Source organism: Streptomyces sp. NPDC002209 (assembly GCF_042890265.1).
In the GTDB taxonomy this organism is placed as follows: Bacteria; Actinomycetota; Actinomycetes; order Streptomycetales; family Streptomycetaceae; genus Streptomyces.
Map to the genome: position 1 here is coordinate 402,630 of NZ_JBIARX010000003.1, position 57,671 is coordinate 460,300.

At 73.0% G+C, this 57,671-nt stretch carries 43 protein-coding genes (1 of these 43 only partly in view); 14 read left to right on the forward strand and 29 right to left on the reverse strand.

The window, feature by feature from the left end:
- Nucleotides 1-747: the 5' end (the start) of a RecQ family ATP-dependent DNA helicase gene (locus ACFYXK_RS09120; RefSeq protein WP_389410495.1), read on the reverse strand. 1,413 nt of this gene lie to the left of the window's left edge; the window shows 747 of its 2,160 coding nt (coding positions 1-747); its start codon is at nt 745-747; the stop codon falls past the left edge of the window.
- Between the two features lie 417 nt (nt 748-1,164).
- Between ACFYXK_RS09120 and ACFYXK_RS09125 the strand changes: the two genes are divergently transcribed.
- Complete coding sequence (locus tag ACFYXK_RS09125; RefSeq protein ID WP_389410496.1) at nt 1,165-1,794, forward strand: hypothetical protein; 630 nt, start codon at nt 1,165-1,167, stop codon at nt 1,792-1,794.
- 158 nt (nt 1,795-1,952) lie between these two features.
- Here ACFYXK_RS09125 and ACFYXK_RS09130 read toward each other — a convergent pair whose 3' ends face one another.
- From ACFYXK_RS09130 to ACFYXK_RS09140, 3 genes are all read right to left on the reverse strand, one after another.
- Entirely contained in the window at nt 1,953-2,612 is a 660-nt protein-coding gene (locus tag ACFYXK_RS09130; protein WP_389410497.1) for a hypothetical protein, read from the reverse strand.
- Between the two features lie 59 nt (nt 2,613-2,671).
- Nucleotides 2,672-3,382: a ribonuclease HII gene (locus ACFYXK_RS09135; protein WP_383509517.1), complete on the reverse strand. Its 711-nt coding sequence runs from the start codon at nt 3,380-3,382 to the stop codon at nt 2,672-2,674.
- A gap of 69 nt (nt 3,383-3,451) precedes the next feature.
- Entirely contained in the window at nt 3,452-4,054 is a 603-nt protein-coding gene (locus ACFYXK_RS09140; protein ID WP_389410498.1) for a TetR/AcrR family transcriptional regulator, read from the reverse strand.
- A gap of 127 nt (nt 4,055-4,181) precedes the next feature.
- Between ACFYXK_RS09140 and ACFYXK_RS09145 the strand changes: the two genes are divergently transcribed.
- Nucleotides 4,182-5,750 carry an MFS transporter gene (locus ACFYXK_RS09145; protein ID WP_389410499.1) on the forward strand — a complete coding sequence of 523 codons (1,569 nt, stop codon included), beginning with the start codon at nt 4,182-4,184 and terminating at the stop codon, nt 5,748-5,750.
- A gap of 80 nt (nt 5,751-5,830) precedes the next feature.
- Here the strand turns inward: ACFYXK_RS09145 and ACFYXK_RS09150 are convergent, their stop codons facing one another.
- The 7 genes from ACFYXK_RS09150 to nrdR all read right to left on the reverse strand — a co-directional run bounded on the left by ACFYXK_RS09150 (nt 5,831) and on the right by nrdR (nt 14,737).
- Nucleotides 5,831-7,615 (reverse strand): DUF4153 domain-containing protein, encoded by a 1,785-nt coding sequence (locus ACFYXK_RS09150; protein ID WP_389410500.1) that lies wholly within the window; start codon nt 7,613-7,615, stop codon nt 5,831-5,833.
- 220 nt (nt 7,616-7,835) lie between these two features.
- A complete protein-coding gene (locus tag ACFYXK_RS09155; RefSeq protein WP_389410501.1) occupies nt 7,836-8,753 on the reverse strand; it encodes an ADP-ribosylglycohydrolase family protein in 918 nt (305 codons plus the stop codon).
- An 11-nt stretch (nt 8,754-8,764) separates the two neighbouring features.
- Nucleotides 8,765-9,424 carry a histidine phosphatase family protein gene (locus ACFYXK_RS09160; protein WP_389410502.1) on the reverse strand — a complete coding sequence of 220 codons (660 nt, stop codon included), beginning with the start codon at nt 9,422-9,424 and terminating at the stop codon, nt 8,765-8,767.
- A gap of 73 nt (nt 9,425-9,497) precedes the next feature.
- On the reverse strand, nt 9,498-10,103 hold the full coding sequence (locus ACFYXK_RS09165; RefSeq protein ID WP_053787769.1) for a YdbC family protein: 606 nt from the start codon (nt 10,101-10,103) through the stop codon (nt 9,498-9,500).
- Nucleotides 10,104-10,135: 32 nt separating this feature from the next.
- A complete protein-coding gene (locus tag ACFYXK_RS09170; RefSeq protein WP_389410503.1) occupies nt 10,136-10,975 on the reverse strand; it encodes an arylamine N-acetyltransferase in 840 nt (279 codons plus the stop codon).
- Nucleotides 10,976-11,207: 232 nt separating this feature from the next.
- Nucleotides 11,208-14,096 (reverse strand): vitamin B12-dependent ribonucleotide reductase, encoded by a 2,889-nt coding sequence (locus tag ACFYXK_RS09175; protein ID WP_389410504.1) that lies wholly within the window; start codon nt 14,094-14,096, stop codon nt 11,208-11,210.
- A gap of 128 nt (nt 14,097-14,224) precedes the next feature.
- The gene (gene nrdR, locus ACFYXK_RS09180; protein WP_383509541.1) at nt 14,225-14,737 is read right to left on the reverse strand and encodes a transcriptional regulator NrdR; all 513 of its coding nucleotides are present in this window, start codon (nt 14,735-14,737) and stop codon (nt 14,225-14,227) included.
- Nucleotides 14,738-15,206: 469 nt separating this feature from the next.
- Here nrdR and lexA point away from each other — a divergent pair, with 469 nt between their 5' ends.
- Nucleotides 15,207-15,998 (forward strand): transcriptional repressor LexA, encoded by a 792-nt coding sequence (gene lexA / locus ACFYXK_RS09185; RefSeq protein WP_030301390.1) that lies wholly within the window; start codon nt 15,207-15,209, stop codon nt 15,996-15,998.
- A gap of 119 nt (nt 15,999-16,117) precedes the next feature.
- Here the strand turns inward: lexA and ACFYXK_RS09190 are convergent, their stop codons facing one another.
- From ACFYXK_RS09190 to ACFYXK_RS09210, 5 genes are all read right to left on the reverse strand, one after another.
- Nucleotides 16,118-18,088 carry an ATP-dependent DNA helicase gene (locus ACFYXK_RS09190; protein ID WP_389410505.1) on the reverse strand — a complete coding sequence of 657 codons (1,971 nt, stop codon included), beginning with the start codon at nt 18,086-18,088 and terminating at the stop codon, nt 16,118-16,120.
- A 52-nt stretch (nt 18,089-18,140) separates the two neighbouring features.
- Nucleotides 18,141-20,015, reverse strand: coding sequence for an IucA/IucC family protein (locus ACFYXK_RS09195; protein ID WP_389410506.1), 1,875 nt, complete (start codon nt 20,013-20,015; stop codon nt 18,141-18,143).
- Nucleotides 20,016-20,197: 182 nt separating this feature from the next.
- On the reverse strand, nt 20,198-20,911 hold the full coding sequence (locus ACFYXK_RS09200) for a GNAT family N-acetyltransferase (protein WP_389410507.1): 714 nt from the start codon (nt 20,909-20,911) through the stop codon (nt 20,198-20,200).
- A 6-nt stretch (nt 20,912-20,917) separates the two neighbouring features.
- Nucleotides 20,918-22,939: an IucA/IucC family protein gene (locus ACFYXK_RS09205; protein ID WP_389410559.1), complete on the reverse strand. Its 2,022-nt coding sequence runs from the start codon at nt 22,937-22,939 to the stop codon at nt 20,918-20,920.
- A gap of 2,458 nt (nt 22,940-25,397) precedes the next feature.
- Nucleotides 25,398-26,900 carry a diaminobutyrate--2-oxoglutarate transaminase family protein gene (locus ACFYXK_RS09210; protein WP_389410508.1) on the reverse strand — a complete coding sequence of 501 codons (1,503 nt, stop codon included), beginning with the start codon at nt 26,898-26,900 and terminating at the stop codon, nt 25,398-25,400.
- 251 nt (nt 26,901-27,151) lie between these two features.
- On the opposite strand from ACFYXK_RS09210, the gene ACFYXK_RS09215 reads away from it, so the two are divergent.
- Complete coding sequence (locus tag ACFYXK_RS09215; RefSeq protein ID WP_389410509.1) at nt 27,152-28,327, forward strand: hypothetical protein; 1,176 nt, start codon at nt 27,152-27,154, stop codon at nt 28,325-28,327.
- 77 nt (nt 28,328-28,404) lie between these two features.
- Here the strand turns inward: ACFYXK_RS09215 and hflX are convergent, their stop codons facing one another.
- From hflX to miaA, 6 genes are all read right to left on the reverse strand, one after another.
- Nucleotides 28,405-29,910 (reverse strand): GTPase HflX, encoded by a 1,506-nt coding sequence (hflX, locus tag ACFYXK_RS09220; protein ID WP_389410510.1) that lies wholly within the window; start codon nt 29,908-29,910, stop codon nt 28,405-28,407.
- 142 nt (nt 29,911-30,052) lie between these two features.
- Nucleotides 30,053-31,498: a M1 family metallopeptidase gene (locus ACFYXK_RS09225; RefSeq protein ID WP_389410511.1), complete on the reverse strand. Its 1,446-nt coding sequence runs from the start codon at nt 31,496-31,498 to the stop codon at nt 30,053-30,055.
- Between the two features lie 153 nt (nt 31,499-31,651).
- Nucleotides 31,652-33,775, reverse strand: a complete 2,124-nt coding sequence (locus ACFYXK_RS09230; protein ID WP_389410512.1) for a RelA/SpoT family protein — start codon at nt 33,773-33,775, stop codon at nt 31,652-31,654.
- 140 nt (nt 33,776-33,915) lie between these two features.
- Nucleotides 33,916-34,791, reverse strand: a complete 876-nt coding sequence (gene dapF / locus ACFYXK_RS09235) for a diaminopimelate epimerase (RefSeq protein WP_383509562.1) — start codon at nt 34,789-34,791, stop codon at nt 33,916-33,918.
- A gap of 67 nt (nt 34,792-34,858) precedes the next feature.
- Nucleotides 34,859-35,395, reverse strand: coding sequence for a hypothetical protein (locus tag ACFYXK_RS09240; RefSeq protein WP_389410513.1), 537 nt, complete (start codon nt 35,393-35,395; stop codon nt 34,859-34,861).
- Between the two features lie 131 nt (nt 35,396-35,526).
- Entirely contained in the window at nt 35,527-36,465 is a 939-nt protein-coding gene (miaA, locus tag ACFYXK_RS09245) for a tRNA (adenosine(37)-N6)-dimethylallyltransferase MiaA (RefSeq protein ID WP_389410514.1), read from the reverse strand.
- A gap of 163 nt (nt 36,466-36,628) precedes the next feature.
- Here miaA and ACFYXK_RS09250 point away from each other — a divergent pair, with 163 nt between their 5' ends.
- Together ACFYXK_RS09250 and ACFYXK_RS09255 are read left to right on the forward strand one after the other, a co-directional pair.
- Complete coding sequence (locus tag ACFYXK_RS09250) at nt 36,629-36,859, forward strand: gliding motility protein (RefSeq protein WP_389410515.1); 231 nt, start codon at nt 36,629-36,631, stop codon at nt 36,857-36,859.
- A 23-nt stretch (nt 36,860-36,882) separates the two neighbouring features.
- On the forward strand, nt 36,883-37,131 hold the full coding sequence (locus ACFYXK_RS09255; protein ID WP_389410516.1) for an antitoxin: 249 nt from the start codon (nt 36,883-36,885) through the stop codon (nt 37,129-37,131).
- A gap of 61 nt (nt 37,132-37,192) precedes the next feature.
- Here the strand turns inward: ACFYXK_RS09255 and ACFYXK_RS09260 are convergent, their stop codons facing one another.
- Entirely contained in the window at nt 37,193-37,900 is a 708-nt protein-coding gene (locus ACFYXK_RS09260; RefSeq protein WP_389410517.1) for a class III extradiol dioxygenase subunit B-like domain-containing protein, read from the reverse strand.
- Between the two features lie 95 nt (nt 37,901-37,995).
- Nucleotides 37,996-39,522 (reverse strand): tRNA (N6-isopentenyl adenosine(37)-C2)-methylthiotransferase MiaB, encoded by a 1,527-nt coding sequence (gene miaB / locus ACFYXK_RS09265; RefSeq protein ID WP_389410518.1) that lies wholly within the window; start codon nt 39,520-39,522, stop codon nt 37,996-37,998.
- A 129-nt stretch (nt 39,523-39,651) separates the two neighbouring features.
- On the opposite strand from miaB, the gene ACFYXK_RS09270 reads away from it, so the two are divergent.
- The gene (locus ACFYXK_RS09270) at nt 39,652-40,584 is read left to right on the forward strand and encodes a LysR family transcriptional regulator (protein ID WP_389410519.1); all 933 of its coding nucleotides are present in this window, start codon (nt 39,652-39,654) and stop codon (nt 40,582-40,584) included.
- Between the two features lie 32 nt (nt 40,585-40,616).
- Nucleotides 40,617-41,612 carry a TAXI family TRAP transporter solute-binding subunit gene (locus tag ACFYXK_RS09275; protein ID WP_389410520.1) on the forward strand — a complete coding sequence of 332 codons (996 nt, stop codon included), beginning with the start codon at nt 40,617-40,619 and terminating at the stop codon, nt 41,610-41,612.
- 20 nt (nt 41,613-41,632) lie between these two features.
- Here the strand turns inward: ACFYXK_RS09275 and ACFYXK_RS09280 are convergent, their stop codons facing one another.
- From ACFYXK_RS09280 to ACFYXK_RS09290, 3 genes are read right to left on the reverse strand one after another with little or no spacing between them, the layout of a single operon-like run.
- A complete protein-coding gene (locus ACFYXK_RS09280) occupies nt 41,633-42,631 on the reverse strand; it encodes an ROK family protein (protein ID WP_389410521.1) in 999 nt (332 codons plus the stop codon).
- A gap of 27 nt (nt 42,632-42,658) precedes the next feature.
- Nucleotides 42,659-43,729 (reverse strand): LacI family DNA-binding transcriptional regulator, encoded by a 1,071-nt coding sequence (locus tag ACFYXK_RS09285; protein WP_389410522.1) that lies wholly within the window; start codon nt 43,727-43,729, stop codon nt 42,659-42,661.
- Nucleotides 43,730-43,747: 18 nt separating this feature from the next.
- A complete protein-coding gene (locus ACFYXK_RS09290; protein WP_389410523.1) occupies nt 43,748-47,977 on the reverse strand; it encodes an NEW3 domain-containing protein in 4,230 nt (1,409 codons plus the stop codon).
- Between the two features lie 199 nt (nt 47,978-48,176).
- On the opposite strand from ACFYXK_RS09290, the gene ACFYXK_RS09295 reads away from it, so the two are divergent.
- Both ACFYXK_RS09295 and ACFYXK_RS09300 read left to right on the forward strand, forming a co-directional pair.
- On the forward strand, nt 48,177-49,442 hold the full coding sequence (locus tag ACFYXK_RS09295) for a glycosyl hydrolase (protein ID WP_389410524.1): 1,266 nt from the start codon (nt 48,177-48,179) through the stop codon (nt 49,440-49,442).
- 63 nt (nt 49,443-49,505) lie between these two features.
- A complete protein-coding gene (locus ACFYXK_RS09300) occupies nt 49,506-51,725 on the forward strand; it encodes an endo-beta-N-acetylglucosaminidase (RefSeq protein WP_389410525.1) in 2,220 nt (739 codons plus the stop codon).
- A 51-nt stretch (nt 51,726-51,776) separates the two neighbouring features.
- On the opposite strand, the gene ACFYXK_RS09305 is transcribed toward ACFYXK_RS09300, so the two are convergent.
- Together ACFYXK_RS09305 and ACFYXK_RS09310 are read right to left on the reverse strand one after the other, a co-directional pair.
- Complete coding sequence (locus ACFYXK_RS09305) at nt 51,777-53,189, reverse strand: ATP-binding protein (RefSeq protein ID WP_389410526.1); 1,413 nt, start codon at nt 53,187-53,189, stop codon at nt 51,777-51,779.
- 12 nt (nt 53,190-53,201) lie between these two features.
- The gene (locus ACFYXK_RS09310; protein ID WP_266663088.1) at nt 53,202-53,906 is read right to left on the reverse strand and encodes a response regulator transcription factor; all 705 of its coding nucleotides are present in this window, start codon (nt 53,904-53,906) and stop codon (nt 53,202-53,204) included.
- A 275-nt stretch (nt 53,907-54,181) separates the two neighbouring features.
- Here ACFYXK_RS09310 and ACFYXK_RS09315 point away from each other — a divergent pair, with 275 nt between their 5' ends.
- The 4 genes from ACFYXK_RS09315 to ACFYXK_RS09330 all read left to right on the forward strand — a co-directional run bounded on the left by ACFYXK_RS09315 (nt 54,182) and on the right by ACFYXK_RS09330 (nt 57,557).
- Nucleotides 54,182-54,967 carry an amino acid ABC transporter ATP-binding protein gene (locus tag ACFYXK_RS09315; protein WP_383509612.1) on the forward strand — a complete coding sequence of 262 codons (786 nt, stop codon included), beginning with the start codon at nt 54,182-54,184 and terminating at the stop codon, nt 54,965-54,967.
- A gap of 87 nt (nt 54,968-55,054) precedes the next feature.
- Nucleotides 55,055-55,909: a glutamate ABC transporter substrate-binding protein gene (locus ACFYXK_RS09320; protein ID WP_389410527.1), complete on the forward strand. Its 855-nt coding sequence runs from the start codon at nt 55,055-55,057 to the stop codon at nt 55,907-55,909.
- Between the two features lie 83 nt (nt 55,910-55,992).
- Nucleotides 55,993-56,667 carry an amino acid ABC transporter permease gene (locus ACFYXK_RS09325; RefSeq protein ID WP_389410528.1) on the forward strand — a complete coding sequence of 225 codons (675 nt, stop codon included), beginning with the start codon at nt 55,993-55,995 and terminating at the stop codon, nt 56,665-56,667.
- Nucleotides 56,664-57,557 (forward strand): amino acid ABC transporter permease, encoded by an 894-nt coding sequence (locus tag ACFYXK_RS09330; RefSeq protein ID WP_389410529.1) that lies wholly within the window; start codon nt 56,664-56,666, stop codon nt 57,555-57,557. Before ACFYXK_RS09325 ends, ACFYXK_RS09330 begins: the two co-directional genes overlap by 4 nt.
- Nucleotides 57,558-57,671 lie beyond the last annotated feature (114 nt).

Sequence of the window (57,671 nt, forward strand, 5' to 3'; positions counted from 1 at the left end):
GGGCAGCTCGTCCAGGTGCTCGGCGAGCCAGGCCAGGCGGTGCGCGGCGTCCGGCAGCTGCACCACGCCCAGCCGCAGGCTCTCGCGGTCCAGCGGGCCGCGCAGCACCAGGGCCTCGCCGGCGCCCGTACCCAGCTGCTCCGCCACGTCCGCGGTGACCCGGGCATTGGCGGTCGCGGTGGTGGCCAGGACGGGCACACCGGGGGCGAGGTCACCGAGCATGGCCCGCAGCCGGCGGTAGTCGGGGCGGAAGTCGTGGCCCCAGTCGGAGATGCAGTGGGCCTCGTCGACCACCAGCAGACCGGTGGTGGCCGCGAGCTTGGGCAGCACCTGCTCGCGGAAGTCCACGGAGTTGAGGCGTTCCGGGCTGACGAGGAGGACGTCGGTCTCGCCGCGCTCGACCTCCTCGTAGATCGTGTCCCACTCCTCCGGGTTGGCCGAGTTGATGGTGCGCGCCTGGATGCCGGCCCGCGCCGCCGCCTCGACCTGGTTGCGCATCAGCGCCAGCAGCGGCGAAATGATCACCGTGGGGCCAGATCCGCGCCGTCGCAGCAGGGCGGTGGCGACGAAGTACACCGCCGACTTGCCCCAGCCGGTGCGCTGCACCACCAGGGCCCGCCGGCGCTCCTCCACCAGGGCCGCCACCGCCTGCCACTGGTCCTCCCGCAGCCGCGCCGAACCTCCCGGCGCGCCCACGAGCTCGGCGAGGACGGCATCGGCTTCGGTGCGGAGCTCCAGGTTGTCCATGCCCCCATGCAACCGGATGGCACGGACAATCGGCCAATTCACCCAACGTGACGATCGAGTCACGGACGGCCTGCGCGTCGTGCGGCGCGATCGGCCCGCGCCGGGGAGCATGCCTCCACCGGGGCTGGACCGGGACCCCGGCGCCGCCGTCGAGTCTGGCCCGAAGCAAGTGTTTCCGCTGGTACTGGCGCTTCGGCCGTCGCCGAATGAGTCATCTTCGGTGTGACGGGGCAAGGATATGAACGGCATACCGGCGAATTCCGGTCGGCGGCGCCAATTGCTCGTTGCCGCATGCTCACGGGCCACGCGAGAATCGGAGTGCTCCCGCTCGGCTCGACGGCGCTCTTTGGGGCCGCGCCGCGGCGTGCCCGCACTCCAGCTGTGCCCGTCCGCGGGCGTGTACCCGAAGGGAGGACCGTGACCTTCGGATTCGCCCCGCCCTCGACCACGTCCCTGACACTGGCAGCCGGCGGCGCCAGCCGGCACGGCCGACTGCTGGAACCCGCCGAGTGGACATCGGCGGGCATCCCCCTCCTGCGCAATCCGCGCGAGGTGGTCAGCGGGCTGCACTCCCGGCACGGTCCGGTGCCCTCGACCGCGGTGATCGCCGTCCTCGGCCCCGAGGAACAGCTCGTCGCGAGCGCCTCGTTCGTCCAGCGCTCGGCCTCGGCCGACGGCTGGGAGTACCGCAACGCCCTGCTCGCCGCCCTGCGCCGGGTCCTCCCGCACGACCTGCGCCGCCGGACCCCGGTGCGGACGGCGGTCCTGCTGTACTGCCGCGAGGGCGACGAGCGGTGGACCGAGGAGGACGGCGCCTGGATGTGGGGACTGCGGGACGCCTGCACCCTGCACGGGCTGCGCTGCGGCGCGTACATCACGCTGACCCGCGGGGGCTGGCAGGTACTGGGCGAAGGCCGGGGCGGCCGGCGGCCCAGCTCCGACTCGCGGCCCGAGCGCCTCGGCGACACCGTGGCCGAGTTCCCCGCGGTGACCCTGCGCACCGGCGGCGGCGCGACCGAGGTCCTGCGCCGTACCGCCGCGCGCTGAGCCCCGCCGCACCCGTACCACCGGCCCGTCCGCGGGCAGCCCTCACAGCCGCACACCCTGGAGCGGGCGTACGGCAGGTCAGGCCTCGGGCGTCAGTGGGGCCGGCTCCGCCGGACACCCCCGTACCCCGCCCCTCGACCGCGCCGGGGTACGGGGCGTCAGACACCCGTGCCCAGCACGGAGTTGATCTGCTGGGGGTCGCCGCACACGATGAGCAGCGCACCGGCGCGCGTCAGCGCGGTCGGCAGGGCGGCGGCGGTCGCCTCGGCCGGTCCGCCGTTGGCCGCGAAGACCACGACGGGACGGCCCGCAGCGCGCTTGGCCTGCGCCGCGTCCGCGTAGAAGACGTCGTCCCCGGCATCGTGCAGGGCCCAGTACGCGGCCTCGCCGAAGGACAGCTCGTGAGCGGCCCACGGGTGCGGGTCGCCGGTGGTGAGCACAAGGATGTCGCCGGGCGCGCGCCCGGTGTCGAGCAGCAGGTCCACGGCCTCTTCGGCCGCGTCCAGCGCACCCTCGGCGGAGGCAGGGATCAGCTGGATCTGCGGCACCGCCGCGGAGACGGACGGTGCGGTGGTGGCGGCGGGAACGGGTCCGGGGGTGGCCTGCGGCGCACGCTGCGCGGGCGGGGCGGGCCTGGGAGCACCTCCCGCGCGGCTTGCCGCTGCGGGGGAGGGACCGGGGCGTCCGGGCCGCGGCACGGCGGCGGGACGCGGACCAGGTACGGGGCGGGGGGTCTGCGCGGTGCGGCTCGCAGCCGGCGTGACGCGGGGACCCTGGGCACTCTCGTGAATCTGAGGCTCCTCGGGGGTGAGAGGCATGAGTTGATGTCTATCAAACACCGGTACGAAACGTACCGGCGGGTGGCACGTGGGTGCGATCAGAAATCGAAGCCGAGTTGGCCTCCGTTTTCCAGCTCCACCGCCTCCTCGCTGCGGCGCACCTTCTTGAGGTGACGCCACCGGGGCAATGCGTCGAGGTACGACCACGAGAGCCGGTGGTACGGGGTCGGCCCCAGTTCCTCGAGCGCGGCCCGGTGCACGGGCGAGGGGTATCCGGCGTTGTGACCGAAGGCGAAGTCCTCGCAGCCGCCGCCCTGTTGACCGAGTTCGGCCATCATGCGGTCGCGCCTGACCTTGGCGATCACCGAGGCCGCCGCGACGGCGACGCAGGACTGGTCGCCCTTGATCACGGTACGAACCCGCCAGGGCGGGCCGAGATAGTCGTGCTTGCCGTCGAGGATCACCGCGTCGGGCCGCACGGGCAGCGCCTCCAGGGCGCGCTCCGCGGCGAGCCGCAGGGCGGCGGTCATCCCGAGTTCGTCGATCTCCTCCGGGGAGGCGTGCCCCAGGGCGTACGCGGTGACCCAGGCCTCGAGGACGTCGAGGAGCGCGTCGCGTCGTTTCTGGGTGAGCAGTTTGGAGTCGGTGAGCCCAGCGGGCGGCCGGCGCAGACCGGTGATCGCCGCGCACACGGTGACCGGACCGGCCCAGGCCCCTCGTCCGACTTCGTCGACCCCGGCGATGACCTTGGCACCGGTGGTTGCACGGAGGGAGCGTTCGACGGTGTGGGTGGGTGCTTCGTACGGCATGGCGCCAGCAAGGTTACGCCGCCCCGAGCCGCCTGCACACCCCGGCCCGGGTGGAGTCGGTTCCGCGTCTCACGCCCTGAGCAGCGGCACCATCACCTGATCGATCATTTCCGCGATGTCCGGATCCTTCCATTCACTCCCGCACACCTTCGCGCCGTACATCATCATCGCCGGAATGACGTCGGCGACGAACGGCCCGGTCGCATCCGGTCGCACGTCTCCCCGCTCGATCCCCCGCTGGACAAGCTCCCTGATCAAGCGGTGGGCGGGCTCGTGCAACCCTGCCCGGATCACGTCATGGAACCGGCCCGCATGGGCGTGGTCGCATTCGTGAAGGACGGCACGCAGCGCCTGGCCGGCCCGCGACTCCATCACGTCCCGCATCCGCACACACAACCGGAAGAGGTCGCCCCGGATCGATCCGTGGTCGGCGATCTCCCCGATCGGCGGCAGCCCGGTCCGCAGCACGTCGGCCACCAGGTCCGCCTTCGAGGGCCAGCGCCGGTACACCGCCGCCTTGCCGGTGTGGGCGCCCGCCGCGACTCCCTCCATGGTGAGCGCGTTCCAGCCGACGGTGCTCAGCTGCTCCAAGGCCGCGTCGAGAATCGCCCGTTCGAGTTCCGGACCCCGTCTGCGCCCCGGTGATGTCGCTGACCAGCGCGGACCCACCATCACCTCTGCCTCCGGCCGACCCACGCGCCCCTCGCACGTCGTTTTCAGCCTTAGTGAACGGTTGCGTTCACTATCAAGGTCCTCCTACCGTGGACCCGCAGTGAACGAATGCGTTCACTATTTCACTATGGGGGGTTCCACGGTGAAAGGCTCTCAACTCGCCACGCCCCGGATACCGGGCGCGGCCCGCCGGGAAGGCCGCCCGGGCGTGGCGCTCACGGTCATCGCCGCGTGCCAGCTGATGGTCGTCCTCGACGCGACGATCGTGAACATCGCACTCCCGCACATCCAGACCGCGCTCTCCTTCTCCACCACCGACCTGTCCTGGGTCATCAGCGCGTACACGCTGGCCTTCGGCGGCCTCCTGCTGCTCGGCGGCCGGGCCGGCGACATCCTCGGCCGGCGCCGCGTGTTCCTGACCGGAATCCTGCTGTTCACCCTGGCCTCCCTGCTCGGCGGCTTCGCGCAGGAGCCCTGGCAACTGCTGGCCGCCCGCGCCCTGCAGGGGGTCGGCGGCGCCATCGCCTCGCCGACCTCGCTGGCGCTGATCACCACCACGTTCGCCGAAGGTCCCGAGCGCAACCGGGCGTTCGGGGTGTTCGCCGCCGTCTCCGCGGGCGGCGGCGCGATCGGCCTGCTGGCCGGCGGGATGCTGACCGAGTGGCTCGACTGGCGCTGGGTGCTCTTCGTCAACGTGCCGATCGGCGTGCTGATCGCCGTGCTCACCCCGCTCTACATCACCGAGTCCGAGCGCCACCCGGGCCGGTTCGACATCGCGGGCGCCCTCACCTCCACCGGCGGCATGGCCTCGCTCGTCTACGGGTTCATCCGCGCCTCCGAGGACGGCTGGCGCGACGGGCTCACCCTCGTCTCGTTCGCCGCTGCCGTCGTCCTGCTCGCGCTCTTCGTGGCCATCGAGTCACGGGCCCACGAGCCGATCATCCCGCTGCGGATGTTCGCCGACCGCAACCGCGCCGGCACCTACCTGATCATGCTCGGCCTCGCCGCCGCGATGTTCGGCATGTTCTTCTTCATCGTCCAGTTCGTCCAGAACGTACTGGGCTTCTCCCCGATCCGGTCGGGGCTCGGCTTCCTGCCCGTCACCGTCGCGATCGTCACCGCCGCCGGCCTTTCGCAGCGCTTCCTGCCGCGCTTCGGTCCCAAGCCGTTCATGGTCGCCGGATCCGGCCTCACCGGCATCGGGCTGGCCTGGCTGACCCTCATCCGCACCGACAGCTCGTACGTCTCCGGGGTCCTCGGGCCGATGCTGCTGTTCGGTTTCGGCATGGGCCTGAACTTCGTGACGCTCACCCTCACCGCCGTCTCCGGGGTCGCCCAGCGGGAGGCGGGCGCGGCGTCCGGGCTGCTCAACGCCAGCCAGCAGGTCGGCGGCTCACTCGGCCTGTCGATCCTGGTCACCGTCTTCGGAACGGCCAGCCGCAGCGAGGGCGAGAAGCAGATGCCGGACTTCATGGCCCACGCCGATCCCGGGCAGGTGGCCGCCTTCACCGAGACCAAGCGGCTGCCCGACCCCTGGGGGGACCTCGTCCTCACCCAGGGCATCTCCACCGCGTTCATGGCTGCCGTCGCCATGGCCGGGCTCGCCCTGGCCACCGCGCTGCTGGTGATCCGGGTGCGCAAGAGCGACCTCGAGGCCCTCAACGGCGCCGCCGCGGAGGCCGGTCCGGCCGCCTGAGCCCGGTCAGGCGTACGGAGGTCCGGCCGCAGGGGACGATCCCGCGCGGCCGGACCTCGTACGGATCCGCCGCCGGGCGGCTACCCGATGGTGCGGCTGTCGAAGGCGCCCAGGCTCGAGCACACCTCGTACGAGGCCTTCACCGGGCGCTCGCGGAGGATCTGCCGGGCCCGGTACTCACCGAGGCTCATCGCGTACCAGGGCACCCGGCCGCGCCTCGACAGCTCGTTGTTGATGCCGCGCAGGGCGCACGAGCGGCGGGGTTCGGGCAGCCGGTCCAGGGCGGGCACCGCATCCGCCGACAGGGACTGGAAGTACGCGAGGTCGATCTTGCCGTCCTGCTGGAAGCGGGCCACGTTCCTCTCGGCGACCATCCCGTCCGGGGAGAGCAGCCCGAACGCCAGGACGGCGACGGCCGCGCTGCCCGCGACCGCGCGCGGCAGCCGGCTCGCACCGAACACCCCGGCAGCCATGATCAGTACGATGACCAGCCCGAGCCAGAGCTCCATCGCGGCCACCGACACGCGCAGCCGGGTCAGACCGTACGCGTCCACGTACAGGTCCATCCGACGCAGCGCGGAGGCGACCACCACCAGGGTCAGCGCACACAGCGTGCCCAGGACGACGCGGACGAAGCCTCGGTCGCCGGCCCCGCCGCGCGGGGCCCAGCGCAGGGCGAGGGCGATCACCGCGAGCGTGAGCAGGGTGGCCCAGAGCAGCTGCCAGAAGCCCTGGCGGGCGTACTCGGCGTAGGTGAGCCCGGTGCTCTCCAGGACCTTGTCGTAGCCGCCGAACAGGACGGCCAGCTGGACGGCGTTGAAGCCGGCGAAGAGCAGGTTGAGCACGGCGAGCGGGAGCGCCCATTCGACACGGGAGCGCGGCTTTCCGGGCGCCACCCGGATCCGGTCCCAGCGCGAGGGCGCCGCGGCGGCGCGGGCGGCGGCCAGTGCGAGGAAGGCTCCGAGCAGGAACAGCAGGAAGCGCACCGGGCTGTCGCCGACGGAGACGTCGGGGGTCAGCCCGCTGAGCAGGTCCGCGAAGGCGGCGTCGGCGGAGGCGAAGAGGGCGCCGAAGAGCACCAGCAGGACCACGGCCACCAGCGCCGCCTTGGCCACGGGCAGCCAGCGGCTCCGGTCGACCCCGCTGCCGCGCGAGCGCAGACCGCTCCAGGCCCAGCGGATCCCGAGCACGGCGGCGTCGACGAAGCCGACCGGGCTGAGCAGGACGCCGGGCCAGGTGCGGCTGCCGTGCAGGGCCAGTGCGCCGAGCATGACGGCGGCGAGCAGCGCGAGGGTGGAGGGCCAGCCGGCGTCGCGGAGCGCGGGTACGGCGAGGAGCGCGATGCAGCCGACCGCCCAGACCAGGGTCCAGGGGCGTGCGGTACGCCGGGCCGCGCGGGCGGCGGCGTACGCGGCGGCGACGGCGGGCACGACGGCGAGCAGCAGGCCGGGGCCGAGGCCGTCGCCGAGGAAGAGGGCCGAGGCGATGCCGGAGACGGCGGCGCAGACCAGCACGGCGGTGGGCACGGGCCCGGCCTGTCCTGGCCGCGCGGCTTCGGCCCAGGCGAGCGGCGCGATGGACCACGCCCCGGACTCGGCCCGCTGCTGGCGCAGTTGGTAGACCCGCCAGGCCTTGGGATCCCAGCCGGCCGGCGCAACACCCGCGGCCGGCCCAGCGGCAGGAGGTCCGGTGACAGACCCTGCCGCCGACGGCGCGGCAGGCTGTGCCGGGGCGACTGCTGCGGCCGGCCCTGGCGGCGGACCGGTGGCTGCGCCCGGCCCGGCCGTTGCCGGAGCCTGCTGCGCCGGATCGGCGGCCGGGCCCCCGCCCGCGTCCCCGGCCACCCCGTCGGTGTTCTCTGACATCGGGTTCCCCTCCCCTGTCGGCCGCCCCCGTCGTCACGACGGAGGCGGCAGCGCGCGGACAGGGTAGGCCCGTGACGTGCGGGTCCAGCCATACCGGAATGGTCCCTGTGGCAGGACCGTGACAATCGGAACGGGGTATGTCGCCCACTGAGGACGCCCGCTCCGCCGGCCCGGCGACCGGACTGCGAGCCCACCCTGCCCCGGGCCACCGCGCCGTCGGCTAATGCGCCGGCGTCTGCGGCAGCCAGGCCGGCAGGGCCTCCGTACGGGCCAGCCAGGCGGCGGGCAGCACGGCCTCCCCGCGCGCCCCCAGCACCCCGCCGACGATCGCGCAGGTCGTGTCGACGTCGCCGCCGACCTGCGCCGTGGTCCAGAACGCCCGCTCGTAGTCGTCCAGCGACCGCGCCGCCGACCACAGGGCGAACGGCACGGTGTCGTGGGCGCTGGTGCGCCGCCCGCAGCCCAGTACCGCCGCGACCGTCGTCGCGTCGCCGTAGTCCAGCATGTCCCGTGCCCGCCGCAGCCCCGCTCCCACGGCGCTGCGCGGCACCAGCGCGATCACCCCGTCCAGCAGGTCGGCGGCCTTCGGGGGACCTGCCGGAGCCGCCGCCAGTGCGGCCGCCGCCGCAACGGCCATCGCCCCGCACACCGCCTCGCGGTGCTGGTGGGTGGTGTAGGCGGAGATTTCCGCCTGGTGCGTGGCCTGCTCGGGGTCGTCGGCGTACCAGGCGCCCAGCGGCGCGATGCGCATCGCGGCGCCGTTGCCCCACGAGCCCTGCCCGTTGAACAGCTCGGCGGCCAGCGTGCGCCAGTCCTCGCCCTCCCGGACGAGTCGCAGCATCCGGTTCACGGCGGGCCCGTAGCCGCGGTCGAAGTCGTGGTGGTGGGCGAAGGAGCTCGCCAGGGCGTCCTGGTCGATGCGTCCGTGTGCGGCGAGGACGGCGACCACCGAGCAGGCCATCTCGGTGTCGTCGGTCCACTGCCAGGTCTCGGTGCCGGCGGGCAGCTCGCGGCGCTTGAGGAGGGGGTAGTTCACGGGGACGAAGTACTGGGAGCCCAGGGCGTCACCCAGAGCCAGCCCGCGGAGGCTGGCCATGGCGCGTGCGTAGCGCCTTTCGGAAGAGGAGTCAGCGGTCATCCCGCGTCACTCTAGCCGTCCAGGTCATAAGGCTCCGGTGTGGTCCACCGCTCAAATGGGCGGTCCATCCGGTACCGGCCGTCAGGACCCAGCAGAAGCACCCGGAATTCGCCGTTCCCTGGGTTGGAGAGGGCCTCGAACTCGGCCACCGACCAGTGGAACCAGCGCATGCAGAACAGCCGCATGGTCAGGCCGTGCGTCACGAGCAGTACGTTCGGTGGATGGTCCGGGGCCTCGAAGCTGCGGTAGAGGCTCTCCAGGAAGGACCCGACGCGGTCGTACACGTCCGCGCCCGACTCGCCCTGCGCGAAGCGGTAGAAGAAGTGCCCGTACGCGTCGCGGTACGCCTTCTGCAGCCGTACGTCGGCCCTGTCCTGCCAGTTCCCCCAGTCCTGCTCGCGCAGCCTCGGCTCCTCGCGCATCCGGACCCGGGCCGGGTCCAGCCGCAGCTCCCGGAAAGTCTGCAGGGTCCGGCGGTAGGGGGACACGTACGCGCTGACGGCTTCGTCGCCGAACAGCTCGCGCAGCCGTACGCCGGCCTCCGCGGCCTCGTCGTGCCCCCGGCGGGTCAGGCGCAGGGCGTGGTCGGGCTCCCGCTCGTACACCGTGTCATCGGCATTGCCCTCCGATTCCCCGTGCCGGACAAGGACGATGCGCCGTGGTCGTGCCATTCCCCGACCCTATTCGGCCACCGGCGGGCCGGGCACCCGGGCACGCCGGTCGGGCCCGCCGATCGTCGTACGGTCATACCGTCCAGGACGATTCGAGGTCGACGACGTCACCGGTGAGGGCTTCCACGTCGGCCTCGGTCTGGGCGCGCAGCGACAGCCGCTCGACCCGTTCCTGACGGTACTTGCCGTGTTCGGCGGCGGCGTGCCACATCGACAGCACGAGGAACTCCCGGCCCGGGGCCTCCCCGAAGAGGCCGCGGATCATTCCGGGTGAGCCGGCCATGGCCGGGTTCCACACCTTCTCCTGCATGAGGGCGAAGTGGTCCACGCGGCCCTCCCGCACCCGGGTGTGGGCCACGCGCACGACGTCCGCGTCGGTGAACCGCGGCTCGAAGCCGGTCTTCACGTCGAAGCGGTGGTCGAAGAGCGTGACCCGCGCATTGGTGTACGTGCCGGTCTGGGCCGCAGCCAGCCGGTCGTACGACCTGGCCATGAAGGAGTCGTAGAAGGAACGGCTCTCCCAGAACGCAAAGACATGCGCGACCCCCTGCCTCCCCCGGCTCCAGCCGCCGCCCTGTCCCCGGAATCCCGGCTCGCCAGGCAGCCCCGCCCATTTGCGCTGCCCGCGCTCGAACCCGCGTCGGTCCGTCACCGTGCAGCGAATCCACTTGACCAGCACCGCGCCATCGTACGGGCCCGGCGCGGCCCCGGTCAGTCCCTACGGCGGTTGATCCGTGCCAGTTCCTCCGCATCCCGCCCGGACAGCCGAAGCCCGAACTCCCGGTCGAGCAGCGCGAGCAGCTCGTCGGGGGCCACGGATTGCCGCTCGATCCGGCCGTCGGGATACAGGCGGCTGAGCTCCCGCCCCACGAGCGCCCGGCGGACGGGACCGGCCGGGTGCTGGACGATCACCTGCCCGACGAAGGCGGAACGGGGGTGGGAGGAGCTGTAGTGGTTGAGCAGGACGTAGTCGACGGGGTGGTAGCGCTGCGGGGAGAACGCGTACAGGTCCCGCCAGGTCCCCTCGCGCAGCATGCACAGCACGAGGATCCCGTCGCCCTCCTCGCGGACGGCGTACGTCCACTCCCCCTGCACGACCTCGGCTCCGGGCCGCGCCAGCGGGACGGGCTCGCGCGGGCCCTGGTGGCCGAACCCGGCGTCGCACAGCCAGGGTTCCCCCTCCACGGTGACGACGAGGACGGCGTGCGTCACCGCGAGCAGGGTGTCCCCCCGGGTGCGGTTGCGGGCGCCGCGCCCGGAGACCTCGAAGCCGATCCGCTCCAGGGCAGCGGCCAGCAGCGAGTTCTGCTCGTAGCAGTAGCCGCCGCGGCGGCCGTGCACGAGCTTGTCCTCGAGGGCCTTGACGCCCAGCTCGACGGGGCGGCCGAGCAGCACGTCCAGGTTCTCGAAGGTGATGGCGCCGGTGTGGGCCCGGTGCACTGCGTACAACGTCCCGAGGTCCGGCCGGAGTTCCCCGTCGTCCCCGACGGGCCCGTCGTAGCCGATCCGCGCCAGATAGGCATCGAGATCCAGCTGGTCACCGCTCCACATGTCTCCCCCGCTCCCGCTCGTGAAACCGCAGGCACTCGAACGCCCCCGCTGCGCACAATGATCACCATGAAGGCCGTGCGCACCAACCCGCTCTCCGCCCGCCCCGCCCGTCGGATCCCGCACTGAGCCCGGGACCCGGCGTCCGTGCACGACGAAGGGGACCGGCATCGGCCGGTCCCCTTCGTGAACTGCTGGTCAGCTACCCGCGCGGGCTACGCCCGGAGGCGGACGGTCAGCTGCAGCCGCTGGTCGAGCCGCAGCCCTCGCAGATGTAGCAGGAGCCTGCGCGCTGCATCTTCGTACCGCACGAGAAGCAGAGCGGGGCGTCGGCGGAGACGCCGAGCTGCATCTCGACCAGTTCGGCGTTGGAGTGCGCCGTCTTCGGGGCCTGGACCTCGACGGCAGCGGCCGGCTTCGGGACCGCCGGGACGGCGGCCAGCGGGGCCGACTGGGCCAGGGACTCCGTGTCGAGGTCGTCCTCGAGCGGCTCGTACGAGCCGGTGTCCAGGTGGCGCTGACGCTCCTCGGCGGTGTGGATGCCGAGCGCCGAGCGGGTCTCGAAGGGCAGGAAGTCGAGAGCCAGGCGGCGGAAGATGTAGTCGACGATCGACTGCGCCATCCGCACGTCCGGGTCGTCCGTCATGCCGGCCGGCTCGAAGCGCATGTTCGTGAACTTCGAGACGTACGTCTCCAGCGGGACGCCGTACTGCAGACCGACCGAGACGGCGATCGAGAAGGCGTCCATCATGCCCGCGAGGGTCGAACCCTGCTTGGACATCTTCAGGAAGACCTCGCCCAGGCCGTCGTCCGGGTAGGAGTTCGCGGTCATGTAGCCCTCGGCGCCACCGACCGTGAAGGAGGTGGTGATGCCCGGGCGGCCCTTGGGGAGGCGCTTGCGGACGGGGCGGTACTCGATGACCTTCTCGACCGCCGCGCGGATGGTGTCCTCCGCCTTGGCGGTGACCTCCTCCTTCTCCTCTTCCTTCTTCTTCGCGGAGAGGGGCTGGCCGACCTTGCAGTTGTCGCGGTAGATCGCGAGCGCCTTGACGCCCATCTTCCAGGCCTCGAAGTAGATCTCCTCGATCTCCTCGACGGTCGCCGACTCCGGCATGTTGACCGTCTTGGAGATCGCGCCGGAGATCCAGGGCTGGATCGCGGCCATCATCCGGACGTGGCCCATCGGGGAGATGGAGCGCTCGCCCATGGCGCAGTCGAAGATCGAGTAGTGCTCGGTCTTCAGACCCGGGGCGTCGACGACCACGCCGTGCTCGGCGATGTGCGCGACGATCGCCTCGATCTGCTCCTCCTGGTAGCCCAGGCGGCGCAGGGCCTGCGGGACGGTGCCGTTGACGATCTGCATCGAGCCGCCGCCGACGAGCTTCTTGAACTTGACCAGGGCCAGGTCCGGCTCGACACCGGTGGTGTCGCAGGACATCGCGAGACCGATGGTGCCGGTCGGCGCGAGGACGGAGGCCTGGGAGTTGCGGAAGCCGTTCTTCTCGCCGAGGCGCAGGACGTCCTGCCAGGCCTCGGTGGCCGCGGCCCAGATCGCGTTGTCGAGGTCGTCGGTGCGCGGCGCGACACCGTTGGCGTCGGCGTGCTGCTTCATGACGCGCTTGTGCGCGTCGGCGTTGCGGGCGTAGCCGTCGTACGGGCCGACGATGGCGGCCAGCTCGGCGGAGCGCTTGTACGCGGTGCCGGTCATCAGCGAGGTGATCGACGCGGCGAGGGTGCGGCCGCCGTCCGAGTCGTACGCGTGGCCGGTCGCCATCAGCAGGGCGCCGAGGTTGGCGTAGCCGATGCCCAGCTGGCGGAAGGCGCGGGTGTTCTCGCCGATCTTCTGCGTCGGGAAGTCCGCGAAGCAGATCGAGATGTCCATCGCGGTGATGACGAGCTCGACGACCTTGGCGAAGCGCTCGGCGTCGAAGGACTGGTTGCCCTTGCCGTCGTCGTTCAGGAACTTCATCAGGTTCAGCGAGGCGAGGTTGCAGGACGTGTTGTCCAGGTGCATGTACTCGCTGCACGGGTTGGACGCGGTGATGCGGCCGGACTCGGGGCAGGTGTGCCAGTTGTTGATCACACCGTCGTACTGGATGCCCGGGTCGGCGCAGGCCCACGCGGCCTCGGCCAGCTTGCGGAAGAGCGCCTTGGCGTCGACCTTCTCGATGACCTCGCCGGTCATACGGGCACGCAGGCCGAACTCGGTGCCGTTCTCGACGGCCGTCATGAACTCGTCGTTCACGCGGACGGAGTTGTTGGCGTTCTGGTACTGGACGGACGTGATGTCGTCGCCGCCCAGGTCCATGTCGAAGCCCGCGTCGCGCAGGGCGCGGATCTTCTCCTCTTCCTTCACCTTGGTGGCGATGAAGTCCTCGACGTCCGGGTGGTCCACGTCCAGGACGACCATCTTGGCCGCGCGGCGGGTGGCACCGCCCGACTTGATCGTCCCTGCGGACGCGTCGGCGCCGCGCATGAAGGAGACCGGACCCGAGGCGTTGCCGCCGGAGGAGAGGAGCTCCTTGGAGGAGCGGATGCGGGAGAGGTTCAGGCCGGCGCCGGAGCCGCCCTTGAAGATCATGCCCTCTTCCTTGTACCAGTCGAGGATCGACTCCATGGAGTCGTCGACGGCAAGGATGAAGCAGGCCGAGACCTGCTGCGGCTGGGGCGTGCCGACGTTGAACCACACCGGGGAGTTGAAGCTGAAGATCTGGTGCAGGAGGGCGTAGGTCAGCTCGTGCTCGAAGATCTCCGCGTCGGCGGGGGACGCGAAGTAGTCGTAGTCCTCGCCGGCCTTCGTGTACGTCTTCACGATGCGGTCGATGAGCTGCTTCAGACCGGTCTCGCGCTGCGGGGTGCCGACCGCGCCGCGGAAGTACTTGCTGGTGACGATGTTGACCGCGTTCACCGACCAGAAGTCGGGGAACTCGACGCCACGCTGCTCGAAGTTCACCGAGCCGTCGCGCCAGTTGGTCATGACGACGTCACGGCGCTCCCAGCTCACCTCGTCGTACGGGTGCACGCCGGGGGTGGTGTGGATGCGCTCGATCCGAAGGCCGCTCTTGGCAGTCTTGGTCCCCTTGGCGCGGGAACCTCGTGCCGAGCCGCTCGCCGTCTCTGTCATGCCGCTTCCTCCCATATGCGGGCAAAAACGCCCTAAAGTGCCAGCGCTATTCCGCGGCACGGTCTGTCTTGTATCTACGTTTCTTCGCCTGAGCCTTCCGGGCGGCCGCGCTGCGCTGCGGCCCCCGGTCAGTCGGCGGCGGAGGCGGGCACGGGGACCTGGACGGTCCCACCGGGCTCGCACTCTTCGGGGTGAGGCCGCGGCACGCGGAGCTCCGCGATGGCGGTCTCGAAGTCTTCGAGTGTGTCGAACGCCTTGTAGACGGACGCGAACCGGAGGTACGCGACCAGATCGAGCTCCTGCAACGGGCCGAGTATGGCCAGACCCACGTCATGGGTGGTCAGCTCGGCACTCCCGGTGGCGCGCACCGCCTCCTCGACCCGCTGGCCGAGCTTGGCGAGGGCGTCCTCGGTGACCGGCCGCCCCTGGCACGCCTTGCGCACGCCGGAGATGACCTTGGTACGGCTGAAGGGTTCGGTCACCCCGCTGCGCTTGATCACCATCAGCGAGGCCGTCTCCACCGTCGTGAAACGACGGGAGCAGTCGGGGCACTGACGGCGCCGACGGATCGACGTGCCGTCGTCCGTGGTGCGGCTGTCGACGACGCGGCTGTCGGGGTGCCTGCAGAAGGGGCAGTGCATGGTTCCCTCACCCTCCCTCTTGGCACGACTGAATCACCTCACGAGGCCCCTGAACGACGGGGACGGGTCCCTGTCGGGGGCTCGTGAAGCAGCCACCAGCATATGCGATGCCGAGGGCCTCGATGGACCGAGGACCACAACTTCTGGGCGGCAGCGCACATCCAACCACTAGATCTTGGGTTGTGGTGGATTTCGTTCGCTCCGCGTGTCGCCGCGTCCGATGCCCGGACCCGGGCCCTTCCGGTGCCACACTGGGCGCGGGACCGGAAGGCGGCGATCCGACCGGGAAGGGTACCGTAAACAGCGGAGCCGGGACCGAACTCGCGTTCGGCGGACCGATCGTCCATACACCCCTTGTTCTGACCACGCCGGACGATCTGCGATTTTTCACTCGAACGTGTGTTTGGCGCAACCTTTCGAAAGCTACTACCGTTGTCCAGCTAGGGAGAACATTTCGAGAGGGGCCGACGTGACCACCACCGCAGACAGTGCCACCATCACTGCCCAGAACCGCTCCCAGAGCCGACTCGAGCCGGTGCATCCCATGAATGACGCAAGCCTGAACCCGGAGGCGGAGCCCGTACGCCCCGCACGATCGCTGCCAGGCCGACCTCCAGGCATCCGCGCCGACAGCTCCGGGCTCACGGACCGGCAGCGGAGGGTCATCGAGGTCATTCGCGATTCGGTGCAGCGGCGCGGCTACCCGCCGTCGATGCGGGAGATCGGCCAGGCGGTCGGCCTGTCCAGCACGTCGTCGGTCGCGCACCAGCTGATGGCGCTCGAGCGCAAGGGCTTCCTGCGCCGGGACCCGCACCGCCCCCGGGCGTACGAGGTCCGCGGCTCCGACCAGCCCAGCTCGCAGCCCACGGACACCACCGGCAAGCCCGCCGCCTCGTACGTCCCCCTGGTCGGCCGGATCGCGGCCGGCGGCCCGATCCTCGCCGAGGAGTCGGTGGAGGACGTGTTCCCGCTCCCCCGCCAGCTCGTCGGCGACGGAGAGCTCTTCGTCCTCAAGGTCGTCGGCGACTCGATGATCGAGGCCGCCATCTGCGACGGCGACTGGGTCACGGTCCGTCGCCAGCCGGTCGCGGAGAACGGCGACATCGTCGCCGCGATGCTCGACGGCGAGGCCACCGTCAAGCGCTTCAAGCGCGAGGACGGCCATGTCTGGCTCCTCCCGCACAACGCCGCCTACCAGCCGATCCCCGGCGACGAGGCGACCATCCTCGGCAAGGTCGTCGCGGTACTGCGCCGGGTCTGACCCCGCGCCCCCATCCGGCTCCGGGACCCACTGCGCCGGTCCCGGAGCTGCTCCTTTTCACGGCCGCCGTCGGGGTTGCTCAGTTGACCGCCCTCGGGGCTGCTCGATCGAGGGCTGAGCTACTTGCCCTCGCTTTGCGCGGCGGCGTCGATGGCGGCCAGAGAGCGGCGGGCCTGGTTGCGGTCCGTGGTGTACCAGAAGTCCGGCAGCGTGGCCCGCAGGAAGCTCCCGTACCGGGCCGTGGCCAGCCGGGGGTCCAGGACAGCGACGACACCCCGGTCGCCGCCGGCCCGTACGAGCCGACCCGCCCCCTGGGCCATCAGCAGCGCCGCATGCGTGGCCGCGACGGCCATGAAGCCGTTTCCGCCGTGCTCCTCGACCGACTTCTGCCGGGCGCTCATCAGCGGGTCGTCGGGACGCGGGAACGGGATCCGGTCCATGACCACGAGCTGGCAGCTGGGACCGGGCACGTCCACGCCCTGCCACAGCGACAGTGTCCCGAACAGGCAGGTCTTCGGGTCCGCCGCGAACGCCTTGATCAGCTCGCCCAGCGTCTCCTCGCCCTGGAGCAGGATCGGGTTGTCGAGCCGGCCACGCAGCTCCTCGGCGGCCGCCTTGGCACCCCGCATGGAAGAGAACAGGCCGAGGGTGCGGCCCCCGGCCGCCTCGATCAGCTCGGCGAGCTCGTCCATCATGTCGCCGCGGGTGCCTTCCCGGCCGGGCGTGGCCAGGTGCTTCGCGACGTAGAGGATGCCCTGCTTGGGGTAGTCGAACGGCGAGCCGACGTCCAGGCCCTTCCAGACCGGTGCGTCCTCCCCCTCGACCCCTTCGGGAGACAGGCCCAGCGAGGCCGCGACCCCGTTGAAGTCACCGCCCAGTTTGAGGGTCGCCGAGGTCAGGACCACCGAGCGGTCCTCGAACAGCTTCTCGCGCAGCAGCCCGGACACCGACAGCGGGGCGACCCGGAGGGTGGCGCCGAAGCGGTCGTGCCGCTCGTACCAGAGCACGTCGTACTCGGAGCGCAGCAGGATCCGCTCGGCCACCCCGTGGACGCTCTCCACCGCGGCCAGGGCCTGCTTGCGGACGGCGTCCTCGTCGTGGACGGACTTGTCGCGGGTCGCACCGATCGCCGAGATGACATTGCGCGCCGCGTCCCGCAGGGCCGCCAGCGCGTAGCCGAGGTCCTCGGGGACCTCCTCCAGCCGGCCCGGGAGGGCCAGCTCCATGACGCGCTCGAAGGACTCGGACGCGGTCTGCAGCGCATCCGCGGTCTTCTCGTCGACCAGCTTGGCCGCGCGCTTCACCGCGCGGTTGACCTGGCCCGGGGTGAGCTCACCGGTGGCGACCCCGGTCACCCGGGAGACCAGCTCGTGCGCTTCGTCCACGATCAGCACCTCGTGCTGCGGCAGCACCGGGGCGCCCTCGATGGCGTCGATGGCCAGCAGCGCGTGGTTGGTGACGACCACGTCGGCGAGCTTGGCCCGCTCGCGGGCGGCCTCGGCGAAGCACTCGGCGCCGTACGCGCACTTCGTCGCGCCCAGGCACTCCCGGGAGGAGACGGAGATCTGCGACCAGGCCTTGTCCGAGACGCCCGGGGTCAGGTCGTCCCGGTCGCCGGTCTCGGTCTCGTCGGCCCAGTCGCGCAGGCGCAGCAGGTCCTGGCCGAGCTTGCTGGTGGGGGCGGCCGCCTCGAACTGGTCGAAGAGGCCCTCCTCCTCATCCTGCGGCGCGCCCTCGTGGAGCCGGTGCAGGCACAGATAGTTGGACCGGCCCTTGAGCATGGCGAACTGCGGGCGGCGGCGGAGCTGCGGGTGCAGCGCGTCGACCGTCCGGGGCAGGTCGCGCTCGACCAGCTGCCGCTGGAGGGCGAGGGTGGCGGTGGCGACGACCACGCGCTCGCCGTGCGCGAGGGCCGGAACCAGGTAGCCGAGGGACTTGCCGGTGCCGGTGCCGGCCTGGATGAGCCGGTGCGTGTTGTCGTCGATCGCTTCGGCGACGGCTTCGGCCATGGCCACCTGGCCGGGCCGCTCCGTGCCGCCGACGGCGGAGACGGCGGCGTGCAGGAGGTCGGGGAGGGAGGGCTTCGTCATAGCAATGACAACCCTACGGGGCGCCACCGACAGTGACCGCCACGACGATGATTCATGGCCAGTACAAGGGGTTGGGCACGGTGCCGTACTCCACCGCGTGCGGGCGGTCGGGACGGTCGCGGTAGCCGTCCTCGTACAGCCGGTTCCGGTTCAGGCAGAGCCGCCCGATCCGCTCGCCGAGCAGGTCGAAGAGCTCGTGGCGCTCCTTGAGCTCGGGGAAGCGGGCCTGGTGGCGCAGGATCTCCGCCCGTACGAGCGACCAGAACTCCTCCTCCGGGACGCCGAGGCGGTCCTCGCACAGTGCGGAGAGGTAGCGGAAGACCCCGACGAAGAGACCGGAGTGGATGTACTGGGGCAGGAAGTCCGCGGGCTTGTCGCGCAGTGCGGCGCGGACCTCGGAGGGCATGGCGGCGAGCTCGGGCAGCGGCTCGCGGCAGATGTTGATCTCGTCCACGAAGTCCTTGAGGGCGACCCGGACCGGGACCTCGTGTTCGTCGAAGATCACGGCGGCGTTCTCCCCGTGCGGGGAGAAGACGGTGCCGTAGCGGTAGAGGAAGTGGAGGAGCGGGGGCAGCAGAGCGGTGAAGAGCCGCTGGAGCCAGCGGGCCGGCGCGAGCCCGGACCGGGCGACGAGCTCGGCGGTGAAGGACCGGCCGCGCGGGTCGACGTGGAGGAGGGAGGCGAGCGTACGGGCCCGCTCGCCGGGGGCGAGCCTGCTGGTCAGGGGCTCGCGCCAGATCGCCCCGAGGAGCTCCTTGTACTGGTAGGGGGCCTCGGGGAGCTCGTCGTAGACGGGGTGGCGGACGGTGACCGAGGCGACCTCGCCGAGGAGGACCACGCGGCATTCCTCGCGGAGGAACGGGTCGGCGTCGTGGAGGGAGCGGATCCAGGCGGTGACGGCGGGGGCGGCGGCGCAGCGGTCGGAGGGCAGGCCGCGCCAGACGAGGGTGTTGAAGACGGAGAGCGGCAGCTTGACGCTGTGCCGGTCGGGGCGGGTGAGGTTGAGGAAGGTGCGGATGGACTGCTGCGGGATGCGTATGTCGGGGTCGGCGGGGAGCGGGACCAGGGCGCCCGAGGCCAGGGCCGGAGCGAAGAGGGGGAGAACGATCTCGTCCCACTGCCAGGGGTGGACCGGGAGGTAGAGGTAGCCGAGCGGGTCGAGGCCGCGGGCGCGCAGGGTCCGGTCGAAGGCGGCTCGGGTGACGGGGTCGAGCTCCTGGGCGTAGAGGCGGGCGGGGTCCTCCAGGCCGGCCGTGCCGCGGTAGGCGGCGAGGGAGGTGTGGGCAGCGAGCCAGGGCAGCCGCTGGCGGGTGCGGGCCTCGGGGGCCCAGGCCGCGGTGTCCGCGGCGGACAGGCCCATGCGGCCCTTGTTGAGGACGAGCCAGGGGTGGCCGGTCTGGTGCCCTTCGAGCTCGGCGTGGTCGAGATCGGCGAGGACGTCGGCGGTGAGTGCGGTGTGCGCGATGCGGGCGTCGGCGGCAAGGGTGGCGCTGAGCTCGCGCACCAGGTGGCCGAGGGTGGCGCCGTCGAGGCCGAGGAGGGTCCGGGTGCGGATCAGGAAGGCGTACGGGTCCGCGAAGGCGGTCGGGGGCCCGGGCGGCGGGGGCGGCGGGGTGAGGGTGACGGTGTCGGGAGCGACGTGCCAGCTGCCGTAGGCGCGGCGGCGGGCCCGGAAGCCGAGGCTGCTGCCGTCGTCGAGGGTCAGCTGCCAGGCGTCGCCGGAGGTGGTGCCGGGGGCCGGGACGGGCCTGATGATCTCCTCGTACGCGAACTCGCCCAGCATCTTGGCGAGCAGCCGGCGGGCGGCGGACGCCCAGGTCGCACTGTTGAGTTCGGGCGGCGTGCAGGGGTGCTGGGGGAACGGCGGAGCGGCAGGTTCCGAGCAGTGGGGGCCGGCGGAGTCGGGGGTGGCGGGGAAATGCGGCACGGGACTCCTCGGGTATCGGGAACTTTGCTGCGCGACGCAGAGTTTTCGAAGGGTGAGGCGTGAACGGGGAGCGCTCGACGAGGCGAACCGGGGGCGTGGAGCGGAGCCGAACGGGGGGCCTGGAGCGGGGGACTGATCGGAGGGGCGTGGAGCGGCCGGATCGCGGGACGTGGGGCGGCAATTCAGATGAGGTTACGCAGCGCCCGCTCGCGGACCATCAGGGCGGCGCGCTTCTCGGGGAGGTCGATTTCCGTGGAACAGCGGAATCCGGAGCTGAGAAAGGCTGATACGGAGGGGGTGTTGCGGATGTCCGGTTCGGCGATGACGCGTGTGCAGCGGGGGCGGTTGTCGAGCACCAGGTTGGCTACGGCACGCAGCAGCACCGTGCCCAGACCGCGGCCGCGGTTCGTGCCGTCCCCGATGAGCAGGTGGATACCCGTGTCGTGGGGGCGCGCCGGGTAGTGACGGGAGAGCGGGTCGAGGTCGGCCCGGTAGATCTCCCAGTAGCTCATCGGCGTGCCGTCGAGGAGGCCGAGGCAGGGCATGCTGTGGCCGTTCCCGTCGAGCTGGGCGCGCACGTGGGCGGCGGTGACGGTGGCGGGACCGGCGAGTTCCCAATAGGCGGCCACCTCGGGGTCGTTCATCCAGCCGGTGAGCAGCTCCAGGTCGCGGCCGAGCCGTACGGGTTCGAGGCGGAAGGCTCCGGCCGGGGTGGCTGCGGTGCCCCATTCGGCCGGGGAGTCGAGGAGTTCGGCCTCGGCGAGCAGGGGCAGCAGCCGGGTGGTGAGCCGCCGTCCGGGGATGCGGATCCCGATGGTGGCGGTGGCGGTGCCGATTGCCGTGGGGGCGCCGGTGGCGGGGTCGAGGGCAGCGGTGGAGATGTCGGTGGAGGGCATCGGCGCTCAATCGTGGAGGGGGTTGGTGAGGGTGACGTAGACGGACTGGGAGTCGACGGGGCCGACGAGCTCGTCGAGGCCGCCCAGGCGGGTGAGCAGGTTCGCCTTGCAGCGCAGGGTGGGCGAGTCGAGCAGCCGTGCGGGGAGCGGTCCGAGTCCGGAGGCCTTGCCGAGGAACCGGCGGAAGGCGGCGAGCAGGACGCGTTCGTCGGCGAGCTGTTGGGATCCGAAGGCGCCGATGAGGCCGAGCACGTTGTTGATGCCGAGGTAGTAGGCGAAGCGTTCGTCGGTGACGGCGTCGGAGACGAAGGTGTCGCTGGCGCTGCCGATGCCGGGGAGCCGGCGCTCGAGTTCCGCGCGGTGGGATGCACGGAAGTAGTAGCCCTGGTTGTCGCGGTAGCGGCCGCCGACCGGCCAGCCGGCCGGGTCGAGGAGGACCAGGGTGTTCTGCTGGTGCGCTTCCAAGGCGATACCGGCGAGCGCGTCGAAGGCGAGGACCGGCAGGACGACGTGTTCGAGGTAGCGCAGGAACCACTCGGCGGCGACGGCTGCCGTCGGGCGTCCGGTGGTGGCGGCGAGCCGGGAGACGGCCTCGGCGAGCCGGGAGCGCATGGTGGTCCGGCCCGGCCACGGGCGGGGCGCGGTGAGTGCGGCGATACAGACGGCGTCGTCGTGGGAGCGGAAGGGGTTGTGTCGCAGCACTGCGTCGAGTCCGGGGACGGGGGTGCCGTCCTGGGCGTCGACGGCGATCCAGGCGGGGTCGCGCACGATGTCGAAGCCGGGGTGGGCCGCCTGCCACTGTTCCGCGAGGCCGGTGCGGAGCAGCCGGTGCACCTCGACGCCGCGGTGGAGTTCCTTGCGGAGGTTCTCGCGGCGGGAGTTGGTGATGCGCAGGCCCAGGGAGAGCTTGAGCATCGCGGGGGTGCCGGGTCGGTGGACGGTGCGGACGGAGGAGGTGGGGTACCAGGGCTCGCCGTACGGGCCCAGGTCGTGCAGGAGCCCGGCGTCGCGGAGGGCGGCGACGGCGGGACGCTGGAGCAGGTCTCCGGCCTGCCAGGGGTGCAGGGGAAGGGGGGTCGTGCCGTCGGGCAGCCGGAGCCCGGGGGCGAGTCGGCCGAGGAGCCGGGCGGCGGAGACGGGGCGCCCGCGTTCGGTCCAGGCGGAGTCGGTGGCGAGGGCGGAGGGTTCGACGGCGAGCCAGTGCAGGGGGAAGGAGCCGTGGAGTTCGGGTGAGTAGCGGCGTGCTTCGGCCTCGGAGAGTCCTTCGCGGCTCTTCGGGTCCGGCTGGAGAGGGTGGCCGAGGAGGAGGGACTGTTCGGCGGTGAGGAAGAGGTCGCCGGCGACGGGTTCGGGCGGGGTGGGGCGTTCGCGCCGGTCGGCGATGAACTCGGCAGTGCGGCGCACCGAGTCGGCGACCCGGCCGACGAGGTCGGTGCCGCCACGGCCGCCGCTGTCGCCCTCGCGGGCGAGCAGTGAGGCGAGGGTGACGGCGTCCACGGCCGGGGCGTGGGCGGGTGCGCCTTCGAGCCGGGCGGGGGCGAAGCGGTGCCAGCCGGCCGGGGACCAGTAGCGGACGGCGACGAGCAGGGCGGTGCCGGATGCGGGGAGGGGGATGCGGAGCAGGGTTCTGTCGGGCCCGTCGGGACGGCCGATGCCGTTCTCGCGGACCCAGCACCGCAGCAGGTTCTCCACCGCCGCGGCGTCGGCGGCGACGGCCGGGTCGGGGTGGTCCAACAGGTCGGGCGGCATCGCGGGTTCGGGCCCGCCCGGACCGCCGGAGCCGACCCGGGCCCGAAGCGTGCCGTCCTTCTGCCGCGGCACGATCCCTCCACACCCTGCCGAAGCCTGCCCCCCACCGCGGGCGCCAAGGCCCCCGCTCCCCGGGGCGGCCTGCGCGGGTGGGGCGGTGCCCTCCGTCACGGACTCCGGGGCGGGCCCGCCGCGCCCGTCGGCGTCGCCACTGCCCCCGGGGCCGTCGGTGGCACCGGCGCAAGGGGTTCCGGCCGGGCCGCCGACGCCCGGGGCCAGCCACGGGGTGGCCTGCGAACCCGAGCCCAGCGGGGACTGCGGGACCGGTGCGGAGCCCGCCGACTCCACCGGCTGCGGCACGGCACCGCCCGGGGGCGTGGAGCCGCCGACGCGCCTGGGGCCGCCGGAGGTACCGGGACTGCCCGTCCCTGTGGTCCCGTCGGCCCAGCGCCCGCTCGGGTCGCCGGAGGCACCTGGGGTGCCGATCTCGGCCTGCCGCAAAACGGGTTGGGAGCCCGAGGACTGCGGGGCCAGAGCGGCTCCTTCCGGCTCGGGGTCCGAGGCAGACCCGCCAAGGCCTCTGGCGCCGTCGTTCCCCGTCTCTGCAGCCCCGTCCCCGCTCGGGCCGTCGGCGGGGGCCCCGAGGCCCGCGGTCCCCGAGGCCCGCCACGCGGTGGCCTCGGAGCCCGGGTCCTGGATCCCGCCTGTACAGCTGAGCCTTGGGCCTCCGGGCGCACCGGGACTGCCGGTCCCTGCTGCCTCCATGGCCCCGCTCGGGAGCACGTTCCCGCTGATGCCGGTCAGAGCACCGCAGGCGCGCTGGTTTCCGGTTTCAGGGAACAGCCGCAGGGTGGGCTCGAAGGCCGAAACCAGGCCCGCCGACTCCGGTTCCTGGGTGGATCCGCCGAGGTGGGTGGCATCGGCCTGGCGCTCCGGGGCACCGGTCCCGGCACGGGCACCAAGCCCCGGGGGTGGCATCCGATGGGTGTGGGACACCGAGCCCGGCAGGGACTGCAGGGACTGCGTCGTACCCGGCGCCTCCCGCTTCGGCGCGAACTCACCGAGGGCGCCGGAGCCGCCGACCGGGTCGGGCCTGCCCGGGCCGCCGGTCCCGGCAAGGACGGCCGCCCCGGGCGGCGACCACGGGTCGGCCGGCGACGCCGAGCCCGCCGACTGCTGGTCCAGTACCGGTGCAGGGTCGCCGACCCCGGCGGGACCACCAAGGGCAATCCCGGGAGGCAGCAACCGGGAGGCTTGCAGGGCCGAACCCGCCGGCTCGTGGCCCGGGGCGGAGTCACCGACCAGGGCGGGTCCGTCCACGGCGACGGCCCCAAGAGGCAGCCAGCGGGAGGCGTGCGGGGCGGAACCCGCCGGTTCGTGGTCCGGGGCGGAGTCATCGACCGCGGCCGGCTCGTCCAAAGCGCCGGTCCCGGGAAGCAGCCAGCGGAAGGCCTGCAGGGCCGAGGCAGGCGTCTGCTGGTCCGGTGCCGGGGCGCCGACCGAAGCGGGCCCCTGCATGGCCTCGGCCCCGGGGGGCCGACGGGTGGCGTGCGGGGGCAGGGCGGAGCCCGGCTCCGGCGTCGTCGTGGAACCGGGCACCGGGCTGCTCTGGCCGACGGAGGCAGGGGGCCGGTGCGAGGTAGCCGGGGCGGAGCCCGAAAACTCCGGCTCCGCCACCGGGCCCCCGAGGCTGGCCGGCCCCGGGGCGCCGACCGAAGCGAACCCACCGGGGTCGGCAAGACCGCCGGGCCCGCCCGGGGCAGCCCGCCCACCGGCGGTCGCAGAGCCCCCGGGCCGGAACGGGGCGGCAGCGGCGCCAGCCCCGCCGACGGCGGGGGCGCCGGGCCCAGCGGCGGTTGCAGAGTCCCCAGGCCCGGAGGGGGCGGCAGCTGCGCCATCCCTGCCGACGGCTGGGGCGCCGGCCCTACCGAACGCAGCAGAAGTGTGAGGCTCGGCGGGGGCGTCAGGCCCGCTCGGGGCCGCAGAGGGGCTGGAACCGGCGTGGGCCACCAGGGCGCCGGGCCTGCCCGGGGCGGCGAGGGCAGCGGGGATCGCGGTGGCCTCAGGTGTGCCCGGGGCAGCAGCGGCGCCAGGCCTACCGGCCGCGGAGGCGCCGGGGATGCCGGGGCTGCCGGGAGCGCCCGGGACCGCAGGGACCCCAGACCTACCGGAGGTGGGGGCTCCAGGCCTGCTGGGGACAGGGGCGTCAGGCCAGCCCGCGGCGCCGGGGCTGCTGGGGACGCCGGCCCCACCGGACGCAGCACAGGCGTCCGACCCGCCCGGGGCCGCAGGGGCCCCAGACCCACCGGCGGCGGGAGCTGCGGGGCTGCTCGGGACGCCGGGCCTACCGCAGGCAGCAGAGGCGTCGTGCCACGCGGCGGCGGGGGCGCCGGGCCTCCCCGGTGCGGCAGAGGCCTCAGGCCCGGCGGAGGCGGCGGGGGTGCCAGGTCTACCGGAGGCAGCTGAGGCATCAGGCCCGCCCGGGGCAGCAGCAGCGCCAGCCCTGCCGACGGCGGGGGCGCCGGCACCACCGGCGGTCGCAGAGGCATCAGGCCCGGAGGGGGCGGCAGGGGTGTTGGACGGGGGTGGGGAGGGGGCGGGGTCCGCGGGGGTGGCGTGGAATCGGGGGGGCTGTGGGGGTGCCGAGGGCTCGTGCGTTCCGCCCGGGGGTGCGGGGTGGGGCGCCGGGTTGGCGGTGGCGGGGTGCTGCGAGTCGGGCATCGCGGGTCCTTGCGGGTCAGTGGAGCCGGCAGGCTGCTGCGGCGGCGGGGATGGCGTCGGCCAGGCGGTCGAGGACGGCGGAGGCCTGTTCGTCGGTGAGCGTCAGCGGGGGCAGGAGGCGGACGACGCTCGAGTGGCGGCCGCCGAGTTCGACGATCACGCCGCGGTTCAGGCACTCCTGCCGGACGGCCGCGGCGAGGGCCTGCGCTGCGGTGCCGGTCTCGGGGTCGACGAGTTCGACGCCGATCATCAGGCCGCGGCCCCGTACGTCCCCGATGCAGGGCTGGTCGGCGGCCAGGCCGCGCAGGGCCGTCAGCATCCGCTCGCCCAGGGCCCCGGCGCGTTCGGCGAGACGGTTCTTCCGTACGTACGCCAGGGTCGCGGCCCCGGCCGCCATGGCCAGCTGGTTGCCGCGGAAGGTGCCCGCATGCGCCCCGGGAGCCCACACGTCCAGGCCCGACCGGTACACGATCACCGCCAGCGGGAGGCTGCCGCCGATCGCCTTGGACAGGACCATCACGTCCGGCACCACCCCGGCGTGGTCGACGCCCCAGAAGGCGCCGGTGCGGCCGACCCCCGTCTGCACCTCGTCGGCGATCAGCGGGATCCCCCGGGCCTGGGTGATCTCGCGCATCCGGCGCAGCCAGGCGTCCGGAGCGGGGAAGACCCCGCCCTCGCCCTGCACCGGCTCCACGATCATCGCCGCGGGCGCCGGCACCCCGCCCTTGGGGTCGTCCAGCAGGCTCTCCGTCCAACGGGCCCCGAGCCGGGCGCCCTCGGGGCCGCCGACCCCGAACGGGCACCGGAAGTCCTGCGGGAACGGCAGCCGGGTCACCCGTACGTCCGGGGCTCCGCCGGAGGCTCCCAGGGCCCCGGCGGTCATCCCGTGGTAGGCCCCGGTGAAGGCCAGCAGTCCCGAACGCCCGGTGGCGGTACGGACCAGCTTGAGCGCGGCCTCCACCGCATCGGTACCGGCGGGCCCGCAGAACTGGATGCGGGCGTCGGCCGCCAGGGCCGGCGGGAGGCAGGCGAACAGCTCGGTGGTGAAAGCGTCCTTGACCGGCGTCGCGAGGTCCAGGACGTGCAGCGGCGCTCCGGAGTCGAGGACGCCCCGGACGGCTTCGAGCACCACCGGGTGGTTGTGCCCCAGCGCGAGGGTGCCCGCGCCGGAGAGGCAGTCCAGGTAGCGCCGCCCGTCCGCGCCCTCGATCGTCAGCCCCCGGGCGCGCACCGGGACGATGGGCAGCGAGCGCGCGTACGTCCGGGCGGCGGACTCCCGCATCGCCTGCCGGCGCAGGATCCCCTCCGCCGCGGCCGGCCCGCCGGGACCCGCCGGCCCGGCTCCCCGGCTCCCCTGCGGCGGTACCTGCGGAGCAGGCGGAGCAGGCGGAACCTCCACAGACACGGTAGGCACCTGAGACACCTCGGGCGCCTGCGCGGCGGCCGCGCCCTGCTCGGTCAAAGCCACGACTGTCGGACCTCCCGCACGGACTGCTCCACCGGATTGCGCCTCGAACATGAACGCTGCTCCCCCATCCCCCGTACGTACCAACGACGGTGGCGGCGGCGGATCACGGGTGGGCCCAAGATCCTTGTCCCGCTCGGACTTCGGGGCGTCCTGGCAGGACCGGAACCACGGCCCCGGGCTGTGCCGTCCCCAACGGCAGCGGCATAGTGGGGTGCTGCACTCGGCGGCACGCACCTCGCGTGCCCCACGCACCTCAACTGCACCGCGTCTCACGCCCAGAATTCACCAGGGGGATTCACGACATGCGACCGAACCGACCGGTCACCGCGATCCTGTGCGCGGCGGCACTCGCCATGACCGCCGCGGCCTGCGGACCCGGCGACGGGGAGGCCGGCGGCGACGCCAAGCCGACCGTGGCGGCGAGCCTCCCGTCCGGAGCCGACGGGATCAAGATCCCGGACCAGCTCAAGGACAAGCTCAAGCAGCACGGCATCGACCTGGAGAAGTGGAAGGGGGGTGCGTGGAAGAACTGGAAGCAGGAGGACTGGCTCCGCGAGGCGGGCGACTACATCAACCCGATCATCGAGGACCTCTGGGACCCGGACCGGATGCGCGAGGCCGACAAGACCCCGCAGCCCCCGGCCGTCGACCCGGACGCCGGCAAGGACCAGGGCGTCACCGACCCGACCCCGGCGCCGGTGCAGGCCAAGGCCGCCAACGCGCCGTACCACACCAGCGTTCCGGTCTCCGGCAAGGTCTTCTTCGACGGCCCCGAGGGCTCCATGGTCTGCTCCGCGACCGTGGTCAAGGACCCGGCCCACCCCGGCAAGTCCAACATGGTCTGGACGGCCGGCCACTGCGTGCACGCGGGCAAGTCCGGCGGCTGGTACCGCAACATCGCCTTCGTCCCGTCGTACAACAACGCGGGCAAGCCGGCGGCGCAGCTCAAGGGCGCCCCGCGCGAGCAGGTGGCCCCGTACGGCGTGTGGTGGAGCGACTGGGCGCAGACCTCGGACCAGTGGATCGCGAACGGCGGTCCGACCGGTGGCGCGGGTGCCCCGTACGACTTCGCGGTGCTGCACGTGACCCCGGAGAAGAGCACCGGGAAGTCCCTGGAGGAGACGGTCGGTTCGGCGCTCCCGGTGGAGTTCAACGCCCCGGCGGTGCCGAAGGTCGCGAGCATCACGGCGACGGGCTACCCGGCGGCGGCTCCGTTCGACGGCCAGAAGGCCTTCCAGTGCACGGACAAGCCGGGCCGGCTGTCGCTGGCCGCGAACGCCCCGGTGATGTACCGCATCGGCTGCACGATGACCGGCGGCTCCTCGGGCGGCGGCTGGGTGGCCGCGGGCAGTGACGGCAAGCCGGCGCTGGTGTCGAACACCTCGATCGGCCCCGCCAAGGCGGGCTGGCTGGCCGGACCCCGGCTGGGCCCGGAGGCCAAGGGGATCTTCGACGCCGTGAGCGCCAAGTTCAAGTAGTCCTCGCCGACGTGACGAGACCGAGGGCCCCCTGCATCGCAGGGGGCCCTCGGTCCGTTCCTACCGCGTACGGCGCGTTACCGCTTCGCCGGCACGTACGGCGCCAGGTCCGCCGCCAGTTCCTGGTGGACGCGCACCTTGAGCAGGGTGCCCTCCGGGGTGTGCTCCTCGGAGATCACCTCGCCCTCGGCGTGCGCCCGGGCGACCAGCGAGCCGCGGGTGTACGGCACCAGGGCCTCCACCTCGACCTCGGGCCGCGGCAGTTCGGAGTCGATGAGCCCGAGGAGCTCCTCGATGCCCTGCCCCGTGCGCGCCGAGACGGCGATGGAGTGCCGCTCGATCCGCAGCAGTCGCTGCAGTACGAGCGGATCCGCGGCGTCGGCCTTGTTGATCACCACGATCTCGGGCACGTTGACCGCGCCGACGTCGCGGATGACCTCGCGCACCGCCGCCAGCTGCTCCTCCGGCGCCGGGTGCGAGCCGTCGACGATGTGCAGGATGAGGTCGGAGTCGCCGACCTCCTCCATCGTGGAGCGGAACGCCTCGACGAGGTGGTGGGGCAGGTGCCGGACGAAGCCGACCGTGTCGGCCAGGGTGTAGATCCGGCCGCTGGGCGTCTCGGCCCGGCGCACGGTCGGGTCGAGGGTGGCGAACAGTGCGTTCTCCACCAGTACGCCCGCGCCCGTGAGGCGGTTGAGCAGCGAGGACTTGCCCGCGTTGGTGTAACCGGCAATGGCGACCGAGGGCACCTTGTTGCGGCGCCGTTCCTGCCGCTTGATGTCGCGGCCGGTCTTCATCTCCGCGATCTCCCGGCGCATCTTCGCCATCTTCTCGCGGATCCGGCGCCGGTCGGTCTCGATCTTGGTCTCACCGGGGCCTCGGGTGGCCATGCCGCCACCGCCGCCGCCACCCATCTGACGGGACAGCGACGCACCCCAGCCGCGCAGGCGCGGCAGCATGTACTGCATCTGCGCGAGTGCGACCTGCGCCTTGCCCTCTCGGGACTTGGCGTGCTGGGCGAAGATGTCGAGGATCAGGGCGGTCCGGTCGACGACCTTGACCTTGACGACGTCCTCGAGCGCGATGAGCTGGCCGGGGCTGAGCTCACCGTCGCAGACGACGGTGTCGGCCCCGCTCTCGAGCACGATGTCGCGCAGCTCGCGGGCCTTGCCCGAGCCGATGAAGGTGGCCGGGTCCGGCTTGTCACGGCGCTGGATCACACCGTCGAGTACGAGGGCGCCGGCCGTCTCGGCGAGGGCGGCGAGCTCCGCGAGGGAGTTCTCGGCGTCCTGCACCGTGCCGGAGGTCCATACGCCCACCAGCACGACGCGCTCGAGGCGCAGCTGCCGGTACTCGACCTCGGTGACGTCTTCGAGCTCGGTGGAGAGGCCGGCCACGCGGCGCAGCGCCGCGCGCTCGGAGCGCTCGAACTGCTCGCCGTCCCGGTCTCCGTCGATCTCGTGGCTCCAGGCGACGTCCTCTTCCATCAGGGCGTCGGCCCGAAGGCTCTCGGTGAAGCTCTGCGAGTCCGGCACGTCCCGTGCGTCCCGCGCGTCCTGGGAAGGGGATGAAGAGGAGGTCATTGGATCCTTACGTCGATATCGAATGGGGCCGTGGCCACGCCTGACAGTAACTCTCACACTGTCACGTCCAACGTGTCACATCGCCGGGAGATTCCCCCTGGCGTGCGGCCCTGTCGATGGTGACATGCCCGTTCCCCGCCGGTCACACGCTTTTCGGGCCGCCCCACTCCGGGTGCCCGGGCATCGCCGGGGTCGTCTTCCCGTACAGCCACGGCTTCAGGAAGGCCTCCAGATCCCGGCCGGCCACGTCCGAGGCCAGGCGTACGAAGTCGTCGGTGCCGGCGATCCCGTCCTGGTTCTGCGCCACCCAGCGGCGCTCCAGCCGGTCGAAGGCCTTCGCGCCGATCTCCTGCCGCAGCGCGTACAGCACCAGCGCCGCACCGTCGTAGACCACCGGCCGGAACAGCCCGATCTTCTCGCCGGGGGCGGCGGGCTTCGGAGCGGCCGGGGGGCCGCCGGCCGCCCGCCACTGGTCGGAGCGCTGGTACGCCTCGCGCATGCGCCGCTCCAGGGAGTACTTGCCGAGGCCGTCCGCGTACAGGGCCTCGTACCAGGTGGCGTGTCCCTCGTTGAGCCACAGGTCGGACCAGGTGCGCGGGGTGACGCTGTCGCCGAACCACTGGTGGGCGAGCTCGTGGACCATGACGGCCTCCACGTACCACTCGGGGTAGCCCGTTCCCGAGAACAGGCCGTTCTCGAAGAGCGAGAGGGTCTGCGTCTCCAGCTCGAATCCGGTCTTCGCCCGTGCGATCAGTACGCCGTAGTTCTCGAAGGGGTAGCGGCCGACGCGCTGCTCCATCCACTGGACGTGCCCGGCGGTCTTCTTCAGCCACGGCTCCAGCCGCTGCCGGTCCGCGGCGGGGACCACGTGGCGCAGCGGCAGCCCGTGCGGACCGGTGCCGTCCACCACGGCCGAGTCGCCGATGGAGACCTGGGCGAGTTCGGTGGCCATGGGGTGCAGGGTCCGGTAGGTCCAGGTGGTCGAGCCGGCGGCCCTGGGGGCCGGGAGGGCGCCCGGCACCCCGTTGGCGACGGCGGTGAGACCGGCGGGGGCGGTGATCCGGAAGGTGAAGTACGCCTTGTCCGCCGGGTGGTCGTTGCAGGGGAAGACCCGGTGGGCGGCGTCGGCCTGGTTGGCCATGGCCAGGCCGTCGTCGGTGGGCACCCAGCCCCCGTCGGCGATGCCGCGCGGATCGCTGGTGTGGCGGATCGCGATGTGCAGCGGCACGTTGGCCGCGACGGGGCTCGCCGGGGTGAGCACGAGGTCCTCCCCGGCGCTCTCGAACTGCGCCGGCTCGCCGTTGACCTCGGCGGACGCCACCGTTCCGTGGGTGAAGTCCAGGTTGATCCGCTCCAGCGGCTCCAGGGCGCGGGCGTCGATGACGGTGACCGCGTCGAGCGGGCTCTTGTTGTCCTTGTACGTGAAGGACAGGTCGTACGAGAGGACGTCGTACCCGGGGTTCCCGAGCTGCGGGAACAGCGTGTCGCCGATGCCCAGCGGCTTCGGCGGGGGCAGCACGGCGGCGACGAGGGTGAGGGAGGCCGCGGCGAGCAGGGCGGCGCGCAGGCGCGGGGAGGAGAGCTGCATCCCCCACCGCTTACCAGCGCCCGCCGCGCACCCGGGCACGACGCGCGACGGTTCCACCCGAACGGGACCTTCCGGCGACGCCCCGGCCTAGGCCCGGCCTAAGCCCGGCCGGGGTCCGGCCGGGGTCCGGGCCCCGCCGGGCCGTGGTCCGGCCTACGCTCGGCGCACGTCGTAGACACCCGGTACGTCGCGCATCGCGCGCATCAGGGCCGGCAGTCCGGTCGCGTCGGGCAGCTGCAGCGTGTACGTGTGCCGGACGCGCTGCTCCACGGGCGGTTCCACGGTCGCGGACACCACCTCGACCCCTTGGCGGGCGATGGCCTCGGTCAGGTCGGCCAGCAGGTGCGGGCGGCCGAACGATTCAGCGAGCAGGGTGACCCGGCAGTCCGCCGTGGCCCGCCAGTGCACGGCGACGGAGGTCCGCCCCAGCGCGCGCATCTGGGCCACCGCCGCGCAGTGGATGCGGTGGACGGTGACGGCCCCGCCCCGTACGACGAACCCGGCGACGGCGTCCGGCGGCACCGGCGTGCAGCAGCCGGCCAGCCGTACGGTGGCGTCCGGCAGGTCGGCGACCGCGTTGCCGCCGCCGCCCCGGGCGCCGACCACGGACAGCGGTGCCCGGGCGGGTGCGGTGGTGGGTTTCACCGAGTCGGGATGCGCCTGGAGCCAGCTGCTGATGGCGATCCGGGCGGCCGGGGTCCTGGCGTGCTCCAGCCAGTCGGCGGCGGGCCCCGAGGAGGCGTCCTGGGCGAGCAGCAGCTGGACGGTGTCCCCGTCGGACAGCCGGGAGGCCAGGGAGGTGAGGCGCCCGTTGACCCGGGCGCCGATACAGCCGTGGGCCGCCTCGCCGTACTGCGCGTAGGCGGCGTCGATACAGCTGGCCCCGGCGGGCAGGCTGATCGTGCCGGGGGCTCCGCCGTCGGCGCGGAACACGGTGATCTCCCGGTCCTGCGCCAGCTCGGCGCGCAGCACGCTCCAGAAGGTGTCGGGGTCGGGGGCCGACTGCTGCCAGTCGAGGAGGCGCGAGAGCCAGCCGGGCCGGGTCGGGTCGACCCGCTCCTCGTCGCAGTCGGCGGCCTCCGCCGCAGAGCCCGCCTCCGCCGGTGCGGCGGCCTCGGTCGCGGCGTGGGCGTACGGGTTGCCGAGGGCGACCACACCGGCTTCGGCGACCCGGTGCATCTGCCGGGTGCGGACGATGACTTCGGCGACGTACCCCTCGGGCGTGGCGACGGCGGTGTGCAGCGACTGGTAGAGGTTGAATTTCGGGGCGGCGATGAAGTCCTTGAACTCCGAGACGACCGGGGTGAAGCAGGTGTGCAGCTCGCCCAGCACGGCGTAGCAGTCGGCGTTCTCGCCGACGAGCACGAGGATGCGGCCGAAGTCGGAGCCGCGCAGCTCGCCGCGCTTGCGGGCGATCCGGTGCACGGAGACGAAGTGCCGGGGCCGGACCTGTACCTCGGCGGCGATGCCGGCGTCGCGCAGGACGGCCTTGACGGAGTCGGCGATGGCGGGCAGCGGGTCGCGCTCCCCCGAGTGGGCCGCGATGAGCGCGCGGGTGTGCTCGTACTCCTCGGGGTGCAGGATCGCGAAGACGAGGTCTTCCAGCTCGGTCTTGAGGGCCTGGACGCCGAGCCGTTCGGCGAGCGGGATGAGGACGTCGCGGGTGACCTTGGCGATGCGCGCCTGTTTCTCGGGGCGCATCACGCCGAGGGTGCGCATGTTGTGCAGCCGGTCGGCGAGTTTGATGGACATGACGCGGACGTCGTTGCCGGTGGCGACGAGCATCTTGCGGAAGGTCTCGGGTTCGGCGGCGGCCCCGTAGTCGATCTTCTCGACCTTGGTGACGCCGTCGACGATGAAGCAGACCTCGTCGCCGAACTCGGCGCGGACCTGATCGAGGGTCACCTCGGTGTCCTCGACGGTGTCGTGGAGCAGAGAGGCCGTCAAGGTGGTGGTCTCGGCGCCGAGTTCGGCGAGGATCAGGGTGACGGCGAGCGGGTGTGTGATGTACGGCTCACCGCTTTTCCGCATCTGGCCGCGGTGCGAGGACTCCGCGAGCACGTACGCGCGGCGCAGGATGGACAGGTCCGCGTCCGGGTGGTGGGCGCGGTGCGCCTCGGCGACGTGGCCGATGGCATCGGGGAGCCGGTCTCGGGATGTGGGCCCGAGAAGGGCAGCGCGCCCGAGTCGTCGCAGGTCAAGGCGGGTCCGGCCCCGTCTGCGGAGTTCGGGGCGCGCTTCGGGTCGTGCTTCGGGGTTCGTGGCCTCTGCACTCATGGGCACCTCCGGCGGCTTCGACCGGCGGTGGTGGGCATGGGGTGAGCCCTCAGGGCCGGTGCCTGATGCTACCGACCCCACCACGTGGCGCAGTCCGCCTCTCGCTCAGCGTGAAACGGATCACCCATTAGAGGGAAGCTTCAGCCGAAAGCCGTTTCGGTGAGCCAGGCCGCGTCGAACTCGCCCGCGGCCACGATGACGGCCGGTCCGGTCATGTCGACCTGCCCGTCGGGGTGTTCGGTGATGAGGAGGGTGCCGCCGGGGAGGTCGACGGTGTACGTGACGGGCTCGCCGGTGACGGCCGGGTCGGCGCCGTCGCGGCGGATGGCCGCCACGGCGACGGCGCAGGCGCCCGTGCCGCAGGAGCGGGTCTCGCCGGAGCCGCGCTCGTGGACGCGCATGGCGACGTGCCGGGGGCCGCGGTCGACGACGAACTCCACGTTGACGCCCGTCGGGTAGACCTCGGCGGGGCTGAACGGGGGCGGGTCGAGCAGCTTTCCGGCGTGGTCCAGGCTGTCGACGAACGCGACGGCGTGCGGGTTCCCCATGTTGACGTTGCGGGCGGGCCAGGCGCGCTCGCCGACCGTCACGGTGGCCTGCTCCTCGGGGAGGACGGCGCGGCCCATGGAGACCGTCACGTCGCCGCTCTTGTCGAGGTGCACCCGCTTGACGCCGCCGCGGGTGGCCACGGCCAGGTCGCCGGGCTCGACGTGGCCGGCGTACTGGAGGTAGCGGGCGAAGACGCGGACGCCGTTGCCGCACATCTCGGCGACGGAGCCGTCGCTGTTGCGGTAGTCCATGAACCACTCGGCCTCGTCGGCCAGGTGCGCCGCCTCGGGGTGCGCGGCGGACCGGACGACGTGCAGCACGCCGTCCGCGCCGATCCCGGCGCGCCGGTCGCAGAGCTTCGCGACGGCGGTCGCGGGCAGCTCGACGGCGTTGTCCGGGTCCGGGACGATCACGAAGTCGTTCTCGGTGCCGTGGCCCTTGAGGAAGGAGAGGCTCGTCTGCGTCACGCGCCCATGGTACCGAGCGGGGCCTTCGGGCAGGTCGGCGGCGTCCGGGCCTGCCTCCGGGCAGGCTCTACCGGAGTCGCGCCACCCGGTACACGGCGAGTGCCACGAGTGCCAGCGCGACCAGCGCGTACAGCGCGGCCATGCGCCAGTCGGGGCGGCGGCTGCTGCCCCGGGGCGGGAGCCCGGGCCAGGTGTAGCCCACGCGGCGCGCGGCCATCATGCCCCAGCCGCCGGCGCAGGAGCTGATCAGGAAGCCGAGCATGGCGACCACGGCTCCGCCGTCGCCGAACTCGAAGGCGAGCGGGAAGGCGAACATCAGGGAGCCGGCCGCGGCCAGCATCACGATGGGGGCGATCTGCCAGATGCGCAGCCGGCGCTGCGGGCGCAGCTCGACCTCGAACTCGGGACCTGCGGCGGCCTCCGCCTCGGCGGTGTCCGGTGCGTCCGGGCCGTCGGGGGTCAGCCGTGCCGGGTCTGCGGGCAGGCCGAGGCCGTCGGGCTCGGGGGAGCCTCCCCCAGCCGCTGCTGGGAGGTGCCCGAGAAGCATCGGGTCCGCTTCCCGTCTCGTCCCGTCCTGCCCGGTGTCGCGAGGGCCGGCCTCCATTGCCACGCGCCCTCCCCACTCGGACTTTGCACGCCGTCGTTCACCGCCGGTGACCGCACCCGCGGAATTTGATGATGGCACGGCTCAGGGCCCCGAACGGGCGCGCGGGGCGTCCCGATGCCATCACGTGATCAGGCTGTGACCGCTCGTTCGACCAACGACTGCGCGAGTCCGACGAGTTCCCCGCGGTCGGCGACGGCGCCGCTGAGCCAGTGCACGCGGGGGTCCCGGCGGAACCAGGAGTCCTGCCGGCGGGCGAACCGCTTGGTGGCGCGGACGGTCTCGGCCCGGGCCTCGTCCTCGGTGCACTCGCCGGCCAGAGCGGCCAGCACCTGCTGGTAGCCGAGCGCCCTGGAAGCGGTGACTCCGTCGCGCAGGCCCCGGGCCTCCAGCGCGCGCACCTCGTCCACGAGCCCGTCCTCCCACATCCGGTCCACGCGCCGGGCGATCCGCTCGTCGAGCTCCGGCCGGGCGACGTCGACGCCGATCTGCACGGTGTCGTAGACCGACTCGTGGCCGGGCAGGTTGGCGGTGAACGGCTTCCCGGTGATCTCGATGACCTCCAGGGCGCGGACGATGCGGCGCCCGTTGCTGGGCAGGATCGCCTGGGCGGCGGCCGGGTCGGCGGCGGCGAGGCGGGCATGGAGGGCGCCGGGGCCGCGCAGCACGACCTCCGCCTCCAGCCGGGCCCGGACCTCCGGGTCGGTGCCGGGGAACTCCATGGCGTCGAGGGCACCGCGGACGTACAGGCCCGATCCGCCGACGAGGACCGGCGTACGGCCCTGGGCGAGCAGCTTGTCGATCTCGGCGCGGGCCAGCCGCTGGTACTCGGCGACGCTCGCGGTCTCCGTGACGTCCCAGATGTCGAGGAGGTGGTGCGGGACTCCGCCGCGCTCCTGCGTCGTCAGCTTGGCGGTGCCGATGTCCATCCCCCGGTACAGCTGCATGGAGTCGGCGTTGACGACTTCGCCGTCGAAACGGCGGGCCAGGGCTACGCCCAGATCGGACTTTCCGGCCGCGGTGGGACCGACGACGGCGATGACCCGCGGGGCGGGGGCTGCATTCCTCACCGCCCCAGTCTCGCAAACGCCACGGCATGTACCCGATCGAGTTACGTGACGGGGTGGTGGCGGGGTCGTTGCCCTGGCGAGGTTCCGCCGGGCGCACGCCCGGCGGAGGCCGGGCCGTACAAGGCGGAACTTCACCCGCACGAGTAACGTTATGGGAGTAGACATGGGCGTTTTTAGTCGGTTTCGCCGCAAGGCCGCGGAAGCGAGTACAGAGGAAGCTGCGGCCGCGACCCTGACGACGGAGTCTGAGGCTGCGGTCACCGAGAACGAGACGGAGACCGGGGCCGAGCCGGCCGGGTCGGAGGCTTCCACGCCGGAGGGCGTGGAGATTCCGAAGCAGCAGTCGGCGGAGAAGGCCGCGGACAGCGAGACCGGCGAAGGCGCCCGTACGTAGCCACCGCCACTGGAAGGTGACCCATGGGCCTGCTGGACACGCTGAAGGCCAAGCTCGCACCGGCGAAGGAAAAGGTCGGCGACCTCGCACAGCAGCACGAGGGCAAGATCGGCCAGAACCTCGACAAGATGGCGCAGGCCGTGGACTCCAAGACCAAGGGCAAGTACCACGGCAAGATCGAGACCGGTACGAGCAAGGCGAAGGATGCCCTGGGCAAGATCGCGCACAAGGACGCCCCCGGCGGGCCGACGCCGCCGGCGGCGGCTTCCTGACGCGGTCAGCGGAAGGGGCGCGGGTTCGGTCGAACCCGCGCCCCTTCCTCGTTCCGCCCGGTCAGGACCAGGCGGCGACGAAGTAGCCGACCCCGTACGGGGCGTCCTCGTACAGCAGCCGCCCGTCGAGGCCCGCGCCCTCCGCGGCCCCGGCCAGCACCTGCCAGGGGGCCCGGCCGGCGGCCTTGAGCTCGTACGCGAGCTCGGCGTCGAGGGCGGCGAGGGCGGCCACGTCGGCGGCGGCGAGGGCGCGGGCCGCGGCGGCGTCGAAGGCGGCGGCGCGGTCGTCGAGGTAGCCGGGGGCCTTCAGGGTGCGGCAGGCGCTGCCGTCGCCCATGACGAGGAGCGCGACGCGCTCCTCGCGCGCGGCGAGTCCGCGGCCGGCCTCCAGGCACCGGGCGGTCTCGAGCGGTTCCCCGACCCCGAGGCCCTCCACGGGCGCCGAGCCCCAGCCTGCGCGGCCGAGCAGCCAGGCGCCGACGGCGAGGGACGGAGGCAGCAGCCGCGGCCCCTCCTCCCCGTCCCCGAGCCGTACGTCGGCCTCGACCCCGAATCCGCGGAAGCTGCCGCGGGCGCCCTGCGGGTAGGGGCCCCGGTGGTCCTGGTCGGCGGCTCCGACGACGACCAGCAGGTCGGGGCGGGAGGCGGCGAGCACCGCGAGCGCGTCGGAGCAGGCGGTACGGGCGTCGCCGAGTTCGGCGGCGGCCCCCGCGGCGACCTCGGGCACGAGGAGCGGCGGGGCGGGGCAGACGGCGGCGGCAACGAGCATGATCCGCAGCCTAGCCCCGCGCGGCCCCCCGTGCGGCCCCGCCGGGCCTTCCGGGTCCCGGGGCCCCGCCCCCGGCCACCGCGGGGAGGCCGCGGTCAGGAAGAGGCGGGCACGGCGCAGCCCGAGGTGGCCACCGGGAGGGGGGCCGGGACGCCCAGGGTGGGGATGCCCAGCATGACGCCCTGGGGCTGCGCCGGCGCCGCGTTGCGCTTCTCCCAGGCGTCGCCCGCCCGGGTACGGCGCACCGACTCCGTCGGGCCCTCCGCCAGGAGGTGGTGCGGGGCCGCGTACGTGATGTCGACGGTCACCACGTCACCGGGACGGACCTCCGCCTCCGGCTTCGTGAAGTGCACCAGGCGGTTGTCGGGGGCCCGCCCGGACAGCCGGTGCGTGGCGCCGTCCTTGCGGCCCTCGCCCTCCGCGACCATGACCTCGAGCGTGCGGCCGACCTGCTTCTTGTTCTCCTCCCAGGAGATCTCCTCCTGCAGGGCGACCAGCCGCATGTAGCGCTCCTGGACGACCTCCTTCGGGATCTGCCCCTCCATGTCGGCCGCCGGGGTCCCGGGGCGCTTGGAGTACTGGAAGGTGAACGCGTTCGCGAAGCGGGCCTCGCGCACGGTGTGCATCGTCTGCTGGAAGTCCTCCTCCGTCTCACCGGGGAAGCCCACGATGATGTCGGTGGAGATCGCGGCGTGCGGGATGGCGGCGCGGACCTTCTCGATGATGCCGAGGAAGCGTTCCTGGCGGTACGAGCGGCGCATCGCGCGCAGGATGGTGTCCGAGCCGGACTGCAGCGGCATGTGCAGCTGCGGCATCACGTTCGGCGTCTCGGCCATCGCCGCGATCACGTCGTCCGTGAAGTCCCGCGGGTGCGGGGAGGTGAAGCGGACCCGCTCCAGGCCCTCGATCTGGCCGCAGGCGCGCAGCAGCTTCGAGAACGCCTCGCGGTCGCCCAGGTCGGAGCCGTAGGCGTTGACGTTCTGGCCGAGCAGGGTGATCTCGGAGACGCCCTCGGCCACCAGGGCCTCCACCTCGGCGAGGATGTCGCCGGGCCGGCGGTCCTCCTCCTTGCCGCGCAGCGCCGGGACGATGCAGAAGGTGCAGGTGTTGTTGCAGCCGACGGAGATCGAGACCCAGGCCGCGTAGGCGGACTCGCGGCGGGTCGGCAGCGTGGAGGGGAACGCCTCCAGCGACTCGGCGATCTCGACCTGCGCCTCCTCCTGGATGCGGGCGCGCTCCAGCAGGACGGGCAGCTTGCCGATGTTGTGCGTGCCGAAGACCACGTCGACCCAGGGGGCCCGCTTGACGATCGTGTCGCGGTCCTTCTGCGCGAGGCAGCCGCCGACGGCGATCTGCATGCCGGGGCGCTTGGTCTTCATCGGGGCGAGCCGGCCGAGGTTGCCGTACAGCTTGTTGTCGGCGTTCTCGCGGACGGCGCAGGTGTTGAACACCACGACGTCGGCGTCACCGTCGGAGCCCTCGGGCGCGCGCGTGTAGCCCGCACCCTCCAGCAGACCGGACAGTCGCTCGGAGTCGTGCACGTTCATCTGGCACCCGTAGGTGCGCACCTCGTATGTTCCCTTGACGTCCACTGCCGTGCTCCGGTCGCTGCTGCTGGTCATGCAACAAGGGTAGGTGGTACCCGGAAGCCCTCCGGCCCCCCGTGCGTCCGGCCCTCGCGCAGGCGGCGTTCGAAGACCTGCGGCCATAACTCCAAGAGCAGGCTCCTCTCGAATCTAGAATCCGTGGTTATGGAACTGGGGCAGCTGCGGTATTTCGTGGCGGTGGTCGAGGAGGGCGGGTTCACCCGGGCCGGGGCCCGCCTGCACGTGTCCCAGCCGGGGGTGAGCGCGCAGGTCGGGCAGTTGGAGCGGGAGCTGGGGCTGCGGCTGCTGGACCGGTCGGGACGGCGGGTGACCCCGACGGAGGCGGGCGAGGCGGTGCTCTCGTACGCGCGGGCCGCGCTGGCGGCGGTGGAGGGCATCCGGCGGACGGCGGACGAGCTCCGCGGCCTGCTGCGGGGGCGGGTGGCGATCGGGCTGATCCCGGGGGCGGCCGGGGCCGTGGTGGGCGGCTCCGACGTGGTCGGGGTGCTCGGGGACTTCCACGACGCGCACCCGCACGTGGAGATCGCCCTGGCCGAGGACACCTCGGAGCGGATGCTGACCGCGCTGCGGCAGGGCGGGCTGGACCTGGCGGTGGTCGGGCTGGGCGGGGAGCCGCCTGCCGGGATCTGCGTACAGGTGGTGATCGACGAACCGCTGGTGGCGGTGGTGCGGTCCGACGACCCCCTCGTACGGGACGCCGCGGACGGCGGGATTCCGCTGGCGGCGCTGCGCGGGCGGGCGCTGATCGGCCTGCCGCGCGGGACCGGGCTGCGCGGGGTGCTGGAGCGGGCCTGCGCGGAGGCGGGGTTCGCGCCGCGGGTGGACTTCGAGGCGGCGGCGCCCGGGGTGCTGGTGCGGCTCGCCGCGCGGGGGCTGGGGGTGGCGGTGGTGCCGGCCGGGGCGGAGCCGGGGGTCGCACCGGGGCTGGTCGCGCTGCGCATCACCGAGCCGGGGCTGCGGGGCCGGGTGGCCCTGGCCTGGCCCGCGGGCGGGCCGGCGGGCCCGGCGGCCCGCAAGCTGCTGGAACGGCTGCGGACCGCGTTCGGCTCCGGCGGCCCGGAACCGGGCCGCCCGTGACAGCGCGGCGGGTCGGTGGCAGGATCGCGGCCATGGCTCACGTACCGCCCCGCATCCGCAGGCGCACCGCCCTGTGGGGGCTGGTGGCCGTACTCGGGGTGCTCGCGCTGCTCGCATGGTGGCTGAAGCCCTTCGGCGAGCCGGAGCTGAAGGGCGGGCTGAGCTTCAGCACGGGCGTCCGCACCGGCGTCTACCACCGCTACGGCCAGCTGCTGGAGCAGGCCCTCGCCCGGGACATGCCCGAGGTGAAGGTGCGGCTGGAGACCAGCCAGGGCTCGCAGGAGAACCTCCAGCGGGTGGCCTCCGGGGAGGCCGATTTCACCATCGCCACGGCTGACGCGGTCTCCAAGTACCGGGCCGACGGGAAGCCTGGCGCGGACCGGCTGCGCGGCGTCGCGCGGCTTTACGACGACTACGTGCAGCTCGTGGTGCCGGCCGGCTCGACGGTGCAGTCGGCGCGGGACCTGAAGGGCAAGCGGGTCGCGATCGGCCAGCCGGGATCCGGGGTGCGGCTGATCTCGGAGCGGCTGCTGACCGCGGCCAAGCTGGACCCGGCGCGGGACATCACCCCGGTGTCCATCGGCATCGACACCATGCCGGCGGAGCTGGAGGCCGGTCGGATCGACGCGTTCTTCTGGTCCGGCGGCCTGCCGACCAACGCCGTGCGCGAGCTGTCGGACCGGTTCGAGATCCGGCTCGTGCAGCTCGGCGACCTGGTGGAGGCGCTCCAGGCGAGCGGCAGCCCGGCGCGCTACTACCGGGCGGCGGTGATGCCCCAGGACGCGTACACCCGGGCCCGGAACACCTCGGCGGTGGCGACGCTGGCCGTACCGAACCTGCTGGTCACCACGGAGGAGAAGGACCCGGAGCTGACCGAGCAGTTCACTCGTACGGTGATCCTCAGCCGCGACCGGATCGGGCACGAGGTGCACGCGGCGCAGCTGGTGGACCTGCGCACGGCGATCTACACGGACCCGCTGGACCTGCACGAAGGGGCCCAGCGGTACTACCGCTCGGTCAAGCCGTAGGGCGGCGGGCCGCGGGGCGCTCAGGCGGCCGGCAGCAGCATCAGCGCCGCGGCAGCCGCGCCGATCAGTCCCGCGTGGGTGCCCAGGGCCGCCGGGACCACCTGCAGGCCCCTGACGAACGACAGCGTCGCGTAGTCGGCCAGGTGGGCGCGGATCGGCGCGAACAGGGTGTCGCCCGACGTGGCGACGCCCCCGCCGATGACCGCGATGTCCGTTTCGACGAGGGTCGCGGTGGCCGCGATGGCGGCGGCCAGCGCGCGGCCCGCACGGTCGAAGGCGGCGACGGCGACGGGGTCCTTGGCCTCGGCGGCCGCGGCCACACCCGCGGCGGTGGCGTCCCCGTCCGGGCTCGCCGGGCTCCAGCCCTGGGCCTTGGCCCACCGGGCGATGGCGGTGCCCGAGGCGATGGACTCCACGCAGCCGTGGCCGCCGCAGACGCACCGCTCACCGTCGAAGGCCACGCTGATGTGGCCGATGTGGCCCGCGTTGCCCGTGGGGCCGGGGTGGAGCTGGTTGTTCAGGATCAGCCCGCCGCCCACCCCGGTGGAGACCACCATGCACAGGGCGTTCGCGTGACCGCGGGCCGCGCCCAGCCAGTGCTCGGCGGCGGTCATCGCCGGCCCGTCACCGGCGAGCACGGCGGGGAGGACCGCACCGTGCCGGGCCAGTTCGGCCTCGATCCGGGCCTGCACCGGGAACTCCCGCCAGGCCCCGATGTTGACCGGGCTCACCGTGCCGCGGGAGGCGTCCACGGGGCCCGCGCTGCCGATCCCGCAGCGGACCGCCGAGGGCCAGAGCGGGGAGGCGGCGAGGTCGGCGACGACCTCGGCGACGGCGGCGAAGACCGCGTCGCCGTCCGCGCCCCGCGGGGTCGGGCGGCGGGTGGTGGCCGTCATCGTGCCGTCGGGGTGCACCAGGGCGCCGGCGATCTTCGTACCGCCGATGTCGATCGCGACCGTCAGGCCGGTGGCCGAGGCGATGGCCCGCGGTGCGGGGAAGGCGGGGTGGGGACTCGTCACGGCAGCGGCTCCAGGAAGGGGTCGGATTCAGTATGCCGTCGGCGGCGGGGCCGTACTCTCCCGGGGCTCCAGGCGTGGCTGCTCGCTCTCGCGGGCCCGTGGCGGGCTCCCTGCGAGCACGGCGAGGAGCTCCTCGGCGGCGAGCCGGCCGAAGCCGGCGGTGTCACGGACGAGCGCGGTGAGCCGCGGGTGCGTGACCCGGCACAGCGCGGAGTCGTCCCAGGCGACCATGGAGATCCGGCCGGGGACCGCCATGCCCAGCTCGGCGGCGACGGCGATGCCGGCCACCGCCATCACGTCGTTGTCGTAGACGAGCGCGGTCGGCGGTTCGGGCTCGGCGAGGACCCGGCGGGTGGCGGCCGCCCCCTCGGCGTCGGAGTAGTCGGTGACCAGCGAGCGCACGTGCTCCGGGCCGAGCCCGCGCGCCTCGGCCTCGGCGCGCAGCGAGGCCATCCGGCGGGCGGTGTGGGCGAGGCCGGGCAGCCCGGCGATGTGGGTGATCCGGCGGTGGCCCAGCCCGTACAGGTGGTCCAGGACCTGGGCCATGGCCCGGGCGTCGTCGGCCCGGACGGAGGACAGGGGGCCGGTTCCGCTTCCGTCGGCCGGGACCGGCGGCAGGGGGCCGGTCCCGCCCGCTGCGCCGATCACGACCGCCGGGAGGCCGAGCTGTGCGAGGAGCTGCGGGCGCGGGTCGTCCGTACGCGGGTCGACGACGAGGACCCCGTCCACGCGCCGCTCGGCCCACCAGCGGCGGTAGACGGCGCACTCGGCGTCGATGCCGTCCACGACCTGGAAGAGCAGGGCGACCCGGCCCGCGGACAGCACCTCCTGGATGCCGGAGACCAGTTGGAGGAAGAAGGATTCGACGCCGAGGGTCTGCGCGGGCCGGGCGAGCACCAGTCCGACGGCGCCGGAGCGTTCGCCGGACAGGGCGCGGGCGGCGCTGTTGGGCTGCCAGCCGAGTTCCTCGGCGACCCTGCGGATCCGGGCGCGGGTGTCCCGGGACACGCCGGGCCGGTCGTTGAGCGCGAAGGACACGGCGCTCTCGGACACCCCGGCCCGGCGGGCGATGTCCTTGATGGTGGGTCTGCGGGCCATGGCCTGCCTGCCTCTTCCTCATCCCTGGGGTACGTCGGGCACGCCGGATACGCGGACGGCGATGGCGGGACCGTACGCGATCCTGCCCTGGCAGGCCGCCTTGACCAGCATCCAGTACGTGCCGGGCACCGCTCCCGGCGGCGGCCGGAGCTCGAACTCCACCTCCGCCGGGCGGTCCGCCGGTACGTGCACCGGCTGTCCGGCGGGACCGGTGAACTGCCAGGTCCCGTACGGGGAGACGGCGTGGGCCCGGCCCGTCAGCAGGCTGCGGATCCCGCTGCCGGCGATCCGGGCCCGTACGAGGGCCCGCCCGCCGGGAGCCACCTCCACCTGCGGATCGGGCGCCTCCACCCACAGCGCAGGGGGATCGTCCGGCTCGCCGGGCACGTCGACGGCGAGGACGTCCTCGAACTCCCCCGCCGGGGTGCTCGCGAGGACGCGGACCAGGTGGGTACCGGGCCGGGCACCGGCCGCGGGGGTCACCGCCAGCGGGACCCGCTCGTACCCGCCGGGCGGCAGTTCGACCGTGCGCCGGGTCCAGGAGGCCTGCCAGCCCTCGGGGGCCCGGACCTCCAGCCCGACCGGGCCGCCCGCGCCTTCGCCGTGCGCCGCGACCGTCACCGCGGCGTCGGCCGGGACACCGGTGCAGGTCACCGCGTACGGGGCGTCGCCCAGTGGCGCCGTTCCCGTGTTGTGGAGCCAGTACCGGCTGAACACCGGCTGGTGCGGCTCGCGTTCGCCCTGCCGCAGCGGCATGCCCGATGCGGTGGGCAGCAGCACGGTCGTGGTCGCCGCGCCGCCGATCCCGGCGGGGAAGGGGCCGACGGGGCGGTCCAGCAGATCCGCCTCGGCGACGGGGTCGGCATGCCAGTGCAGCCGGACCTGCGCGGGGCGGCCGTGGGTCTCGTGCAGCCGGACCGCCAGGGCGCCCGAGCCGTCGGCGGCGCGCTTGACCGCCTCGATCAGGACCCGGTCGGCGGGTTCGACGCCGAGCAGTGAACGGGCGGGCGGCTGCGGGCCGGTGTCCGGCGCGGCGGTCACGGCGGTCAGCGGCTTGTTGAACTCCCGGCCCAGGCGGACCAGATCGGCCTCCCGCCAGTCCCCGGCTCCCGCGGCCAGTGCGTGTTCGAAGACGTGGGTCCAGTGCTGGAGCTGGAAGGAGCTGCCGTCCGGGGCCGTGCGCCGCGGCGGGTCCATCCACTCCCCGGCGGGTCGGCCCGTGCAGGAGCGCATCAGGCTGCCGTGCAGCCGGCCGTCGGTGTCCACGGCGAAGCCGGGCGTCCCCTTGACCAGGATCCCGACGGTCCGGCCGGCGTACGGGGCTTCGGGCGCGGGCGCCCCGGCCGGCGGGGCCGCGGCTTCGAGGCGGCCCGACGCGGCGACGGCCGACGCCGTCTCCCCCGCCGGCCCGGCGATCACCAGGACCGGCAGGTCCCGGATGCCGGTCAGGTCGCAGCCGGGGCTCCAGAGTGCGCGCAGCGCTGCCCGGGCCGGTACCCAGACCTGCGCGTGTTCTCGTACGGCCTGCTCGTACGCGGGACCGGCCGCCGCCAGCACCGCCGCCGTGAAGGTGTTCCGCCCGGGGCCGCCGAGTGCGATCCGGAAGTCCGGGAGGCTGCTGTCGGCGGCCAGGTCGCCCCAGCGCGGGCCGCCCGGCCGGGTCGGCGTGGCGGTGACCCCGCGGCGGGCGAGCGCGACGACCAACTCCCGCAGGCCGTCGGGAGTTCCCGCGTCCGGGAGCACGATGTCACAAGCCCCCACGGCCCGGCCGCCGCCCACCACCACCGGCGCCGAGAGCCCGAACCAGTTCAGGCACGGGCTGTCCAGGGTCCACGGAGCCCGGGTCCGGTCGGCCCCCGCGTCCGCCTCGGGAAACGCGAACCCGCGCCCCACCACCGCGGCCGCCGTCTCCGCGACGGGCAGCGCCCCGGGCACGTCGGCCGGGATGCGCAGCCGCAGCAGCCGGTCGGAGCCGGTGAACTCGTGCACGGTGGTGGTCAGTTCGACCCGGTCGAGGCCGTCCCACAAGGTGGTGGTCCGGGTCCAGCGGACCGGGCCGGTGCGTCCGCAGGCCACGATCCGCGCCCCGAGCGGGCCCCGCTCCACCCGGCAGGAGTCGGCGGGTGCACCGCCCGAGCCGGTGCCCGGCCCCTTGGGCAGCAGGTGCCAGGGCCCCTCCCCGAAGAAGGGGTGCTGGTCGTACTCCTCCTGCACGACGAGCTCGTCCACCTCGCCCGGCGTCAGCAGCTCGTCCCCCGTGCGCCGGTCCAGCAGCCGGGCGAGGCCGCCGCCCCGCGCGGGATCGGCCTCGGCCCGGAAGTACGCGTTCTCGACGGCGAGGCCGGCCGCGGGCTCCCAGCCGCCGGAGACGGCCGACGGGGCGGCGGCGAGCCACCAGGTGCGGTGCCCCAGCGGCGGCACGCCGACGGCCAGGAAGGCCAGCTCCGCCCGGCCGCCGGCCACCGCTTCGAGGTGGACGGCCGCGCCGCGCCCCTCGGCGTCCAGCACGGTGATGCGCCGGGCCTCCTCCACCCCCGCGCCCAGGCCCAGTTCCGCGAGGTCCACCGTCGTACGGACCAGGTCGGTCCGCGTCCAGGACACCGGGTTGTGGACGGTCACGGCGAGCGCGCCCGGCCCGCGCGTGTCGGCCGCCCGGGTCAGCGCGCGCAGGGCCTCCTCCCGTACGGAGGCGGCCAGTTCGTGGGCCTCCCGCCAGGTCGGGAGCAGGTCCAGGTACACCTGGTCGGAGAAAGTCCCGGTGACCGCATCGTGGTGGGCGGCGTGCAGCAGGTGCCGCCAGGCCTTGGCGAGGGTCTGCCCGGGGTAGTCCAGCAGCCCTTCCGCACAGGCCAGCGCGGCGAACGTCTCCGCCTGTTCGAGCAGGTTCTCGGCAGCCCGGTGGGCCTGTTTCACATCGGCGTAGCTGACGTCCTTGCCGGTGTACACCGGGCCCATCTCCCGGGTCACCGGCAGCGGACGCTCCCCGCGGGCGGCCAGTTCGGCGCGGACGGCCTCGAAGTGGGCGCGCGGGCCGGAGTGCTCCATGCGCGGCCAGCAGTAGCGGCGGTTCCAGGCGTGCTGCACGTCCAGGCCCCAGCGGTGCGGCCAGGAGAAGTCGGTGCCCATCGGGATCAGGACGTTGCGCGTCGCGGCGCCGGTCCGCAGCAGTTCGTAGAGCTCGAGCAGCTGTCCGGCGGCGGCCTCGGCGTCCGGGGCCAGGTGGGAGGGCCAGCCGGCCGAGTAGTGCGCGGGCAGGTAGTGCAGCAGCAGCCCCCGGCCGTCGGGCGCGATCCACTCGTACTCGGCGGGCAGCTGCATCGCGGACGGGGCCCGGAGCGTGTCGCCCCAGGTGTCCTGCATCGGTCCCCAGTGGTGGTGCGGGCCGCGGGCGAGGACGGCGGAGTCTAGCCCGGCGCCGGCCATCAGGGAGGGGAAGGACGGGTCGTGGCCGAACACGTCGAGCTGCCAGGCGGTGCGCGGGTCGGCGCCGAGGGTGCCGCGGTGCAGGGCGAGTCCGTGGACGGCGCTGCGGATGGTGCTCTCGGCCGAGGTGAGGTTGGTGGAGGGCTCGTTGTACGTGCCGCCGACGATCTCGAGGCGGCCCTCGGCGATCAAGGCGCGCAGCTCGGCGCGGTCCTCGGGACGGCTGTCCCAGTACGGCTTGAGGTAGTCGACCTCGGAGAGCACGAAGCGGTACGCCGGGTCCTCGCGCGCCTGCTGGAGGTGGAGCGGGATCAGGGTGAAGGCGGGGACGCCGGTGTACTCCCAGCCGTGCTCGGGCTCGCCGGGCCGCAGCGGGGCGTCCCACAGGGCGGTGTACGCCGCCTGCGTGTTCCACCACAGGGGGTCGTAGTGGAAGTGCGGGACGAGCCGGACGGTCCAGCCCGGCTCCGCGACGGCCAGGTCGAACGGCAGCTCGGCGAGCGGCCGCCCGTCGGGGGTGGCGACGCGGGCGGTGGCGGGCAGCACGGCCCCCGGAGCGGCGCCGCCGGTGCGGACGGCGACCTCGACGGCGGACTCCACCGCCGCGCCGGAACCGGCATCGGCGGTGTCCCGGGCGTCGGCGGTGTCGGCGCGCAGGATGCGCGGGTGCGGGGTGATGACCCCGGGGCCGTGGACGGTGACGTACAGCGGGCCGGCCGGACGCTCCCTGCGGATCCGCACGCGGACCACCTGCGCGGGGCACCTCGCAGAACCGGTGAAGAGGGCCGGGGTGGCTACCTCGGTGACCGAAACGCCGCTGTCCATTTCCGCACGCTTTCCTTTGTCAGAACTGAACCCGCCGGAACTAAACCGCATTAGTTCGATCAGCTTGGGAGGGCCGGAGCCCTTCTGTCAACGGGACTGAAGCGCATAAGTTCCCTTCTTGGAGGCCCTGTTGACTTACGACACGACACCCGGCAGGTTGTGCTCACCCGGCGAATTCCCGAGAACTCCAGGACGCCTTGTGCACGACGAATACGCCCCTCGTCCGCTCCGTTTCGGCGCCAACTACACCCCGTCCCGCGGCTGGTTCCACCACTGGCTCGACTTCGACCTCGACGAGGTCAGGGCCGACCTCGACTCGATCGCCGCGCTCGGCCTGGACCACGTACGGGTCTTCCCGCTGTGGCCGGTGTTCCAGCCGAACCGGACGCTCATCCGGCCGCGCGCCGTCGAACAGCTCGTCGCGCTCGCCGACGCGGCTGCCGAGCGCGGGCTCGACGTCGGCGTGGACGGTCTGCAAGGACACTTGTCGAGCTTCGACTTCCTGCCCGCGTGGACCGGGACCTGGCACCGGCGGAACATCTTCACCGACCCGGACGTCGTCGCCGCACAGGAGGAGTACCTGCGCACGCTGGCCGCGGCCCTCGCCGACCGGCCCAATTTCCTCGGCATGACCGTCGGCAACGAGATCAACCAGTTCTCCGACGCCCCGCACCCGGACCCGGACCGGATCAGCCGCGAGCAGGCCGGCCGCTGGCTGGAGCGGATGCTCGCGGCCTGCGAGGAGGGCGCCCCGGGCCGGTTCCACCTGCACGCCGAGTACGACGCCGCGTGGTACCAGGACGGGCACCCCTTCACGGTCGCGCAGGCAGCCCGGCTGGGCGCGGCCACGGCCGTGCACTCGTGGGTGTTCAACGGCACCGCGCAGCGCCACGGCCGGACCGGGACGGCCACCGAGCACCACGCCGCCTACCTGGTCGAGCTGTCGAAGGCCTGGGCGCTCGATCCGCACCGGCCGGTGTGGCTCCAGGAGGTCGGGGCGCCCGCACCGCTCGTCCCGGCGGAGCACGCGGCCGCGTTCACCGAGGCCACCGTGGCGAACGTGCTGGACTGCCCGGACCTGTGGGGCGTGACCTGGTGGTGCTCGCACGACGTGTCCCGGGAGCTCGCGGACTTCCCGGAACTGGAGTACGGGCTCGGCCTGCTCACCAACGACCGCAGGACCAAGCCGGCCGGCGCCGCCGTCGCCCGGATCGCCGCGCAGTGGCGGGACCGGGAGCACCGTCCGGCCGTCCGTTCCACGGCGCTGGCCGTGGACGTCGGCGGGGCGGAGGCCGCGCCGAGGCGGTCGGTGTGCGCCCCGGGCGGGGCCTTCTTCGAGGCCTGGGCCGCGCTGACGGCCCAGGGGGTCCGCCCTGCGGTGGTCCTGGCGGAGAACGCCGGGGACCCCGCCCATCTGTCCGCGCGCGGCATCACCGAGGTGCTGCGCGTGCACGACGTCACGTGACGAGCACCGCCGCACCCGTCACCCGTCACCTGCCACCTGTCCCCCGTCACCGAGGAGCCCCGCATGTCCGAGACCGGCAACGGCGCCGACCCTCGCACCGCCCGTTCCCTCCGTACGGCACCTCCGGCACCTCCGGCACCTCCCGCGCCTCCGATCCGTCCTGCCCGTACGGCGCCGCCGACCCGGCGCGGGGTGCTCGCCGCCGGAGCCGGGGCGGGGGCCGCCGCGCTGCTCGGCGCGCCCGGCGCGGCCGGCACGGCCCGGGCCGCAGCGACCGCCCCGGGCGCTCGGGCCGACGCCACACCGCCCCCGGCCGACCTGGCCCCGTACGCCTCGTACTGGTTCCCCGACTCGCTCCCCCAGGGCTCCCCCGGCCCGGGCATCACCTGGCGCTCGCTGATGCAGTGGACCCCCGAATCCGATCCGGACCTCGCGTACAACACCGCGACCGTGCCGCTCGCGCCCCGCTTCACCCCGGTGCCCCCGAACGCGGGCGCCCGCGGCGGCCAGGCTCGGATCTCCTCGCTCGTCTCCTTCGGGCCCACCGCCCAGAACCCCTCCCAGGGCTCCGCGACCGCCGACTACTACGCGCTGACGCACTGGGCGTACCTCGACGAACTGGTGTTCTGGGGCGGCTCCTCCGGCGAGGGCATCGTGCTCGCCCCGAACGCGCCCGTGGTCGACGCGGCCCACCGCAACGGAGTCCCGGTGCTGGGCAACGTCTTCCTGCCGCCCGTCGCGTACGGCGGCGACCTCCGGTGGACGCGGGACCTGGTGCAGCAGGACGCCCTCGGCCGGTTCCCCCTCGCCGAGAAGCTCGTCCAGGTGGCACGCACGTACGGGTTCGACGGCTGGTTCGTGAACGCCGAGACCGACGGCGGGGACAGCTCGCTCGCGACCCGGATGCGGGAGTTCCTGCGCGCCCTGCGGGCGGCCGGCGCCCCGCACGGCCTGCGGATCACCTGGTACGACGCCATGAACAGCACCGGCCGGGTCGGCTGGCAGGGCGCGCTCAACCAGCTCAACCAGGAGTTCTTCGAGGACCGGGCGGGCCGGGTCGCGGACACGGTGTTCGTCGATTTCCGCTGGACGCAGCAGACCCTGGCCGCCTCCGGTGCGCTCGCCGACCGGCTGGGCCGCTCCCGCCACGAGCTGTGGGCGGCGCTCGACATGGAGTCGGACGGCTGGAACTCCACCGTCCGTTGGGATGCGATCATCCCGCGCGACCGCGACCACGTCGTCAGCATCGGCTTCTACCGGCCCGAGTGGACGCGCAACCACCTCACCGACCGCTCCCCCGGCGCCTTCCACCGCGCCGACGACCGGTTCTGGACGGGAGAGTCCCTGGACCCGGCGCACCCCGCGCCCGAGGGCACCTGGCGGGCGCCTGCCACCGCCGTCGCGGACCGGTCCACCGTCACCGCCCTGCCCTTCGCCTGCGCCTTCAACACCGGGCACGGGGAGCGCTGGTACGAGGACGGCAAGGTCACCTCCGACACCCCCTGGAACCACCTCGGCCTCCAGGACCGGCTCCCGGGCCGCCGCTGGGCCGTGCAGAGCACCGGGCAGCGCCCGGCCGTCACGCTGGACTTCGCGAAGGCCTGGCGCGGCGGCTCCAGCCTCCTCGTGGCGGGCAGACTCACCGCCCCGGCCGCGGTCGGGCTGCACTCGACCAGGCTGCCGCTGTCCGGCTCCACCGTGCTGGAGCTGGTGCACGCCACCGAGGCGGGCGCGCTCACCGTCGAGGTGGGCGTGGCCACGCGCGAGCCGGCCGCTCCGGGCGAGCCCGTCCCGTACACCTGGCTGAAGACCCGGGCGTCGGGCAGCTCCGGCCAGGGCGGCTGGCGCACCTCCCGGGTCGCGCTCTCGTCGCTGGCGGGCCGGACCGCGTACGGGCTGGCCGTACGGATCACGGCCCGCGGGAACACGGCGGTGGCCTGGCGGCTCGGCGCCCTGTCGGTAGGCGACGACACCGCGCGGCGGCGCCCGGCGTCTCCGAGTGCGCTGACCGTGGACGCCCGGACCCAGCAGGACGGCAGGGCCTCCGTCCGACTGTCCTGGCGCCGGGCAGCCGGGCCGGTCCGCCACTACGAGCTGTACCGCCTGCTCCCGGACGGCACCCGCCGCTTCCTCGGCGGCACCTGCGGCACGGCCCTCCACCTCCCGGCCGTCACCCGCGCCGGCCGGGAGCGGGCGGCCGCCTTCGAGGTCCGGGCCGTGGACGAGCTGTACGCGGCCTCCGCCCCGGCCGGCACCACCCTTCCGTGGGCCGGATCCGCCTGACCGCCCCGGCCCGTGCAGCGGCAGCGGCAGCGGCAGCGGCAGCGGCAGCGGTCAGATCGTGTGCGGATCGCTGCGCGGGACGGCCACCGTCACCCGCAGCCCGTGCGGCGGGTTCGTCTCGTACGAGAGGGACCCGCCGCCCGCGGCGAGCAGGGCCCGGGAGATCGACAGACCGAGCCCGGAGCCCTTGATGTTCTGGTGGCGGCCGCTGCGCCAGAACCGGTCGCCGACGCGGAGCAGCTCCTCGTCGGTGAGGCCGGGACCGCGGTCGGCGACGACGACGTGCACGACGGGCCCGGCCGCGGAGACGGACACCTCGACCTCTTCCCCCGCAGGGGTGAACTTGAGGGCGTTGTCGATGACGGCGTCGAGCGCGCTGGAGAGCGCGACGGGGTCGGCCCAGCCCGTGACGGCGGCCCGGCCCGTCTCGGTGAGCCGTACGCCCTTCTCCTCGGCGAACGGACGCCAGGCGGTCACCCGTTCGGCGGTCAGCGCCGCGATGTCGGTCAGGCTGAGCTCGGCGGAGGTGTGCTCGGCCAGCGCCAGGTCCAGCAGGTCGTCGAGGACCTGGGTCAGGCGCTTGCCCTCGGTCCGCACGGAGGCGATCTCCTCGTTGCCCTCGGGCAGTTCGAGGGCGAGCAGCTCGATCCGCAGGAGCAGCGCCGCGAGCGGGTTGCGCAGCTGGTGGGAGGCGTCGGCGACGAACGCCCGCTGCTGCTCCAGGACCTCTTCCACGTTGTCGGCCATCTCGTTGAACGAGTGCGCCAGGCGTTGGAGTTCCGGGGGCCCGCCGGCCGCCGCGACCCGGGAGTTCATCCGCCCGGTGGCGATGCCGTGGGCGGCCGCGTCCAGGGTCCGTACGGGCTTGAGCACCCAGCTGGTGAGCCGCAGGGCGGCGCCGAAGGCCACCAGCATGGCGGCGGCGAGCCCGGCGACGATCAGCAGCCAGCCGTTCAGGATCCGGGCCCGCATCTGGTCGGTGGGCGACTCGGTGACGACGACCGCGACGACGTCGCCGTCGAGGACGACCGGGGAGGCGACGAGGAGTTTGCCGTGGGTCTGCCAGGGCCACACCTGGGCGGGGTCGTGGCTGCGCCGCCCGGCGAGGGCCTCCTGGAAGGCGCGGCGGCCCTCGCCCTCCTCCGGGAGCTGCCACCAGCCGGGGGCGCGGGCCATGGCGTTGTCGTCGCGCAGGAAGATGCCGACGCGGATGCCGTACAGCTGCTGGTAGCGGGCCAGTTCCAGCTGGAGGGTCTCCAGGCGTTCGGTGGCGCCCGTGGATCCCGATCCCTCGGCGTCGATGACGAACTGGGCGAGGGCGGCGAAGCGGGCGCTGTCGTCGATCCGGTCGACGACCACGCGCTGCTGCTGGCCGGCGGCCAGGCTCACGGCGAGCGGGAAGCCGAGGGCGAGCAGCACGCCCGCCATGAGGACGACGAGCAGCGGGAGCAGCCGGGCGCGCACGACGGACCCCCGCTAGGAGGCGGCCGGGGTGACGAGCCGGTAGCCCACCCCGCGGACGGTCTCGATGAGGGCGGGCATGCGCAGCTTGGAGCGCAGCGAGGCGACGTGGACCTCGAGGGTCCGGCCGGTCCCCTCCCAGCTGGTGCGCCACACCTCGCTGATGATCTGCTCGCGGCGGAAGACGACCCCGGGCCGCTGCGCGAGCAGGGCCAGCAGGTCGAACTCCTTGCGGGTGAGCGGTACGTCGGTGCCGTCCACGCTGACTCGCCGGGTGGGCAGCTCGATGCTGACCGGGCCGAGCCGGACCACGTCGAGGGCGCCCGTCCCGGTGGCGGCGGCCTCCTCGGAGGCACCGGTGCGCCGGGCGACGGCGTGGATGCGTGCGAGGAGTTCACCGGTGTCGTACGGCTTGACGACGTAGTCGTCGGCACCCATGTTGAGGCCGTGGATGCGGGAGCGGACGTCGGCGCGCGCGGTCACCATGATGACGGGCGTCGCGGTGCGCTTGCGGATCTTGCCGCACACCTCGTAGCCGTCCTGGTCGGGCAGGCCGAGGTCCAGGAGGACGACGCCGAAGGGCGGCGCTCCGGCGGGCAGCAGGGCCTGCAGGGCCTCCTCGCCGCTGCGGGCGTGGGTCACCTGGAAGCCGTGCCGGGCGAGGATCGCGGACAGGGCGGCGGCGACGTGGTCGTCGTCCTCGACGAGCAGCAGTCTCATTGCGTCCCCCTTTCCTGTTTTCTTCTGATCAGGGCCCGCGGTCAGGGCCACCCTGCATCCACGCCGATGGAGAGGCCCACGTCAAGGGGGTTCCGGTCCGGCGCGTCTTCCGTTATGCACCCGGTACGGGCAAACGGGCCCGGCTGCCGTGGTGCGCACGGAGCGTATCGGAGCGAGGCCGTTTCGTTATGCTCAATTCTCCCTCAGATGTGATGACGGTGTGCGCGCCACGTCACTACTGTCCTCCCAACCGAGGAGGACGGAGCAAGTTGCCGATGAGCGGAGTATCAGTGACCAAGGACGTGCAGGATGCGGCCGGGGCCGCGGACGACCTGGTCGTACTGAGCAACGTCAACAAGCACTTCGGCGCGCTGCACGTGCTTCAGGACATCGATCTGAGCATTGCCCGCGGTGAGGTCGTCGTGGTGATCGGTCCCTCGGGATCGGGCAAGTCCACGCTGTGCCGGACCATCAACCGGCTGGAGACGATCGACTCGGGCACGATCACGGTCGACGGCAAGGAACTGCCCTCGGAGGGACGGGAGCTGGCCCGACTGCGTGCCGATGTGGGCATGGTCTTCCAGTCCTTCAACCTGTTCGCCCACAAGACGGTGCTGCAGAACGTGATGCTGGGTCAGCTCAAGGTCCGCAAGACGGAGCAGGCAGCGGCGCTCGAGAAGGCGAAGTCGCTGCTGGACCGGGTGGGCGTCGGCTCGCAGGCCGACAAGTACCCGGCGCAGCTCTCCGGCGGCCAGCAGCAGCGCGTGGCGATCGCCCGCGCGCTGGCGATGGACCCGAAGGTCATGCTGTTCGACGAGCCGACCTCGGCGCTCGACCCGGAAATGATCAACGAGGTGCTGGAGGTCATGCAGCAGCTCGCCCGGGAGGGCATGACGATGGTGGTCGTCACGCACGAGATGGGCTTCGCCCGCTCTGCGGCCAATCGGGTCGTCTTCATGGCCGACGGAAAGATCGTCGAAGAGGCCGCGCCCGAGCAGTTCTTCAGCAACCCGCGCAGTGACCGCGCCAAGGACTTCCTTTCGAAGATCCTGCACCACTGACGGTCTCGTCTGGTAGTGATCCCCTGGCGGCTCAGAGCACACGTGTCGCTCGTCGTCCAACAACGTCTCATCCGAGGGAAGTTCACCATGAAGGTTTTCAAGGCCGGTGCGGCTGCCGCCGTGGCCGCAGTCCTCGCTCTGACCGCGACCGCCTGCGGCGGCAGCAGCGACAAGGCTGCCGGTGACGGCGGTGCGTCCGGTGGCGCCAAGAACGACAAGATCGTCATCGGCATCAAGTTCGACCAGCCGGGTCTGGGCCTCAAGACCCCGGACGGCAAGTTCGCCGGCTTCGACGTGGACGTGGCGACCTACGTGGCCAAGGAGCTCGGCTACCAGCCCGACCAGATCGAGTTCAAGCAGGCCGTCAGCGCCGAGCGCGAGAACATGCTCGCCAACGGTGACGTGAAGCTCGTCGTCGCGACCTACACGATCAACGACAAGCGCAAGGCGAAGGTCGACTTCGCCGGCCCGTACTTCAAGGCCCACCAGGACCTGCTGGTCCGCGCCGACGACACCTCGATCACCAAGGTCGAGGACCTCAACAAGAAGAACCTCTGCTCCGTTGCCGGCTCCACCTCGGCGCAGAACGTAAAGACCAAGCTGGCCCCCGAGGCCGACCTGCGAGAGTACCCGGGCTACTCCGAGTGCCTGACCGGCCTGGAGAACAAGGCCGTGGACGCGCTGACCACGGACGACTCGATCCTGGCCGGCTACGCGGCGCAGGAGAAGAACAAGGGCAAGTTCAAGCTGGTCGGTCTGAAGCTCAGCGACGAGCCGTATGGCATCGGCCTGAAGAAGGGCGACAAGGACCTCCAGACCAAGGTCAACGCCGCTCTCAAGAAGATGGTCGAGGACGGCTCCTGGCAGAAGGCCGTGGACAAGAACCTCGGCCCGGCCAACTACAAGGCCGAGCCGGCCCCGCAGGTCACCGAAGGCAGCTGATTCATCGGTGAGGGGAGTCGCCGCCCGCCTGCCGCGGGCGGCGGCACACCTCACCGGCCATCCTGGGGAGAGCGCAGGGCAACGTGTTCGACTTTCTTAATTCCGGGCAGTACGACGTGCTCGGAGCCTTCTGGGTGACGGTTCAGCTCACCCTCTACTCGGCGGCCGGCTCCCTGATCTGGGGCCTGATGCTGGCCGGGATGCGGGTCAGTCCGGTCCCTCTGATGCGGACCTTCGGCACCGCGTACGTCAACATCGTGCGCAACACGCCTCTGACCCTGCTGATCCTCGGCTGCTCGCTGGGCCTGGACCAGACCCTGGGCATCAGTCTCAACGGCGGGTCCTCCAAGGAGATCGGCTTCCGCCTCGCGGTCCTGGGACTGATCGCCTACACGGGTACCTTCGTCTGCGAGGCGATCCGCTCGGGCATCAACACGGTCCCCGTGGGCCAGGCCGAGGCCGCCCGCGCGCTGGGTCTCAGCTTCTTCCAGGTGCTCACCCTGATCGTGCTCCCCCAGGCCTTCCGGGCGGTCATTGCCCCGCTCACCAACGTATTGATCGCCCTCACGAAGAACACCACGGTGGCGGCGACCATCGGCGTGGCCGAGGCGGCCCTGCTGATGAAGGAAATGCTTGAGAACGAGGCGGACGCGCTCTTCGCGGTGTTCGCAGTCTTCGCTCTCGGCTTCGTCCTGCTGACCCTGCCCACCGGCCTGCTGCTGGGCTGGGTGGCCAAGCGACTGGCGGTGAAGCGATGACCTCCGTTCTGTACGACACCCCCGGCCCCAAGGCCAAGGTCCGCAACTGGATTTACACCGGCGTTTTCGCGGTACTCGTGGCTCTGGCCCTGTGGTGGATCCTGGACCGCATGGCCGAGAAGAACCAGCTCGCGGCCGACAAGTGGTCCCCGTTCATCACCGACAGCCAAATCTGGACGACGTTCCTGTTGCCCGGCCTCGGTGAAACCCTCAAAGCCGGCCTGATCGCCATGGTGATCGCACTTCCTCTGGGTGCGCTCCTGGGCATCGCCCGGCTCTCCGACCACGTGTGGGTGCGCGTCCCGGTCGGCGCGGTCGTGGAATTCTTCCGCGCCATCCCGGTCCTGATGCTGATGATCTTCAGCTCCGCCCTCTACGTCATGCTCGGCACCGTCAGCTCGGATCTGCGGCCGCTGTACGCGGTGGTCACCGGTCTCGTCCTGTACAACGCCTCGGTCATCGCCGAGATCGTCCGGGCCGGCATCCTGTCGCTGCCGCGTGGCCAGACCGACGCGGCCAAGGCGATCGGTATGCGCAAGGGCCAGATCATGACGAACGTCCTGGTCCCACAAGCCGTGACGGCCATGCTGCCGGCGCTCGTCAGCCAGCTCGTGGTGATCCTCAAGGACACGGCGCTCGGCGGCGCTGTCCTGGGCTTCGCCGACCTGATGTCGATGAACCGGCAGATCTCCGCCAACTACAGCAACACCATCGCGACGATGGTCGTGATCGCCCTGATCTACATCGCGGTGAACTTCGCGCTCACCACCTTCGCCTCCTGGATCGAAGGGCGGCTGCGGAAGTCGAAGAAGGGCACCGGCGCGGTCGTCGCCGGGGACGTGGCCGAGGTCGACGCGGGCGGCGCGGCCGGCGTGGGCAAGGCCCCCTGACCGCAAAACCCTGAGGGCCGGTCAGCACATTGACGCACACCTGTGGTGCGGCGGAAGTCATCCGCCGCACCACACCGCGTTGGCACGCTGCTCCGTCTGGTCACCGACAGTGAG

Coding starts and splice junctions, on each gene's coding strand:
- ACFYXK_RS09130 (WP_389410497.1), bottom strand. CDS start 2,612: ATGCCTCTCACCCCCGAGGAGCCTCAGATTCACGAGAGTGCCCAGGGT.
- ACFYXK_RS09135 (WP_383509517.1), bottom strand. CDS start 3,382: ATGCCGTACGAAGCACCCACCCACACCGTCGAACGCTCCCTCCGTGCA.
- ACFYXK_RS09140 (WP_389410498.1), bottom strand. CDS start 4,054: ATGGTGGGTCCGCGCTGGTCAGCGACATCACCGGGGCGCAGACGGGGT.
- ACFYXK_RS09145 (WP_389410499.1), top strand. CDS start 4,182: ATGGGGGGTTCCACGGTGAAAGGCTCTCAACTCGCCACGCCCCGGATA.
- ACFYXK_RS09150 (WP_389410500.1), bottom strand. CDS start 7,615: ATGTCAGAGAACACCGACGGGGTGGCCGGGGACGCGGGCGGGGGCCCG.
- ACFYXK_RS09155 (WP_389410501.1), bottom strand. CDS start 8,753: ATGACCGCTGACTCCTCTTCCGAAAGGCGCTACGCACGCGCCATGGCC.
- ACFYXK_RS09160 (WP_389410502.1), bottom strand. CDS start 9,424: ATGGCACGACCACGGCGCATCGTCCTTGTCCGGCACGGGGAATCGGAG.
- ACFYXK_RS09170 (WP_389410503.1), bottom strand. CDS start 10,975: ATGTGGAGCGGTGACCAGCTGGATCTCGATGCCTATCTGGCGCGGATC.
- ACFYXK_RS09175 (WP_389410504.1), bottom strand. CDS start 14,096: ATGACAGAGACGGCGAGCGGCTCGGCACGAGGTTCCCGCGCCAAGGGG.
- nrdR (WP_383509541.1), bottom strand. CDS start 14,737: ATGCACTGCCCCTTCTGCAGGCACCCCGACAGCCGCGTCGTCGACAGC.
- ACFYXK_RS09190 (WP_389410505.1), bottom strand. CDS start 18,088: ATGACGAAGCCCTCCCTCCCCGACCTCCTGCACGCCGCCGTCTCCGCC.
- ACFYXK_RS09200 (WP_389410507.1), bottom strand. CDS start 20,911: ATGCCCTCCACCGACATCTCCACCGCTGCCCTCGACCCCGCCACCGGC.
- ACFYXK_RS09210 (WP_389410508.1), bottom strand. CDS start 26,900: ATGTTCGAGGCGCAATCCGGTGGAGCAGTCCGTGCGGGAGGTCCGACA.
- ACFYXK_RS09215 (WP_389410509.1), top strand. CDS start 27,152: ATGCGACCGAACCGACCGGTCACCGCGATCCTGTGCGCGGCGGCACTC.
- hflX (WP_389410510.1), bottom strand. CDS start 29,910: ATGACCTCCTCTTCATCCCCTTCCCAGGACGCGCGGGACGCACGGGAC.
- ACFYXK_RS09225 (WP_389410511.1), bottom strand. CDS start 31,498: ATGCAGCTCTCCTCCCCGCGCCTGCGCGCCGCCCTGCTCGCCGCGGCC.
- ACFYXK_RS09230 (WP_389410512.1), bottom strand. CDS start 33,775: ATGAGTGCAGAGGCCACGAACCCCGAAGCACGACCCGAAGCGCGCCCC.
- ACFYXK_RS09240 (WP_389410513.1), bottom strand. CDS start 35,395: ATGGAGGCCGGCCCTCGCGACACCGGGCAGGACGGGACGAGACGGGAA.
- ACFYXK_RS09250 (WP_389410515.1), top strand. CDS start 36,629: ATGGGCGTTTTTAGTCGGTTTCGCCGCAAGGCCGCGGAAGCGAGTACA.
- ACFYXK_RS09255 (WP_389410516.1), top strand. CDS start 36,883: ATGGGCCTGCTGGACACGCTGAAGGCCAAGCTCGCACCGGCGAAGGAA.
- ACFYXK_RS09260 (WP_389410517.1), bottom strand. CDS start 37,900: ATGCTCGTTGCCGCCGCCGTCTGCCCCGCCCCGCCGCTCCTCGTGCCC.
- miaB (WP_389410518.1), bottom strand. CDS start 39,522: ATGACCAGCAGCAGCGACCGGAGCACGGCAGTGGACGTCAAGGGAACA.
- ACFYXK_RS09270 (WP_389410519.1), top strand. CDS start 39,652: ATGGAACTGGGGCAGCTGCGGTATTTCGTGGCGGTGGTCGAGGAGGGC.
- ACFYXK_RS09275 (WP_389410520.1), top strand. CDS start 40,617: ATGGCTCACGTACCGCCCCGCATCCGCAGGCGCACCGCCCTGTGGGGG.
- ACFYXK_RS09285 (WP_389410522.1), bottom strand. CDS start 43,729: ATGGCCCGCAGACCCACCATCAAGGACATCGCCCGCCGGGCCGGGGTG.
- ACFYXK_RS09290 (WP_389410523.1), bottom strand. CDS start 47,977: ATGGACAGCGGCGTTTCGGTCACCGAGGTAGCCACCCCGGCCCTCTTC.
- ACFYXK_RS09300 (WP_389410525.1), top strand. CDS start 49,506: ATGTCCGAGACCGGCAACGGCGCCGACCCTCGCACCGCCCGTTCCCTC.
- ACFYXK_RS09310 (WP_266663088.1), bottom strand. CDS start 53,906: ATGAGACTGCTGCTCGTCGAGGACGACGACCACGTCGCCGCCGCCCTG.
- ACFYXK_RS09315 (WP_383509612.1), top strand. CDS start 54,182: ATGAGCGGAGTATCAGTGACCAAGGACGTGCAGGATGCGGCCGGGGCC.
- ACFYXK_RS09320 (WP_389410527.1), top strand. CDS start 55,055: ATGAAGGTTTTCAAGGCCGGTGCGGCTGCCGCCGTGGCCGCAGTCCTC.
- ACFYXK_RS09330 (WP_389410529.1), top strand. CDS start 56,664: ATGACCTCCGTTCTGTACGACACCCCCGGCCCCAAGGCCAAGGTCCGC.